The 57,465-nt window shown below is 75.0% G+C and carries 49 protein-coding genes (2 of these 49 only partly in view); 32 read left to right on the plus strand and 17 right to left on the minus strand.

The features are described 5' to 3' along the window. From ABZ806_RS01840 to ABZ806_RS01870, 7 genes are all read left to right on the plus strand, one after another. Positions 1-289, plus strand: the 3' end of a protein-coding gene (locus ABZ806_RS01840; protein WP_500214684.1) for a SaeA-related protein. 2,429 nt of this gene lie to the left of the window's left edge; only the last 289 of its 2,718 coding nucleotides appear in the window; the start codon falls outside the window, past its left edge; its stop codon occupies positions 287-289. Then, the gene (locus ABZ806_RS01845; RefSeq protein WP_500214686.1) at positions 286-1,524 is read left to right on the plus strand and encodes a TRAFAC clade GTPase domain-containing protein; all 1,239 of its coding nucleotides are present in this window, start codon (positions 286-288) and stop codon (positions 1,522-1,524) included. Before ABZ806_RS01840 ends, ABZ806_RS01845 begins: the two co-directional genes overlap by 4 nt. Further along, positions 1,524-3,488: a GAP1-N2 domain-containing protein gene (locus ABZ806_RS01850; RefSeq protein ID WP_500214688.1), complete on the plus strand. Its 1,965-nt coding sequence runs from the start codon at positions 1,524-1,526 to the stop codon at positions 3,486-3,488. The genes ABZ806_RS01845 and ABZ806_RS01850 overlap by 1 nt, the downstream gene beginning before the upstream one ends. 4 nt (positions 3,489-3,492) lie before the next feature. Beyond that, the gene (locus tag ABZ806_RS01855; RefSeq protein ID WP_500214690.1) at positions 3,493-5,214 is read left to right on the plus strand and encodes a TRAFAC clade GTPase domain-containing protein; all 1,722 of its coding nucleotides are present in this window, start codon (positions 3,493-3,495) and stop codon (positions 5,212-5,214) included. Positions 5,215-5,311: 97 nt separating this feature from the next. Further along, complete coding sequence (locus ABZ806_RS01860; protein WP_500214692.1) at positions 5,312-5,938, plus strand: malonic semialdehyde reductase; 627 nt, start codon at positions 5,312-5,314, stop codon at positions 5,936-5,938. Positions 5,939-6,008: 70 nt separating this feature from the next. Continuing rightward, positions 6,009-7,259: a multidrug effflux MFS transporter gene (locus tag ABZ806_RS01865; RefSeq protein ID WP_500214694.1), complete on the plus strand. Its 1,251-nt coding sequence runs from the start codon at positions 6,009-6,011 to the stop codon at positions 7,257-7,259. Continuing rightward, the gene (locus ABZ806_RS01870) at positions 7,256-8,158 is read left to right on the plus strand and encodes an LLM class flavin-dependent oxidoreductase (protein ID WP_500214696.1); all 903 of its coding nucleotides are present in this window, start codon (positions 7,256-7,258) and stop codon (positions 8,156-8,158) included. Before ABZ806_RS01865 ends, ABZ806_RS01870 begins: the two co-directional genes overlap by 4 nt. A 6-nt stretch (positions 8,159-8,164) precedes the next feature. Here ABZ806_RS01870 and ABZ806_RS01875 read toward each other — a convergent pair whose 3' ends face one another. Continuing rightward, positions 8,165-8,776 carry a TetR/AcrR family transcriptional regulator gene (locus tag ABZ806_RS01875; RefSeq protein ID WP_500214698.1) on the minus strand — a complete coding sequence of 204 codons (612 nt, stop codon included), beginning with the start codon at positions 8,774-8,776 and terminating at the stop codon, positions 8,165-8,167. 113 nt (positions 8,777-8,889) lie between these two features. On the opposite strand from ABZ806_RS01875, the gene ABZ806_RS01880 reads away from it, so the two are divergent. The 4 genes from ABZ806_RS01880 to ABZ806_RS01895 all read left to right on the plus strand — a co-directional run bounded on the left by ABZ806_RS01880 (position 8,890) and on the right by ABZ806_RS01895 (position 14,151). After that, a complete protein-coding gene (locus tag ABZ806_RS01880) occupies positions 8,890-9,870 on the plus strand; it encodes a phosphotriesterase family protein (protein ID WP_500214700.1) in 981 nt (326 codons plus the stop codon). Positions 9,871-9,963: 93 nt separating this feature from the next. Continuing rightward, positions 9,964-11,049, plus strand: coding sequence for a S1C family serine protease (locus ABZ806_RS01885; RefSeq protein ID WP_500214702.1), 1,086 nt, complete (start codon positions 9,964-9,966; stop codon positions 11,047-11,049). A 104-nt stretch (positions 11,050-11,153) separates the two neighbouring features. After that, positions 11,154-13,430 carry an FdhF/YdeP family oxidoreductase gene (locus ABZ806_RS01890; RefSeq protein ID WP_500214703.1) on the plus strand — a complete coding sequence of 759 codons (2,277 nt, stop codon included), beginning with the start codon at positions 11,154-11,156 and terminating at the stop codon, positions 13,428-13,430. Positions 13,431-13,485: 55 nt separating this feature from the next. Then, positions 13,486-14,151 carry a DUF1707 SHOCT-like domain-containing protein gene (locus ABZ806_RS01895; protein WP_500214705.1) on the plus strand — a complete coding sequence of 222 codons (666 nt, stop codon included), beginning with the start codon at positions 13,486-13,488 and terminating at the stop codon, positions 14,149-14,151. 3 nt (positions 14,152-14,154) lie between these two features. Here ABZ806_RS01895 and ABZ806_RS01900 read toward each other — a convergent pair whose 3' ends face one another. After that, positions 14,155-14,850 (minus strand): TetR/AcrR family transcriptional regulator, encoded by a 696-nt coding sequence (locus tag ABZ806_RS01900; protein ID WP_500214707.1) that lies wholly within the window; start codon positions 14,848-14,850, stop codon positions 14,155-14,157. Between the two features lie 127 nt (positions 14,851-14,977). On the opposite strand from ABZ806_RS01900, the gene ABZ806_RS01905 reads away from it, so the two are divergent. Next, positions 14,978-15,991: an alcohol dehydrogenase catalytic domain-containing protein gene (locus tag ABZ806_RS01905; protein WP_500214709.1), complete on the plus strand. Its 1,014-nt coding sequence runs from the start codon at positions 14,978-14,980 to the stop codon at positions 15,989-15,991. On the opposite strand, the gene ABZ806_RS01910 is transcribed toward ABZ806_RS01905, so the two are convergent. Further along, positions 15,978-17,378, minus strand: coding sequence for an amidase (locus ABZ806_RS01910; RefSeq protein ID WP_500214711.1), 1,401 nt, complete (start codon positions 17,376-17,378; stop codon positions 15,978-15,980). The genes ABZ806_RS01905 and ABZ806_RS01910 overlap by 14 nt on opposite strands. Beyond that, positions 17,375-18,409 (minus strand): D-2-hydroxyacid dehydrogenase, encoded by a 1,035-nt coding sequence (locus ABZ806_RS01915; protein WP_500214713.1) that lies wholly within the window; start codon positions 18,407-18,409, stop codon positions 17,375-17,377. The genes ABZ806_RS01910 and ABZ806_RS01915 overlap by 4 nt, the downstream gene beginning before the upstream one ends. Before the next feature lie 308 nt (positions 18,410-18,717). Here ABZ806_RS01915 and ABZ806_RS01920 point away from each other — a divergent pair, with 308 nt between their 5' ends. From ABZ806_RS01920 to ABZ806_RS01945, 6 genes are all read left to right on the plus strand, one after another. After that, positions 18,718-19,200, plus strand: a complete 483-nt coding sequence (locus ABZ806_RS01920) for a DUF3830 family protein (RefSeq protein ID WP_500214779.1) — start codon at positions 18,718-18,720, stop codon at positions 19,198-19,200. 16 nt (positions 19,201-19,216) lie between these two features. Next, complete coding sequence (locus ABZ806_RS01925) at positions 19,217-19,978, plus strand: maleate cis-trans isomerase family protein (protein WP_500214714.1); 762 nt, start codon at positions 19,217-19,219, stop codon at positions 19,976-19,978. 57 nt (positions 19,979-20,035) lie between these two features. After that, the gene (locus ABZ806_RS01930; protein ID WP_500214780.1) at positions 20,036-20,848 is read left to right on the plus strand and encodes a maleate cis-trans isomerase family protein; all 813 of its coding nucleotides are present in this window, start codon (positions 20,036-20,038) and stop codon (positions 20,846-20,848) included. A 17-nt stretch (positions 20,849-20,865) separates the two neighbouring features. Next, positions 20,866-21,531 carry a GntR family transcriptional regulator gene (locus ABZ806_RS01935; RefSeq protein ID WP_500214716.1) on the plus strand — a complete coding sequence of 222 codons (666 nt, stop codon included), beginning with the start codon at positions 20,866-20,868 and terminating at the stop codon, positions 21,529-21,531. A 104-nt stretch (positions 21,532-21,635) separates the two neighbouring features. After that, entirely contained in the window at positions 21,636-22,889 is a 1,254-nt protein-coding gene (locus ABZ806_RS01940; protein ID WP_500214718.1) for an aspartate aminotransferase family protein, read from the plus strand. Positions 22,890-22,996: 107 nt separating this feature from the next. Continuing rightward, a complete protein-coding gene (locus ABZ806_RS01945; RefSeq protein ID WP_500214720.1) occupies positions 22,997-24,136 on the plus strand; it encodes an acyl-CoA dehydrogenase family protein in 1,140 nt (379 codons plus the stop codon). A 112-nt stretch (positions 24,137-24,248) separates the two neighbouring features. Here ABZ806_RS01945 and ABZ806_RS01950 read toward each other — a convergent pair whose 3' ends face one another. The 3 genes from ABZ806_RS01950 to ABZ806_RS01960 form a co-directional block, all read right to left on the minus strand. Further along, positions 24,249-25,106, minus strand: coding sequence for an esterase/lipase family protein (locus ABZ806_RS01950; protein ID WP_500214722.1), 858 nt, complete (start codon positions 25,104-25,106; stop codon positions 24,249-24,251). 190 nt (positions 25,107-25,296) lie between these two features. Further along, entirely contained in the window at positions 25,297-26,442 is a 1,146-nt protein-coding gene (locus tag ABZ806_RS01955) for a CaiB/BaiF CoA transferase family protein (RefSeq protein WP_500214724.1), read from the minus strand. 77 nt (positions 26,443-26,519) lie between these two features. Further along, the gene (locus ABZ806_RS01960; RefSeq protein ID WP_500214726.1) at positions 26,520-28,004 is read right to left on the minus strand and encodes a hypothetical protein; all 1,485 of its coding nucleotides are present in this window, start codon (positions 28,002-28,004) and stop codon (positions 26,520-26,522) included. A gap of 393 nt (positions 28,005-28,397) precedes the next feature. On the opposite strand from ABZ806_RS01960, the gene ABZ806_RS01965 reads away from it, so the two are divergent. Then, complete coding sequence (locus tag ABZ806_RS01965; protein WP_500214728.1) at positions 28,398-30,038, plus strand: protein kinase domain-containing protein; 1,641 nt, start codon at positions 28,398-28,400, stop codon at positions 30,036-30,038. Positions 30,039-30,054: 16 nt separating this feature from the next. Here the strand turns inward: ABZ806_RS01965 and ABZ806_RS01970 are convergent, their stop codons facing one another. From ABZ806_RS01970 to ABZ806_RS01980, 3 genes are all read right to left on the minus strand, one after another. After that, a complete protein-coding gene (locus ABZ806_RS01970) occupies positions 30,055-32,103 on the minus strand; it encodes a fibronectin type III domain-containing protein (RefSeq protein WP_500214730.1) in 2,049 nt (682 codons plus the stop codon). A gap of 118 nt (positions 32,104-32,221) precedes the next feature. Next, positions 32,222-33,157, minus strand: a complete 936-nt coding sequence (locus ABZ806_RS01975) for a threonine ammonia-lyase (RefSeq protein ID WP_500214731.1) — start codon at positions 33,155-33,157, stop codon at positions 32,222-32,224. Further along, complete coding sequence (locus ABZ806_RS01980; protein ID WP_500214732.1) at positions 33,154-33,333, minus strand: hypothetical protein; 180 nt, start codon at positions 33,331-33,333, stop codon at positions 33,154-33,156. Before ABZ806_RS01980 ends, ABZ806_RS01975 begins: the two co-directional genes overlap by 4 nt. A gap of 18 nt (positions 33,334-33,351) precedes the next feature. Here ABZ806_RS01980 and ABZ806_RS01985 point away from each other — a divergent pair, with 18 nt between their 5' ends. Further along, positions 33,352-33,990 (plus strand): hypothetical protein, encoded by a 639-nt coding sequence (locus ABZ806_RS01985; RefSeq protein ID WP_500214733.1) that lies wholly within the window; start codon positions 33,352-33,354, stop codon positions 33,988-33,990. Here ABZ806_RS01985 and ABZ806_RS01990 read toward each other — a convergent pair. The 3 genes from ABZ806_RS01990 to ABZ806_RS02000 are packed head-to-tail and all read right to left on the minus strand — an operon-like array spanning position 33,971 to position 38,264. Beyond that, positions 33,971-36,151, minus strand: coding sequence for a transglutaminase TgpA family protein (locus ABZ806_RS01990; protein ID WP_500214734.1), 2,181 nt, complete (start codon positions 36,149-36,151; stop codon positions 33,971-33,973). The genes ABZ806_RS01985 and ABZ806_RS01990 overlap by 20 nt on opposite strands. Further along, a complete protein-coding gene (locus ABZ806_RS01995; RefSeq protein WP_500214735.1) occupies positions 36,148-37,278 on the minus strand; it encodes a DUF58 domain-containing protein in 1,131 nt (376 codons plus the stop codon). The genes ABZ806_RS01990 and ABZ806_RS01995 overlap by 4 nt, the downstream gene beginning before the upstream one ends. A 2-nt stretch (positions 37,279-37,280) precedes the next feature. After that, a complete protein-coding gene (locus ABZ806_RS02000; protein WP_500214736.1) occupies positions 37,281-38,264 on the minus strand; it encodes an AAA family ATPase in 984 nt (327 codons plus the stop codon). Between the two features lie 215 nt (positions 38,265-38,479). On the opposite strand from ABZ806_RS02000, the gene ABZ806_RS02005 reads away from it, so the two are divergent. The 9 genes from ABZ806_RS02005 (at position 38,480) to ABZ806_RS02045 (ending at position 49,027) form a co-directional block, all read left to right on the plus strand. After that, positions 38,480-39,205 (plus strand): M50 family metallopeptidase, encoded by a 726-nt coding sequence (locus tag ABZ806_RS02005; protein WP_500214781.1) that lies wholly within the window; start codon positions 38,480-38,482, stop codon positions 39,203-39,205. 106 nt (positions 39,206-39,311) lie between these two features. Beyond that, the gene (locus ABZ806_RS02010) at positions 39,312-39,707 is read left to right on the plus strand and encodes a hypothetical protein (RefSeq protein WP_500214737.1); all 396 of its coding nucleotides are present in this window, start codon (positions 39,312-39,314) and stop codon (positions 39,705-39,707) included. Positions 39,708-39,828: 121 nt separating this feature from the next. Next, complete coding sequence (locus tag ABZ806_RS02015) at positions 39,829-40,587, plus strand: DsbA family protein (RefSeq protein ID WP_500214738.1); 759 nt, start codon at positions 39,829-39,831, stop codon at positions 40,585-40,587. Beyond that, positions 40,584-41,459, plus strand: a complete 876-nt coding sequence (locus tag ABZ806_RS02020; protein WP_500214739.1) for a cytochrome c biogenesis CcdA family protein — start codon at positions 40,584-40,586, stop codon at positions 41,457-41,459. The genes ABZ806_RS02015 and ABZ806_RS02020 overlap by 4 nt, the downstream gene beginning before the upstream one ends. Before the next feature lie 10 nt (positions 41,460-41,469). Next, the gene (locus ABZ806_RS02025) at positions 41,470-42,792 is read left to right on the plus strand and encodes an SWIM zinc finger family protein (protein WP_500214740.1); all 1,323 of its coding nucleotides are present in this window, start codon (positions 41,470-41,472) and stop codon (positions 42,790-42,792) included. Continuing rightward, positions 42,789-44,351 carry a DUF5691 domain-containing protein gene (locus ABZ806_RS02030; RefSeq protein WP_500214741.1) on the plus strand — a complete coding sequence of 521 codons (1,563 nt, stop codon included), beginning with the start codon at positions 42,789-42,791 and terminating at the stop codon, positions 44,349-44,351. Before ABZ806_RS02025 ends, ABZ806_RS02030 begins: the two co-directional genes overlap by 4 nt. Further along, positions 44,348-45,433: an ATP-binding protein gene (locus ABZ806_RS02035; protein WP_500214742.1), complete on the plus strand. Its 1,086-nt coding sequence runs from the start codon at positions 44,348-44,350 to the stop codon at positions 45,431-45,433. Before ABZ806_RS02030 ends, ABZ806_RS02035 begins: the two co-directional genes overlap by 4 nt. Continuing rightward, positions 45,430-47,727, plus strand: a complete 2,298-nt coding sequence (locus ABZ806_RS02040; RefSeq protein ID WP_500214743.1) for a DUF5682 family protein — start codon at positions 45,430-45,432, stop codon at positions 47,725-47,727. The genes ABZ806_RS02035 and ABZ806_RS02040 overlap by 4 nt, the downstream gene beginning before the upstream one ends. A 127-nt stretch (positions 47,728-47,854) precedes the next feature. Continuing rightward, entirely contained in the window at positions 47,855-49,027 is a 1,173-nt protein-coding gene (locus tag ABZ806_RS02045) for a VWA domain-containing protein (protein WP_500214744.1), read from the plus strand. Here ABZ806_RS02045 and ABZ806_RS02050 read toward each other — a convergent pair. Beyond that, the gene (locus tag ABZ806_RS02050; protein ID WP_500214745.1) at positions 49,022-50,758 is read right to left on the minus strand and encodes a serine/threonine-protein kinase; all 1,737 of its coding nucleotides are present in this window, start codon (positions 50,756-50,758) and stop codon (positions 49,022-49,024) included. The two genes, ABZ806_RS02045 and ABZ806_RS02050, sit on opposite strands and share 6 nt — an antisense overlap. A gap of 101 nt (positions 50,759-50,859) precedes the next feature. Between ABZ806_RS02050 and ABZ806_RS02055 the strand changes: the two genes are divergently transcribed. Genes ABZ806_RS02055 through ABZ806_RS02065 form a run of 3 tightly spaced genes read left to right on the plus strand, consistent with a single transcriptional unit; the run spans position 50,860 to position 53,611 of the window. Further along, complete coding sequence (locus tag ABZ806_RS02055) at positions 50,860-51,903, plus strand: DUF6777 domain-containing protein (RefSeq protein ID WP_500214746.1); 1,044 nt, start codon at positions 50,860-50,862, stop codon at positions 51,901-51,903. 26 nt (positions 51,904-51,929) lie between these two features. Further along, positions 51,930-52,604, plus strand: a complete 675-nt coding sequence (locus tag ABZ806_RS02060; RefSeq protein ID WP_500214747.1) for an ArsR/SmtB family transcription factor — start codon at positions 51,930-51,932, stop codon at positions 52,602-52,604. After that, positions 52,601-53,611, plus strand: a complete 1,011-nt coding sequence (locus tag ABZ806_RS02065; protein WP_500214748.1) for a cation diffusion facilitator family transporter — start codon at positions 52,601-52,603, stop codon at positions 53,609-53,611. The genes ABZ806_RS02060 and ABZ806_RS02065 overlap by 4 nt, the downstream gene beginning before the upstream one ends. Before the next feature lie 74 nt (positions 53,612-53,685). Here ABZ806_RS02065 and ABZ806_RS02070 read toward each other — a convergent pair whose 3' ends face one another. The 3 genes in view from ABZ806_RS02070 to ABZ806_RS02080 are tightly spaced (at most 26 nt apart) and all read right to left on the minus strand, a layout consistent with a single transcriptional unit that may run on beyond the window. Further along, entirely contained in the window at positions 53,686-55,674 is a 1,989-nt protein-coding gene (locus tag ABZ806_RS02070) for a glycoside hydrolase family 44 protein (RefSeq protein ID WP_500214750.1), read from the minus strand. A gap of 2 nt (positions 55,675-55,676) precedes the next feature. After that, positions 55,677-57,200 carry a cellulase family glycosylhydrolase gene (locus tag ABZ806_RS02075; protein ID WP_500214752.1) on the minus strand — a complete coding sequence of 508 codons (1,524 nt, stop codon included), beginning with the start codon at positions 57,198-57,200 and terminating at the stop codon, positions 55,677-55,679. A 26-nt stretch (positions 57,201-57,226) separates the two neighbouring features. Beyond that, positions 57,227-57,465 carry the 3' end of a GH12 family glycosyl hydrolase domain-containing protein gene (locus ABZ806_RS02080; RefSeq protein ID WP_500214754.1) on the minus strand. It continues 886 nt past the right edge of the window, so the window shows 239 of its 1,125 coding nt (coding positions 887-1,125); its start codon lies beyond the right edge, outside the window — the gene reads right to left on this strand; its stop codon occupies positions 57,227-57,229.

Below are 57,465 nucleotides of genomic sequence, written 5' to 3' on the forward strand. Positions count from 1 at the left end.
CGTGCTGCGGTCGGGGCCGCCGTGGCGGCGGTCGCTGACGATCCGGCTCACCTCGTCGCGGCCGCTGCGGGTGGCGCGGCTGTCGCTGGTGCTGCGCGCGGGGCGGGTCATGCCGCACCGCCCCGGCGACGGCGACACGCTCGGCGCGTGGGAGCAGGTGCCCGTGCCCGGCGAGCTGTCCCTGGCGGTACCGGACGCGTCCGGGCCGTACTGGCTCCGCTGCTTCGCCGACGACGACGGCGTCGAGCTGAGCGACCCTCCCGTCCGCCGGCTCCAGGTCTCGCGATGACGCGGCCACTGGCCCGGGTGGGGCTTCCCGGGACGCCGTCCAGGCAGGGCATCACCTGCCCCTACTGCTTCGCGTCGGTGGCGCCGCGGCGGGTGCTGTTCCGGTGCCGGGGGCAGGCGGGGCGGCGGAAGGGCTGCGCGCCGGTGCTCGACGAGGAACTGGCCGGGTACACGGGGTCGACGGCGGGCGCGTCGCTGCCGCCGGTGTTCGCCGCGTCCGGGCGCAGGGGCCGGGCCGACTGCCCGGAGTGCGGGCTGCCCACCGGCAACCGGGCCTGCCCGGAGTGCCACAACCCGCTGCCGTCCGCGTACTGCGACTCGCCGGGGCGCATCGTGGCGCTCGTGGGGGCCAAGAACGCCGGGAAGAGCACCTACATCGCGGTGCTGCTGCACGAGCTGATGAACCGGGTCGGGACGGAACTGGACGCCTCGCTCGTGGCGTGCGACGACCGGACGATCGAGCGGTACAAGCGCGACTTCGCGCGGCCGCTGCTGGAGGAGCGGCGGCTGCTGCCGACGACCGCGAGCGCCGCGACCGGCCCGCGCGAGCCGCTGGTGTACCTGCTGACGCGGACGCGGCGGGGCCGCTTCGCGCGGGCGCGCAACGAGTCGCTGGCGCTGGTGCTGTTCGACACGGCGGGCGAGGACCTGCGCAGCCGGGAGGTCACCGACCTGCACCTGCGGTACCTGGAGGCCGCCGACGCGATCATCTTCCTGGTCGATCCACTGGAGCTGCCCGGCGCGCGGGCGGGCGTGCGCGACGCCGTCCCCGGGCCGCGCGCCGCCGGCGACGACCCGGACAGCGAGCCGCTCAACATCATCGCCCGGGTGACCGAGGCGCTGCGGCAGCGGCACGGGACCCGGCCGGGCGAGCCGCTGCCCGTGCCGGTCGCGGTCGCGCTCACCAAGATCGACGCGCTGCGGCCGGGGCTGCTGCGGCAGTCGGCGCTGCACCGGTCGCGGTCCGGGCAGGGCGTGCTGGACCTCGACGACAGGGACGCGGTGGACGAGCAGGTCCGGGCGCTGCTGCACGACTGGCAGGCGGGCCAGCTCGACACCTACCTCGGCCAGCAGTACGCCGACCACGCGCTGTTCGGGCTGTCGGCGCTCGGCGGCGTCCCCGAGCGGGGGCGCGTCGGCGCGGGCGGTGTGCGTCCCTACCGGGCCGAGGATCCGCTGCTGTGGCTGCTGCACCGGTTCGGGATGCTCGACGGCGTCCGCCCCGGGGGCGGCTAGTGGCCTGGCAGCTGCACTACACCTCCGCGCGGCGCGGCCCGACCGGCCGGGCCGGGTTCCAGTTCGTCGCGCAGACCCCCGGCCTGCCGGACGGGGTCCGGGCGGGCGTGACCCCGTACCTGGCGTACCGGCCGCCGCCGGACGCGCCGCTGTCCCCCGACGACTCCGAACTCGGCCTGTTCCCGGTGTCGCTGCTCTACGACCGGGTGGACGGGCGCCCGCTGCTGCTGCGCTGCCGCTACCTCGGCCGCGACTACTCGGGGCGGTTCGGCAACTTCTTCGCGCACGCGGTGGTCGCGGAGCCGGAGGAACTGGAGGGGCTGCGGCCCGCCGAGCTGTGGCAGGCCCCGCACTGGACGCGGCTGCCCTCGCCGGAGGCCGTCCTCGACCCGCTGGACGAGCTGGTCCCGGGGGCCGCGCTCGATCCCGAGGCGCTCGCCGCGTGGCTCCCCGCGTCCGGCCCCGGCGACCCGTACGCGCTGCTCGCCCGGCTGGTCGACGCGGTCGCCGGGGTGCTCGGGCGCGGCCACGGGCGGGTCGTGCTGGTCGCCGACGACGCCGAGCTGGTCGCGCGGTGGATCGCGGTCGTGTCGTACTCGCTGCCGGTCGCGGCGGCGGCGCGGCTGTCGTTCGTCACCTACACCGCCGACCCGGACGGCGCCGCGCAGCGCCTGGTCGGCACCACGCCCGCGGTCTGGGCGGCCGTGCGGCACCACGCCTCGCACGCGCCGGCGTTCGACCTGCGCGAGGGCGGCGCGGACGGCCCGGCGAGCCGCTTCGCGCGGACCGTCGCCGGCTGCTGGCGCGGCGCCGACTTCGGCGGCCTGGACGCCCTCGGCGAGCTGGCGCCGCTGGAGGGCGCCGCGCGGGAGGGCGCCGCCGCGCTGCTCGCGCTGTGCCGGGGCGACGCGAGCGTCACGGCCGAGGAGGAGCGCGCGGCGGCGGAGCTGCTGGCGCGGCACGGGTCCGGCATCCCCGGCTGGGTGTGGCGCGATCTCGTGCCCGGCGTGCCGTCCATGGGCCTCGGCCTCGCGTTCGCCGTGCACGAGCACGCGCCCGCCCGGTTGCGGGACGCGGTGCTGGACGGGCTGGTCGCCGGGCTCGCCGCGGGACGGGCGTCCCAGCTCACACCCGACGGCTGCGACCTGCTGTACCGGCACGCCGAGCGGCTCCGGGCCGAGCCCGGCGTCGCGGTCCCCGTGCTGACGTCGGTGGCCCGGCGGCACCGGGGCCGGCGCATCGCGGTCACGGGCGAGCTGCTGCGGCTGGACGGCGCCGCCGATCTCGACGCGGCCCTCCGCGAGGTGTGGGACACGCCGCCGTCCGCCGGGGAGTGCGCCGACCTCCTGGACGCGCACGGTGCGCATCCCGCGCTGGCCGGCCTGCCGTCCCGCACGTTCACCCGGCTCGCGTTCCCCGGCGGCGCGGGCCTGGCGGACCCGGCGACGCTGCTGCTGGCGGGACGGGTCCGGGAGCTCATGCCGGACGGGCCGGCCGGGCGCGACGCCGCCGTCGTCCAGGCGTACGGGACCGCCATCACCGCCGACCCGGCCCGCGCGGCGCGGGCGCTGGCGGAGATCGCCGACGCCGCCGGCCCGCCCCGGCAGCTCGCCGGCGAGGCGTTCGCCGGTGCGGTGCGGCGGCTGTCGCGGCGGCCGCCGAAGTTCCGGGCGGAGCTGCTGGCGGCCGTCCCCGCGCCCGTCCGCGCCCGGATCGCCGCGGCGTGGACCGGCGGGCCTGCCGGGCGCGGCCCCGTGCTCGGCCGACAGATCAAGGAGCGCAACGACCTGGTCGAGGTCGTGCTGCGGCTGCGCACGCGCGGCGTCGCCGAGCCGTCCCTGGAGGCGTGGGCGCGGGCGGCGGCCGGGCGGTGGCTCGCCGGCAGGCAGCTCGACGCGCACCTCGCGCGCAGCCCGGAGCTGCGGGCCGCGCTCCGCGACCTCCGCGCCGAGGGCGGGGGGTGAGCGCGTGCATCCGATCATCGTGCTGCTGCTGATCGCCGTGTGGCTGGGCGCCATGTGGCTCGGGTTCATGTACGTGTTCCCGGTGCTGTTCGCCGCGACGCTGGTCGTCGCCGGGGCCGCCGCGCTCGGCGTGTACTACCTGCACGCGTGCCGGACGCTGGCGCCGTCCAGCCTGGAGGGCCCGTCGCCGGTCGCCGCGCCGGACGTCGCCTACCGGCACTACCTGCTCGGCCAGGTGTGGCGCGATTGGTGGACGATCAGCCGCACCGTCGTCCCGCAGGTGTACCGGACGGCCCGGGGCATCGTCGTGCGGCTGACCCGGACGCTCCTCGGCGGCCCGTGGGGGTTCTTCGTCTTCCCGGTCTGGCTGGCGCTGTGCGCGGGCATCGTCGCCGCCGCCGTCCCCGCGTCGGTGTTCGTGCTGGCGCTGACCGCCCTGTACGGGGTCGTCGCGGCGATCGGGCTCGCGGTGTGGCTGGCGTGCGTGCTCGTCCTCGCCGCCGTGGAGCGCGGTTTCATGATGTACGGGCGGATCCTCCAGACCTGCCCGCACCCGTTCTGCTACGAGCGGATCGGCCTGCCCGAGTACGAGTGCCCGGGGTGCGGGGCACGGCACCGGCGCCTCACGCCCGGCGCGGGCGGCGCGTTCCGGAACGTGTGCCGCTGCGGGGCGCGGCTGCCCACGACCGTCCCGCTCGGCCGCTTCCGGCTGGCCGCGTACTGCCCGCACTGCGGCGGGCGGCTGCCGGAGCGGATCGGGCGCGTCCGGGTGGAGCCGCTGCCGTTCGTCGGCGGCCCGGCGGCGGGCAAGACCACGTTCATGGTCCTCGGCATACGGGCGCTGCACGCGCGGGCCCGCGCCGTCCACGGGCGGCTCGCGTTCGTCGAGCAGCGGCACGCGCAGGCGTACGCGGGCGCGATACGCGAGTTCCAGCGCGGCGGGCACCTCGCCAAGACCGGCCCGGAGCTGCCCCTGGCGACCATGGTGGACGTCGAGCTTCCGGGGCGCGCCCGGCGCATCCTGTACCTGTTCGACCCCGCCGGCGAGCACTACACGGGCGCGACGGAGGTCGAGTCGCTGCGCTACCTGGACCACAGCGAGGCGCTGCTGTTCATCGTGGACCCGTTCGCCCTCCCCCACCTGCGCCGCACCCTCACCGGCGACGAGCGGGAGTTCGTCGACCACGCCGCCGTGTCGTCGGAGGAGGACCCGGCCGACACCCTGCAGCGGGTGCTGAACGACCTGCGGTCCCGTCCCGACCAGGGGCGGCAGAAGCGGGTCGCCGTCGTCGTCACCAAGACCGACCTGCTGGTCCGCACCGAGGTCGGCCGCTGCCTGGGCGAGGACACCGACCTGCGCGACTGGCTCGGCCGCGTCGGCCTCGGCAACACCGTCCGCACCCTCGACCAGGTCGCCGGGCAGGTGCGGTACTTCGCCTCCGGCCTCGGCACCGAGCCGGAGGACGTCGCCGACCTGCTCGGCTGGGTGACCGGGCTCGGCCCCGCCGGGGCGTCCGACGGCGACGGGCCGCTGACCGACGCGCCGCAGGAGCCCCCGGGCACCGCGCCGCTGCGCGCGCCGTGGCCGGTGCGGGGGCGGGGGTCCGGCCGCGTGCCCGCCGGGTACCAGGTGGGCCGCTGGGCCGTGCTGTCCGGGGTATCGGCGCTGACCGTCGCCACCGTCACCGGAGCCGTCGTCGCCGCGGCCGAGCGGTTCCCGTTCTGAGGGCCGTGTGACCGACGCCACTGCCTGACATGGAAGATAACGCAACGTCGCCGGCTTCAACCTCTCGGACCATCTGATTCCTCGCGAGAGGCACGAAATGACGACCCGCGACATGACGACCGGCGCGCACCAGCCGCTGCTCGCCCTTGACGACGCCGCCCAGGACATCCTGTACCGCGCGGCCCGGACCGCGAACACGTTCACGTCCGAGCCCGTCACCGAGGAGCAGCTCCGCGCGATCTACGACCTGGTGAAGTGGGCGCCGACCGCGATGAACGCGCAGCCGCTCCGGATCGTCGACGTGCGCGGCCCGCAGGCGCGCGAGCGGCTCGTCCCGCTGATGAGCGAGGGCAACCGCGCCAAGACCGCGACCGCGCCGCTGACGCTGATCGTCGGCGCCGACGAGGACTTCCACGAGCACCTACCGGTCACCTTCCCGCACCGGGAGGGCGCCCGCGACGCCCTGCACGCGTCCCCCGGCCGGGCCGCGATGGCCCATTTCAACGCCTCGATCCAGCTCGGCTACCTGATCCTCGGCATCCGCGCCGCGGGCCTCGCGGCCGGTCCGATGGCCGGTTTCGACGCCGGCGCCGTCGAGAAGGAGTTCTTCCCCGGCGGCGGCGTCCGGCCGATCGCGGTCGTGAACGCCGGCCGGCCCGGCCCGGACGCCTGGTTCCCGCGCAACCCGCGGCTCAGCTACGACCAAGTGGTCACTACTGTGTGAGTCCGTCCGCCCCCGAACGCGCCCGGCCGTGCCCGCACGGCCGGGCGGCGCGCCGCCCCCTGGAGACCGCATGACGCAGACGGCCGCCCCGGGCGCCGGTCCGGGGAACCGGCGGCTGGCGCTGATCTTCCTGCTCGGCGCGCTGACGGCCGTCGCGCCGCTGTCGATCGACATGTACCTGCCGGCGCTGCCCTCGCTCACCGGGGACCTGGCGACGGGCGCGGTGCAGGCGCAGCTCACGCTGACCGGGTGCGTCGCGGGGCTCGCCCTCGGGCAGGCCGTGGCCGGGCCGCTGAGCGACCGGCTCGGCCGGCGCCGGCCGCTGCTGGCCGGGCTCGCCGCCTACGCCGCCGCGTCGCTGCTGTGCGCCGCCGCGCCGACCGTGGAGACGCTCATCGCGCTGCGGGTGGTGCAGGGCGCCGCCGGGGCCGCCGGGATCGTCATCGCGCGGGCGATCGTCCGGGACCTGTACGACGGGATCGCGGCGGCCAAGTTCTTCTCGGTGCTGATGCTCGTGAACGGGCTCGCGCCGATCCTCGCGCCCGTGCTGGGCGGGCAGCTGCTGCGGCTGATGCCGTGGCCGGGCGTGTTCGCCGTCCTCACCGGGATCGGCGTGGCGCTGTTCCTGGCCGCACTGGCCGGGCTGAAGGAGACGCTGCCGCCCGAGCGGCGCGAGACGGGCGGGCTGCGCGCGACGGCGGCCACGTTCCGGTCGCTGCTGCGCGACCGGGCGTTCGTCGGCTACGCGCTCACCATCGGCCTGGCGTTCGCGGCCCTGTTCACCTACATCTCGGGGTCGCCGTTCGTGCTGCAGGACCTCTACGGGCTCTCGCCGCAGGCGTTCAGCATCGCGTTCGGCGCGAACTCGCTGGGGATCGTGGCCGCCGGGCAGGTCGGCGGCCTGCTCGCCGGGCGGGTGCCGCTGCGGCGGCTGCTGGCCGCCGGGCTCGCGATCGTGGCCGCGGGCGGGCTCGGCCTGCTCGCCGCGGTCGTCGCGGGCGCCGGCCTGTACGGGGTGCTGCCCGCGCTGTTCCTCGTCGCGGCGGGGCAGGGCCTGGTCCTGCCGAACGCCACGGCGCTGGCGCTGTCGGGGCGCCCGCCGCGCGTCGCCGGGAGCGCGTCCGCGCTGCTCGGCGTCGCGCAGTTCACGCTGGGCGGCGCCGCCGCGCCGCTCGCCGGGATCGCCGGACCGGGCACCGCCCTCCCGATGGCCGTCTCGATCGCGGCCCTCTCCGTGCTCGCCGTCGCCGTCACCGCGACCGCCACCCGCCCCCGCGAGGGTTGTGTCACGGAACTGACGCCGCGTACGGTCGAAGAGTGATCATTCGCATCGGCATGGCCCCGGCGGCGTCCGCCCTCGGCCCCGAAGCCCTGTCCGCGCTCGTGCTCGGCCTCGAACGCGAGGGATTCGACTCGCTGTGGGTGTCGGAGCGGGTCACCGGGCCCGCGCTCGATCCCACCGTGACCCTCACCTACGCCGCGGCATTGACGTCCCGGATCAAGTTCGGGACCGCCGTGATGACGCTGCCCGGCCGCTCCCCCGCCGTCCTCGCCAAGGAACTGGCGTCGCTGGACGTCCTGTCGGGCGGGCGGCTGCTGCCCGCGTTCGGGCTGGGGCAGCGGCACGCGGGCGAGCAGCAGGCGTTCGGGGTGCGGCGGGAGGAGCGGGCCGCGATCTTCGAGGAGGCGCTGCCGCTGCTGCGCCGGTTCTGGGCAGAGGACGCGGTCACCCACGACGGCCCCCGGTTCCGCTACGACGCGCTGCGCGTACTGCCGAAGCCCGCAAAGCGCGGATTCGACGTGTGGATGGGCGGCACGTCCGAGGCGGAACTGCGCCGGACAGGGCGCCTCTCGGACGGCTGGCTCGCCGCGTTCACCACACCCGCCGAAGGCGAGCGGGGCCGGACGGCCGTCCAGGAGGCGGCGGCCGGTGCCGGGCGCGAGATCGAGGAGGAGCACTTCGGCGCGGTCGTGCCCTACCGGCGCGGGCCGCTGCCCGCGGAGGCAGAGGCCCGGTTCGCCCGCGTGCGGCGGGTCGGCGGGCCCGCTCCGCTGGACGACGTCGTCCCCGACCTGGACGGACTCGAAGCGCATCTGAAGCGGCTCGCCGACGCCGGGCTCTCCAAGTTCGTCCTCGCCCCGCTCGCCTCGCCGGACGACTGGGACGCTGAACTCGCCGACGTCCGCGACGCCGTCCTCCACCTGCAGACGCGCCGCTAGTCCGCGCTAATCAAGGGCCGCCAGGACGAAGCCGGCGACCTCGTCGGCGAGTCGCGCGGCCGTTTTCGGGCCGTCCGGGCGGTACCAGGACGGCAGCTGGTTGACCATGCCGAGCGCCACGATCGTCACGGTCTCGGCGGGCGTGGCGGTGCTGAACACGCCGTCCCGCTGGCCCTGCTCGACCAGGCCGCGGAACGTCACGTGGTAGCGGCGGCGGTCGGCGCGGACCGAGCGCATCCGGGCGTCGTCCAGCCGGTCCTTGTCGCGGACGAACACCTTCGCCTCGTCGATGTGCTCGGCGGTGCTCAGGATCAGCCCGGTGAGCACGGCGCGGACGGCCTCGCGCGGCGGCAGTCCGCGCGCCAGCACCGCGCCGAGGTCGGCGAGCTGGCGGGCGATCAGCGAGTGGTAGATCTCGTAGAGGAGATCGTCCTTGGAGTCGAAGTAGTGGTAGAGGGCGCCCTTGGTGACCTCGGCCGCCTCGACGATGCCCTGCACGGACGTCCCGTCGAAACCGCGCGCGGCGAACAGGTGCAGCGCGGCGTCCAGGATCCGCCGCTCGACCGCGCTCTGCCGGACGGGCGCGGACGACTCCGGCACCGGTACCGTGTCCGTCACCTGGGCACCTCCTTGGGGAGCGGGGCATTGACGGGGGTGCGTCCCGCGTCTTAGCTTGCCAGAAACCGACTGGTCGGTATGCACCCCCCGGCGCGATTTCCCGAGGAGAGCCGATGCCCGCAGTAGAGACCGTCCGCGGCCCCGTCGACGTCACCGGCCTGGGACGCACGCTCATGCACGAGCACGTCTTCGTCCTCAGCACCGAGAACGTCGAGAACTACGGCCTCGGCGACTGGTGGGACGAGGAGGAGAAGGTCGCCGACGCCGTCGCCAAGCTGCGCGAGCTGGTGGACCGCGGCATCACCGCGATCGCCGACCCGACCGTGTGGGGGCTCGGCCGCTACATCCCGCGCATCCAGCGGATCGCCGAGCAGGTGCCCGAGCTCGCCGTCATCGTCGCGACGGGCATCTACACCTACAACGACATCCCGTTCCAGTTCCACTTCCGCGGCCCCGGCACCATGCTGGACGAGGGCCCCGACCCGATGATCGCGCACTTCACCCGCGACCTCACCGAGGGCATCGCCGGCACCGGCGTCAAGGCAGCGTTCCTCAAGTGCGCGATGGACGCCCCCGGCCTCACCCCGGGCGTCGAGCGGATCCTGCGGGCCGTCGCCGGGGCGCACCGGGAGACGGGCGCGCCGGTCACCGTCCACACCGAGAGCTCGGCCCACGCGGGCCGGACGGTCGTGGGCATCCTCGGCGAGGAGGGCGTCGACCTCACCAAGGTCGTCATCGGGCACGCGGGCGACAGCAACGACCTCGACTACCTGATGGAGCTGGCCGACACCGGCGCGATCCTCGGCATGGACCGGTTCGGCCTCGACATCATCAACCCGACCGCGAACCGGGTCGCGACGATCGCGTCCCTGTGCGAGCGCGGATACGCCGACCGGATCGTCCTCAGCCACGACGCGAGCTGCTTCATCGACTGGTTCGGGCCCGATCCGGCGACCGTCCCGGCGATGCAGCCGAACTGGAACTACCGGCACATCAGCGACGACGTGCTGCCCGCGCTGCGCGCCGCGGGCGTCACCGACGCCCAGCTCGACCAGATGCTGGTCGGCAACCCCCGGCGCTACTTCACCCGCTGAACGGCCCCCCGGACCGGCGCGGCCTCCACCGGTCAAGGACTATTCGCCATGAATCGGGAATCATTGGAGGAATCAGCGGGAGGAGGCACCGAGGTGAGCGAGTACCCCGTGCGCCGCGGCGTCCGTGCCGCGATACCGATACTCCTGGTCGCGCTGTCGGCCCTGCTCGTCCCGGGCTGCCGGGTGATGGAGAGCGGCGGGCCGCAGGACGTCCCGCCGCCGGTCAAGACCACCGCGACCAAGCAGGGCAAGCCCAGCGGGCGCAAGCCCGGCGTCGTCAACATCGAGACCGAGCAGGACCTGAACGGGACCCGCGCCGCCGGGACGGGCATCGTCCTCACCGCGACCGGCCTGGTGCTGACCAACAACCACGTGATCAAGGGCGCCACCACGATCAGGGGGACCGACACCGACAACCGCCGCGACTACCCCGCCGAGGTCGTCGGCTACGACCGGGCCGGCGACATCGCGGTGATCCGGCTGACCGGCGCGACCCGGCTGAAGACCGCGAAGTTCGCCTCCGCGGCGGAGGCGAACGTCGGCGACGTGGTGACCGCCGTCGGCAACGCGGGCGGCAAGGGCGGGACGCCGTCCGTCGTCACCGGGAAGATCACCGCCCTGGACCAGTCCGTCACCGCCCGCGACGACAACAGCGGCACCTCCGAGCGGCTCACCGGGCTCATCGAGACGAACGCGCCGATCAAGCCGGGCGACTCCGGCGGCCCCCTCCTCAACACCGGCGGCAGGGTCATCGGCATCAACACCGCCGCGTCCGCCGGGCTCTCCACGAAGGGGACGAAGCCGAAGAAGGAGCACCGCGGCTACGCCATCCCGTCCGACCGGGCGCTGGAGATCGCCCGGCGGATCCAGCGCGGCGAGGCGTCCTCGACCGTGCACATCGGGCCGACGGCCATGCTCGGCGTCAAGGTCCGCTCCAACGGCCGCTCCCCGGGCGCGCTCGTCGCCGAGGTCGTGCCCGGCACGCCCGCCGAGACCGCCGGCGTCCCGGTCGGCGGCGTCATCGTCGCCTTCGGCGGCGACACCGTCGACTCCCCGTCCGCCCTGACGTCGCTGATGTTCACCCGCCACCCCGGCGACACCGTCCGCATCGAATGGACGAACCGGCAGGGCGGCCGCCTGCAGGCCACGCTGCGCCTGACCGAGGGCCCGCCCCAGTAGCCCGCGGCGGGCGCGCCTCCGTCCCGCGGATCGGGAGGGGCCAAAGCGCCGCGCCCGTGCGACAGTGTGGAGGAGACGACCGCCGACCAGAGGATGTGTTCCCCATGACGCGCAAGGCGCCCACCGGTGACTTCGACGACTCGGGCCTCGAGGTCGCGCAGCCGAAGACGTGGGCGGCGGGCGTCCCGGGGGTCACGGCCGCGCTCCGGCAGTCCTACGAGCAGATGGGCGTCCGGCGGACGGCGCTGACGCTGCTGCGCGTCAACCAGAAGCAGGGGTTCGACTGCCCCGGGTGCGCCTGGCCGGAGGGCGACCACCGGCACGTCGCCGAGTTCTGCGAGAACGGCGCGAAGGCCGTCGCGGAGGAGGCGACGACGCGGCGCGTCACGCGGGAGTTCTTCGCCCGGCACACCGTCGCCGAACTGGCCGAGCGGTCCGACCACTGGCTCGGGCAGCAGGGGCGGCTCACCGAGCCGATGGTGAAGCGCGCCGGGTCCGAGCACTACGAGCCGATCGCGTGGGACGAGGCGTTCGGGCTGCTCGCGTCCGAGCTGAACGCGCTGGCCTCCCCCGACGAGGCCGTCTTCTACACCTCGGGCCGGACGAGCAACGAGGCCGCGTTCGCCTACCAGCTGTTCGTCCGCGCGTTCGGCACCAACAACATGCCGGACTGCAGCAACATGTGCCACGAGTCGTCCGGGTCGGCGCTGAGCGAGACGATCGGCATCGGCAAGGGCTCCGTGCTCCTGGAGGACCTCTACCAGGCCGACCTGATCTTCGTCGTCGGCCAGAACCCCGGCACGAACCACCCGCGGATGCTCTCGGCGCTGGAGAAGGCCAAGAAGGAGGGCGCCCGGATCGTCGCGGTGAACCCGCTGCCCGAGGCGGGGCTGATGCGGTTCAAGAACCCGCAGCGCCCGTCCGGGGTGACCGGGCAGGGCACGATGCTCGCCGACCGGTTCCTGCAGATCCGGCTGAACGGCGACCTCGCGCTGTTCCAGGCGCTGAACCGCCTGCTGCTGGAGGCGGACGCGCCCGGGGCCGTCGACCGGGAGTTCCTCGACGCCCACTGCCACGGCTTCGCGGCGTTCCGCGAGCACGTCCTCGGCCTGGACTGGGACGACGTCCTGGAGGCGACCGGCCTGACCCGCGGCGAGATCGCCGCGACGCTCGGCGACGTCCTCACCGCGAAGCGGATCATCGTCTGCTGGGCGATGGGCCTCACCCAGCACCGCAACTCGGTGCCGACGATCCGGGAGATCGTCAACTTCCTGCTGCTGCGCGGCAACATCGGCCGCCCCGGCGCGGGCGTCTGCCCGGTGCGCGGCCACTCCAACGTGCAGGGCGACCGGACGATGGGCATCTGGGAGAAGCCGAAGCCCGCGTTCCTGGACGCCCTCGCCGCCGAGTTCGGCTTCGAGCCGCCGCGCGAGCACGGCCTGGACACCGTCGACGCGATCCGCGCCATGCGCGACGGCGGGGCGAGGCTCTTCCTCGGCATGGGCGGCAACTTCGTCCGCGCCACCCCCGACTCGGCCGTCACCGAGGCCGCGCTGCGCCGCTGCCGGCTGACCGCGCAGGTCTCCACGAAGCTGAACCGCTCGCACGCGGTGACCGGCGAGCTGGCGCTGATCCTCCCGACGCTCGGCCGCACCGAACGCGACGACCAGGACTCGGGCCCCCAGTTCGTCTCCGTCGAGGACTCGATGGGCATGGTGCACGCCTCCCGGGGCCGGCTGGCCCCCGCGTCCGGGCAGCTGCTCTCCGAGGTCTCGATCGTCTGCCGGCTGGCGCGGGCCGTCCTCCCGGACTCGGGCATCGGCTGGGACGCGATGGAGCGCGACTACGACGTGATCCGCGACCACGTCTCCCGCGTCGTCCCCGGCTTCGCCGGCTACAACGCCCGCGTCCGCGAGCCCGGCGGGTTCACCCTCCCGCACGCGCCCCGCGACGAGCGCCGGTTCCCGACCGCGACCGGCAAGGCCAACCTGACGGTGAACGCGCTGGAGGTGCTGCGGGTGCCGGAGGGGCGGCTGCTCCTGCAGACCGTCCGCAGCCACGACCAGTACAACACCACCATCTACGGCCTCGACGACCGCTACCGGGGCGTCAAGGCGGGCCGCCGCGTCGTCTTCGTCAACCCGGCCGACCTGGCGGGCCTCGGCATCGCCGACGGCGCCACCGTCGACCTGGTCTCCGAATGGTCGGACGGCACCGAACGCCGCGCGCCCGCCTTCCGCGTCGTCTCCTACCCCACCGCCCCCGGCTGCGCCGCCGCCTACTTCCCGGAGACCAACGTCCTCGTCCCGCTGGACAGCACCGCCGAGGTGAGCAACACCCCCACCTCCAAGTCCGTCGTCGTCCGGCTCGAACCGGCCTGACGGATCCCGCCGCGACCGGGTCGCGGGGTGGGCGGGCGCGGTTTAGGCTTCGGGCATGACGAACCTCCCCGACCACGCCGGGACGCCCGGAACGCCGGAGATGCGGGCCGGTGACGCCGACCGGGAGCGGGTCGCGCAGGTGCTGCGCGACGCGGCCGGCGACGGGCGGCTGACGCTGGACGAGCTGGACGAGCGGCTCGACGCGGTGTACGCGGCGAAGACCTACGGGGAGCTCGCGCCGATCACCCGCGACCTGCCCGCGGCGGGGACGTCCGCGCCGCCCGTGCCGCTCGGCGGGACGGACTGGCGGCCGGTCGAGGGCGCGCCGTCCTGGAAGATCGGCATCGGGATCATGAGCGGCTTCCGGCGGGAGGGCGTGTGGAACGTGCCCCGCAGGTTCACCGCGTTCGCGTTCTGGGGCGGCGGCAAGATCGACCTGCGCGAGGCCCGGTTCCTGGACGGCCAGGTCACGATCCGCTCGCTGGCGGTCATGGGCGGGTTCGAGATCATCGTGCCGGACGACATCACCGTGCACGTCAAGGGCCTCGGCATCATGGGCGGCTTCGACCAGCGGGCGAGCGGCCCCGGCGTGCCCGGCTCCCCCACGGTCGTGGTGAAGGGGCTCGCGTTCTGGGGCGGCGTCGGAGTGAAGCGCCGCAAGCGCAGGGAACAGAAGCGCGCGGAACGAGCCCGCCGCGAAGAACTGGAGCAGGGCGAGTAGCGCTCAGCCCCGCCCGGCGGCGATGCGGTCGAGCCATTCGGCGAGCATCGCCGACTCCGTCGCGGTCAGCACGGGGGGCGGGTCCGCGGCCAGGGCGGCGCGCAGGGCGACCGCGCGGGCGGCGGACGACGGCCCGCCGCCGGCCGGTTCCGCGTCCGCGACGGTGATCGCGGCCAGCACCGCCTCGCGGGTCCGGGCGGACAGCCCGCCGTCCTCCCCGCCGGAGATGAGCGCCAGCACGACCCCGACCCCGGCGGCGTGGATCATCCGGACGGCGGTCCCGACCGGGACGCCGAGCCGCCCGGCGCGGGCCACGGCCTCGACCAGCCCGGTCAGGATGCGGAGCGCCTCCGCCGCGACGGGCGGCGTCCGGGTCGTGCCGTACATCAGCGTGTAGAACGCGGGGTGCGTGCGGCCGAACTCGACGTGCAGGTCCCAGCCCCGGCGCAGGTCGTCCACGGGGTCGCCGGTGGGCGGCTGGGCGCGCTTGCTCTCCAGGTACTGCTCGAACCCGTGCGCGGCGACGGCGTCGAACAGCCCCCGCTTGTCGCCGAAATGGTGGTACAGGGTCGGCGCCCCCACCCCGGCGGCGGTGCACACGGCACGCGTCGAGACCGGTTCGCCGTCCGCCTCGGTGATCAGCTCGGCGGCCGCGCGGACGATCCGGTCCCGCGTGTCGAGGTCCTTCTGAGCGGTCACAACATCGATGTTACAGAGATTTGGCGAACATCGCTATGCATCGTGCTGTAACGTCACTACAGTCATGGCTATATCGCTGATACGGGCGGTCGCTCCGGCCGCCGTGAATCCGAGAGGGGAGGCGCTCATGCGCAGCGCCGTTCTGTCCGCCGCCGGCAAGCCGCTGGAGATCGTCGAGCGCCCGGTGCCGGAGCCCGGCCCCGGCGAGATCCTGGTGCGGGTCACCGCGTGCGGGATGTGCTACTCCGAGGTCAACCACCTGCGCGGCCACTACCCGTTCGGGACGTTCCCGGCCGTCCCCGGGCACGAGATCAGCGGCGTCGTCGCCGCGCTCGGCGAGGGCGTCGGCTTCCCCGCGGTCGGCACCCCGGTCGGCGCCGGGTGGATCTACGGGTCGTGCGGCCACTGCGACCAGTGCGTCCGCGGCGACCAGATCCTGTGCACCGGGGCGCCCAAGCAGGTCACCGGCGTCAACACCGACGGCGGCTACGCCGAGTACTTCGTCGGCCGCGCCGGGTTCGTCACCCCGCTGCCGGACGGCCTGGACCCGGTGGCCGGCGCGCCGCTGATGTGCGCCGGGATCACCGCGTTCAACGGGCTCCGGCACGCCGGCGCCGGCGCCGGATCGCGGGTCGCGGTGCTCGGCACCGGCGGCGTCGGCACGATGGCGCTCCGGTTCGCCGCCGCGATGGGCGCCCGCGTCGCCGTGGTGTCCCGGTCGCGCCGCGCCGAGAAGCAGGCGCTGGCCGACGGCGCCGAGGAGTTCGTCGCGACCGCCGAGCAGGACCCGGCCGAGGCCCTGCGGGCCTGGGGCGGCGCGGACGTGGTGGTCAACACCGCGCCCGACACCGCGACCGGGCTCGCCGCGTTCGGCGGCCTGCGCCCCGACGGCGCCCTGCTCTACCTCGGCATGGGCGCCGAGAACGTGAGCGTGCCGCCGGCCGCGCTCGTGCTGAACCGGATCCGGGTGATGGGCGTGCCCTCCGGGTCGCCGCACGACCTGCGCGACACCCTCGACTTCGCGGTGGCGCACGGGATCGTCCCGGAGGTCACCCCCGTCACGCTGGACGAGGCGCCGCGCGTCCTCGCCTCGATGGACCGGGGCGAGCACCACGGCCGCGCGGTCATCACCTTCGAGTGAGCCGTTTCCACGGCCGGGCCCGCTCGTAGGCCGCGCAGGCGGTCATGACCAGGGCGTCGGCGTGCCGGGCGCCGACCACCTGGAGGCCGATGGGCAGGCCGTCCGCGGTGAAGCCGCACGGCAGGTTCGCGGCCGGCTGCTGGGTCATGTTGAACGGGTAGGTGAACGGGGTCCAGCTGGTCCAGCGCGGGGACGGGGAGCCCGCCGGCGCCTCCCGGCCCGCCTCGAACGCGGCGATCGGCATCGTCGGGGTGAGCAGCAGGTCGTACCGCTCGTGGAACAGGCCCATGCGGCGCCCCAGCTCCATGCGGCGGGCCGTGGCGGTGAGGTACTCGACGGCCGAGTACCGCGCGCCCTGCTCGCAGATCTCCCGCAGGCCCGGGTCGAGCCGTGCCCGCGCCTCGGGGGCCAGGTGCTCGACGACCTTGGCGGCGCCCGCGAACCACAGGACCTCGAACTCCTCGACGGGGTCGCCGCCGAGCCCCGGATCGGCCTGCTCGACCTTCGCGCCGAGCTCGGTGAAGAACTCCGCGGCGGCGGCCACGGACGCCGCGACCTCCGGGTCGACCCTCGTCGCGAAGCCGAGGTCGGGGCTGAACGCGACGCGCAGGCCGGTCAGGTCGTCGGCGCCCCCCTCGGCGAAGGGCACGTCCGGCGGCGGGAGCGCCGACCAGTCCCGGCCGTCGGCGCCGCACACCGCGTCGAGCAGCAGCGCGGCGTCCGCGACCGTGTTCGTCATCGGACCGGTGTGCGCGAGCGTCCCGAACGGGCTCGCCGGGTAGTGCGGGATGCGGCCGTACGTCGGCTTGATCGTGAAGATGCCGGTGAACGTGGCGGGGATGCGCACCGAGCCGCCACCGTCGGTGCCGAGGGCGAGCGGCGCCATGCCCGCCGCGACGGCCGCCGCCGCGCCGCCGGACGACCCGCCGGGCGTGCGGGACGGGTCCCACGGGTTGCGGGTGACGCCGGTGAGCGGGTTGTCGGTCACACCCTTCCACGCGAACTCCGGCGTGGTCGTCTTGCCGACGAACACCGCGCCCTGCTCGCGGAGCCGCGCCACGGCGGGCGAGTCCTCGTCCCAGGGGCCCGCCGGGTCGACGGCCGTGGAGCCGCGCAGCGTCGGCCAGCCGCGGGTGAGCAGGACGTCCTTGATGGAGACGGGCACGCCGTCCAGCGGGCCGAGCGTCGTCCCGCGCGCCCGGCGGCCCGCTGCCTCGCGGGCCATGTCGAGCGTGGTCTCCTCGTCGACGAGGCAGAACGCGTTGAACTTCGGATCGTCGCGCGCGATGCGGGCCAGGACGGCCTCGGCGGCCTCGACCGGGGAGAGCGTCCCCGCCTCGTACCCGGCCAGCAGTTCGGTGGCGGTCAGATCGGCCGCGTCGCTCATGGCTCCCCCCTCTGGTTAGGTCCCACGCTGTTCGAGGCCACGCTGTCCGAGCCGACATAGCCGAGCCGCTTGTCGACCACGTTGCGCAGCGGGCCGCCCGACACGTACCGGCCGAGGTTGTCGGTGAACAGCCGGACGAGCTCGTCCCGCCAGCCGGCCACGTCCCCGGACATGTGCGGGGAGACGATGAGGTTCGGCAGGTCCCACAGCGGGGAGGACGGCGGCAGCGGCTCGTCCTCGAACACGTCCAGCGCGGCGCCCGCGATCCGGCCGTCCCGCAGCGCCTTGACGAGGTCGGGCTCGGCCACCAGCGCGCCCCGCCCCACGTTGATCAGCCGCGCGGACGGGCGCATCCGGTCCAGCGCGGCGGCGTCGATCATCCCGCGGGTCCGCGGGGTGAGGGGCGCGGCGAGCACGACGTAGTCGGCCGCGGCGAGCGCCTCGTCCAGCCGCTCCATCGGCAGGACGGCGCCGAGGTCGGGGTCGGTGTCGCGGGCGGTGCGGCCGGCGCCGGTGACGGCGAGCCCGGCGGCGGCGAGGCGGCGGCCGATGGCGCGGCCGATCGGCCCGGTGCCCACGACGAGCGCGCGGGCGCCGGTGATCCGCTCGGTCTCCCGGTGCCGCCAGCGCCGCTCGTCCTGCAGCCGGAGGGTGGTGCGGAGGTCCTTGGCGAAGGCGAGCACCAGGCCGAGGACGTACTCGGCGATCGGCTCGTCGAAGATCCCTCGCGAATTGGTGACGATCGTGTGGCCTTCGACGAGGGCGGGGAAGAGCAGCCGGTCGACGCCGGCGCTCGCGATGTGCACCCAGCCGGGCCCGCCGCCGGACGGCCACGCCCCCGCGAGCGCGTCCGACAGGAAGTCCCAGACGAAGACGGCGTCGGCGCCCGGCAGGGCTCCTGCCAGCTCTTTCTCGGTCACGTACCGGACCCGGGCGAGGCCCTCGGCGGCCGCCATGCCGCGCGGGTGGACGTCCCCCACCAGCACCACCACGTCCGCCGGCCGGGCGGCCGCGTGCTGAACAGGCTCCATCGGCGTCACTTCCGGATATGCGGAGTTTACGAGAAGGCAACTCGGGGAGGCATTGACACGCTAGGAAGGGTTCGTAGGATTGTCAACAATCAGCACGGTGCTCCGCGGCCCACGGCTCACCGCTCTGAGATGTGCTGCAAGACCGTCGCAACCGTTGCCCCATGCACAGGCCAGGACGGATCCCAGAGCGCTCTAACAGCCCCCGGTCCGGGGGTGTGGGGGGTTCTCCCCCACGAACATGAGAGTCCTTCGGGTGGCGACGCTCTCGCCCACCCCTGTTCACGGGGAGGTCCAGCATGCCCAAGCTCATGACGATCACACTGGAGCGTCGCGGCGTCTCATGCGTCGCGGAGCTGCTGGAAAAGGACGCGCCGCGGACGTGCGAGGCGGTGTGGAACGCGCTGCCCCTCGGCGGCGACGCCTACCACGCCAAGTACGCCCGCAACGAGGTCTACACGATGGTCGAGCGGTTCTCCGAGGACGAGGTCGGCCTGGAGAACCCCACCATCACCCCGATCCCGGGCGACGTCGTCTACTTCTCCTTCGCCGGCGGCATGCTCGACCGGAAGTTCAAGGAGGAGAAGAACATCCACGCGCTGCCCGGCGTCATCGACCTCGCCATCTTCTACGGCCGCAACAACCTGCTGCTGAACGGTGACGTCGGGTGGGTCCCCGGAAACGTGTACGCGACGATCGTCGACGGGCTCGACCGGATGGCCGAGGCGTGCAACGACGTCTGGCGATCCGGCGGTGTCGGCGAGCGCCTCGTCTACGGCCGTTCCGAGTCGTAGAGCGGTGGCCTCGCAGATGACATTCGACCCCACGCTGGTCGTCGGCCCCGAGCTGCTGGCCCAGCACGGCATCGGGGTGGTCGCGCCGTTCGACTTCGCCCTCGACCGCGAGCTGTGGCGCTGGACGCCCGACGACGTGTCGCTGTTCATGACCCGGCTCCCGTACGTCCCCGTCCCGGTCACCGTGGAGATGGCGTCCGCGCTGTCGGACCAGTCGATCGTCCGGCAGGCGACCCGGGACGTCCTCGCGCCCGAGCCGCTCGCCGTCGCCTACGCCTGCGCGTCCGGCAGCTTCATCCGCGGCAAGGCCGGCGAGCTGGAGCTGCACGAGTCGATGATGATGGCGGGCGCCCCCGTGTCGACCACGACCTCGGGCGCGCTGGTGGAGTCGCTGCGGCTGCTGGACATCTCGCGCATCGCGGTCGTCACCCCGTACATCGACGCGGTCACCGACCGCCTCGTGTCCTTCCTCGGCGAGTACGGGATCGAGGTCGTGTCGTCGGTCGGGATGGGGCTGCTCAGCCACATCTGGAAGGTCGGCTACGGCGAGATCGTGTCGGCGGTGTCGACGGTGGACGCCCCCGAGGCCGAAGCCGTCTTCATCAGCTGCACGAACGTGCCGACCTACGACATCATCGCGCCGCTGGAGCAGATGATCCACAAACCGGTGCTGACCGCCAACCAGGTGACGATGTGCTCGGCGCTGCGCGCGATGGGCCGCACCGCGGCCGGTCCCGGGCAGTCGCTGGCGCAGCTCGCGCCGACCACCGCGGCATGACGGGAAGGTGCCCCCATGATCGACGAAGGTAGGATTGCCGGCACCATGCGGCAGAACGTGGTGAGCGTCGGGTTCCTGTATCCGGGCTACAGCGCCGAGGACGACTACCCCGCCATCGAGCGCGCCCTGCGCCGTTCGGGGGCGGGCGAGGTCAGCCTCCCGGTGGTGCACACGCTCATGCGCGAGGACGCGCACCGCGTGGACGCGCTGCTCGACATCGGCGGCGCCGACGTGCTCGGCGAGGGCGCGCGCACGCTGCGCGGCCTGGGCGTCCAGGCCGCCGTGTGGGCGTGCACCAGCGGGAGCTTCGTGTTCGGCTGGGACGGCGCCGCCGCGCAGGTCGCGGGCGTCGGCGAGGCGGCGGGCGTGCCCGCGTCCAGCACGTCGTTCGCCTTCGTGCACGCCGCGCGGGCGCTCGGGCTGTCCCGGGTCGCGGTCGCCGCGACCTATCCGGCCGACGTCGCCGAGCGGTTCGCCGGCTTCCTCGGCCACGCCGGCATCGAGGTGGTGGCGCTGTCCTGCCGGGGCATCGTCACCGCCGCCGAGGTCGGCACCCTCGGGCGCGACGAGGTGCTCGCCTTCGTCGCGGCCAACGACCATCCGGACGCCGAGGCGGTGCTGGTGCCCGACACCGCGCTGCACACCGTGTCCTGGCTCGAGGAGCTGGAGGCGCGGGTCGGCAAGCCGGTCCTCACCGCCAACCAGGTGAGCGTGTGGGAGGGGCTGCGGCTCGCGTCCGGCCCCGGGGGCCTCCCGCCGCGCACCGGGCTGGGCCGGCTGTTCGCCGTCCCGGCCGCCGTCTCCGCCGGCCCCGCCGCCGCCCCGGCCGGCGGCGCGGCCGAACAGGGACGACATACCTGGCAGCTATGACGAAAGGGGCCCGCGGCATGGGCCATTTGGGTGAGCTGGAACCTGTCCCCCGCAAGTCGACCGTCGAGATCGTCTCGGACGAGCTGCGCTCGGCGATCATGTACGGGTCGCTGGAGCCCGGCGCGCAGCTCGGCGAGGCCGACCTCGCCGCGCGCCTGGGCATCAGCCGCGGCCCGCTGCGCGAGGCGATGCAGCGGCTCGTCCAGGAGGGGCTGCTGGTCAGCGAGCCGCACCGCGGGCTCTTCGTGATCACCCTGGACGAGGGGGACGTCGAGGACGTCTACCTCGCCCGGCTCGCGATCGAGCGGGAGGCGTGCAAGCTGATCATGGAGCGGAACCGCGGTGAGGCGGTGGCCCGCCTCACCGACGCCCTGGAGGCGCTGGTGGAGGCGGCGCGGCAGCGCGACCGGGTCGCGATGAGCGACGCCGACCAGGCGTTCCACGAGGTGCTGGTCAGCTCGTCCGGCAGCCCCCGGCTGGAGCGGATGGCGCACACCCTGCTGGTGGAGACCCGGATGTGCCTGAACGCGCTGCAGGACACCTACCCCGAGCCGTCCGACCTCGTCGAGGAGCACCGGCGGCTCGTCGACGCGATCGGCGACGGCGAGGAGGAGCGGCTGCTCGGGCTCATCGAGGAGCACATGACCGACTCCATCCGCCGGCTCAGCAGCTCCCGCACCTAGTCCGAGAATCAGCCCGAGAGGCGGCACGAGAGGGACGCCCCCTGGACATCCACTCCCGGGGGCACCTAGATTGCAGATTGTCGACAATCTACCGGAGGGACGCCATGGCTACGCTGTCACCCCTGCTCAAGCAGGCCACCCCGGTCCTGGCCGAACGCGGCGAGGGCGTGTACCTCTACGACACGGCCGGCCGCCGGCACCTGGACTTCACCGCGGGCATCGGCGTCACCAACACCGGCCACTGCCATCCGCGGGTGGTGGAGGCGGCGCGCGAGCAGGTCGGCACGCTCATCCACGGCCAGTACACGACGGTGATGCACGAGCCGCTGCTGCGGCTGGTCGACGCGCTCGGCGGCGTCCTACCGGACGGCCTGGACTCGCTGTTCTTCCTCAACAGCGGCAGCGAGGCCGTCGAGGCGTCCATCCGGCTGGCCCGGCACGCCACCGGCCGGCCGAACATCGTCGTCTTCCACGGCTCCTTCCACGGCCGGACGATGGGCGCCGCCGCCCTCACCACGGCCGGCACGAAGTTCCGCGCGGGCATCGGCCCGCTGATGCCGGGCGCCGCGATCGCGCCGTTCCCGCAGGCGTACCGGTACGGGTGGGACGAGGAGGAGGCGACCCGGTTCGCGCTGCGCGAACTGGACTACCTGCTCATCACCGCGAGCCCGGCGTCCGACACCGCGGCGTTCATCGTCGAGCCCGTCCTCGGCGAGGGCGGCTACATCCCGGCGCCGCCCGCGTTCCTGGAGGGGCTGCGCGAGCGCGCCGACCGGCACGGCATCCTGCTGATCATGGACGAGGTGCAGACCGGCTACGGCCGCACCGGCCGGTTCTGGGGCCACGAGCACTCGGCCGCGCGCCCCGACGTCCTCATCACCGCCAAGGGGCTGGCCAGCGGCTTCCCGCTGTCGGCGATCGCGGCGCCGACGGCGCTCATGGAGAAGGCGCGGCCCGGCTCCCAGGGCGGCACCTACGGCGGCAACGCCGTCGCGTGCGCGGCCGCGCTGGCGACGCTCCAGGTCATCCAGGACGAGGACCTCGTCGGCAACTCCGCCCGGCAGGGCGCCCGGCTGAACGACGGGCTCCGCAAGGTCGCCGCCGACCACCCGGAGATCGGCGACGTGCGGGGGCTCGGCCTGATGCAGGCCAGCGAGTTCACCACCGCCGCCGGCGAGCCCGACGCGGCCGCCGCGCAGCGGGCGCACCAGGCCGCCGCCGAGCACGGCCTGCTGCTGCTGACCTGCGGCGCGCACGGGAACGTCGTCCGGATGATCCCGCCGCTGATCGTCACCGAGGCGCAGGTCGACGACGCGCTCGGGCTCTGGTCCCGGGCCGTCGCGGACGCGGCCGGCTGACCGCCCGGCGCGGGGCGGCGCGGCCGGCCGAGGGCCGGACGCGCCGCCTCCCGCCCGGACGCCTCCTGTTAGATTCCGAATCCGGTTCTGACATCGAGGAGGCGGCGTTGCGTCCCTGGCACACCCCCGAGCGCGCGGAGCTGCGCCGGCTCGTCCGCGACTTCACCGCGCGCGAGATCGTCCCCCATCTCGCGGAGTGGGAGGACGCCGGCGAGCTCCCCCGCGCCCTGCACGCGCGGGCCGCCGAAGCGGGGCTGCTCGGCGCCGGGTTCCCGGAGGAGGCCGGCGGGTCCGGCGGCGACCTGTTCGACGGGCTGATCGTCGCCGAGGAGATCATCCAGTCGGGCGGGTCCGGCGGCGTCGTCGCGTCGCTGTTCACGCACGGGATCGCGCTGCCGCACATCATCGCGTCCGGCGACGACGCGCTGATCGACCGGTTCGCCCGGCCGGTGCTCGCGGGCGAGGCGATCGGCGCGCTCGGCATCACCGAGCCCGGCACCGGCTCGGACGTCGCGGGCATCCGCACCACCGCCGTCCGTGACGGCGGCCACTACGTCGTCAACGGCGCCAAGCTGTTCATCACCTCGGGCGTGCGCGCGGACTTCGTCACCACGGCGGTGCGGACGGGCGGGCCCGGCTTCGACGGCATCTCCCTCCTGGTCATCGAGAAGGGCACGCCGGGGTTCGCGGTGTCCAAGCCGCTGCGCAAGATGGGCTGGCTCTGCTCCGACACGGCCGAGTTGTCGTTCAGTGACGTCCGCGTGCCGGTCGCGAACCTGGTCGGCGCGGAGAACAGCGGGTTCCTGCAGATCGTGCAGAACTTCGTGACCGAGCGGCTGTCCCTCGCCGTCCAGGCGTACGCGACGGCGCAGCGCTGCCTGGACCTCACCCTCGGCTGGGTCCGCGAGCGCGACACCTTCGGCCGGCCGCTCGCGTCCCGGCAGCTCGTCCGGCACAAGATCGCCGAGATGGCCCGGCAGACCGACGTGGCGCGGACCTACGTCCAGGCGGTCGCCGAGCGGCACGCGGCGGGCGAGGACGTGCTCACCGAGACCGCCTACGCCAAGAACACCGCCGTCCTCGCCTGCGAGCACGTCGTGCACGAGGCCGTCCAGCTGCACGGCGGCATGGGCTACATGCGCGAGTCGGAGGTGGAGCGCCACTACCGCGACGCCCGCATCCTCGGCATCGGCGGCGGCACCAACGAGATCATGAACGAGATCGCCGCCAAGCGCCTGGGCCTCTAGCCGGGCCCGGTCCCCGACCATGGCGGACGGCGCCCGGTGGTGAAAGGGGAGGCCACCGGGCGCCGCCGTGTCCGGGCAGGATCGTGTCCGGGCGGGATCTCGTGCGGGCGGGTCAGCCGAGCGGGTTGCCGCAGTCGATGGGCCAGTACGGGCCCCAGATGTCGAGCGAGTTCAGCACGAACTTGATCGCCACCGGGTCGAAGGCGATGCCGACGTGCGCGTTGGTGTCGTTCGCGCACTTGTCCTGCAGCAGGACGTTCTGCGCGTTCGAACCGTTGAGGAACGCCGAGGTGTAGGGCGTGACGACCTCGTCGTACTTGGTGGCGAGGACGATGTAGGTCGGGCCGGCCACCGTGTCGCCGCCCGCGTTGAGCTTCTGCAGGAAGTCGGAGCCGGTGATCTGCTGGCCCGCAGCCGGCGCCGCCTTCACCACCGCCTGCGTGATGCCGAGCAGGCTGCCGAGCTGGACGAGGCCCGACAGGCTCGTGCCGTGGTTGGACGGGACGAGCCCGACGAGCTTGTCGACCTTCGCGGCCCCGCCCAGGAACTTCATGTAGTACCGGGGCATCATGCCGCCCTGCGAATGCCCGACCATGTCGACCTTGGACGCGCCGGTCGAGGCGCGCACCTTGTCGACGAACGCCGACAGTTCCCCGGCCGAGTCCGCGATGTCATAGATCCCCTGAATGGGACCGTCCTTCGGGCCGCCGTAATTGAGGGCGTAGACGCAGTATCCGGCCTTCTTCAGCGCCGGGGAGAGTTTCTGCCAGTTGAACGCCATGTTCTCGAACGTCCCGTGCACGAGCACGACCGGCCGGGGATGCCAGAACGACGGCTTGCAGTTCCAGTCGTTCGCGCCGTCCGGGCTGGTCTCGGCGTGCGCGGCGGGCGCGACCAGGCCGGTCACGCCGAGCGCCGCGGCCGCGGCGGCGGCGGTGACCGCCCAGGCCCGGAGTCGTCTGAAACGCATGAGCATCTCCCTCGTGAGGGCACGCCGAAAAGAGGCCGCGGCCCGCGCGGAATGCGCCGGGCCCGGCCGCTCATCACCGTGATGATCGGGGTGGAGTGCCCACAACGTACGGCCGCTCTCCGACCCCGTCTTGTGGGACGGCCGCCGGTTACGCGGGAGAAATTGTCAGCCGGTTCACAAGGGGCCGAAATCAGGCCTGGGTGACGGCGCCTTCCTTCAGGAGGGTGTCGGCGTCGTCGAAGCCGAGGTCGGCCAGAACGGCGCGGGTGTGGCCGCCGGGCAGGGCCGGCACGCCGTCGGTCCCGCCGGGCGTCCGGGAGAAGCGGGGCGCCGGGGCGGGCTGGCGGTGCCCGGCCAGGTCGGGGAAGACGTCGCGGGCCGTGTTGTAGGGGTGCTCGGCGGCCTCGGTCATGGACAGCACGGGCGCCACGCAGGCGTCGCTCGGGACGAAGACCTCCGTCCACTCGTCGCGGGTCCGCGTCCTGAAGAGGGCGGCGAAGCGCTCGCGGAGGACGGGCCAGCCGGCGCGGTCGTGCTGGTGCGGGAGGTCCTCGCCGTCCAGGCCGCCGAGGCGGAGGAACTCGGCGTAGAACTGGGGCTCGATGGCGCCGACGGCCATATGCCGCCCGTCGGAGGTCTCGTAGACGTCGTACCAGGGGGCGCCGGTGTCGAGCATGTTGACGCCGCGGCGGTCCTCCCACATGCCGCCCGCGAGGAAGCCGTGGATGAACGTGGACAGGTGGGCGGTGCCGTCCACGATGGCGGCGTCGACGACCTGGCCGCGTCCGCTGGTCTTCGACTCCAGCAGGGCGGACAGCACGCCGACGATCAGGTACATGCTGCCGCCGGCGAAGTCGCCGAGCAGGTTCATCGGGACCTGCGGCGGGCCGCCGGCGCGGCCGATGGCGTGCAGCGCGCCGGTGACGGCGATGTAGCCGACGTCGTGCCCGGCGGTGTGCGACAGCGGGCCCTCCTGGCCCCAGCCGGTCATCCGGCCGTAGACGAGCCCCGGGTTGCGGGCGAGGCAGTCGTCCGGGCCGATGCCGAGGCGCTCGGTGACGCCGGGCCGGAACCCCTCGAGGAGGACGTCGGACTTCTCGACCAGGCGGAGGACGACCTCGCGGCCCTTCTCGCTCTTCAGGTCGATGGCGATCGACCGCTTGCCGCGGTTGCTGAAGTCGGTGCCGCCGGTCACCTCGCCCTCCCGGACGGCGGAGGCGCGGTCGACGCGGATCACGTCGGCGCCGAGGTCGGCCAGCAGCATCGCGGCGACCGGGCCGGGTCCGATCCCGGCCAGTTCGACCACCCGTACTCCGGACAGCGGCCCCTTGCCCATCTGCGACTCCCTGAATCTCGTTCGGTCCCCTCCCAGTGTGCACCATCGGGGTAAGCGCGCGCTGACTCGGGCTCTGGTCAGCGGGCGGTGAGGGCGACCGGCGTCCGCGGGGTCCCGGTGGCGACGAGCAGCCGCTTGCGGGTGGTCGAGCGGCGGACGCCGCCGGCGTGCGGGACGAGGCCGCGCCCGGCGGCGGCCAGGTAGTACCAGCGGCCGGAGGGGGCCCGCCACCACGTCCCGCTGACCGGGCGGCCGGCGTCGCAGGCGCCCGTGGACCGGGCCTTGGCCCCGAGCAGCGTGGCCTGGGCCGTGCTCCCGCCGGACGCGTAGGAGAGGCGGGTGCACACCCAGTCGGCGGACCCGCCCCCGTGCGGCAGCTTCCCGGACCAGAAGCCGAACGCCATCGCCTCCGCCACCGGCCGGGACGGGCGGGGCGCCGCGCAGGCCAGCCGTTCCCAGACCTCGCGGCCCTCCCGGCCGAGGCGCTCGGGCTCCTGGGCGCGCGGGCGCCACGCGGGCGAGTGGTAGGTGAGGACGGCGGCGCGCGGGCCGCCGAGGTCGCCGACCGTCCGGGAGCCGAGGTGGAACAGCGGGCCGCGCCCGCAGTCGGTGCCCGCGCGGGCGGGGGCGGTCACGCCGCCGGACACCGCCAGCCGCTCCCCCGCGAGGGTCTCGGGCCGGGAGTCCCACGGGGCGAGGAGGTAGCGTCCGCCGCCGAGGGCGATCGGGGCGGACGGGCCGGTGCCGGCCGGGAACACGTCCAGCCGGCCGGGGGTGTAGCGGGCCAGCCGGTCGCCGCGCCGCAGGACGGCGAGCGGCGTGCCGTCCGGCCGGCCCGCGTACAGGAGCCGGACGGCGCCGCCGGCGGCGCGGTGGCCGCCGGACGCGTCCGCCCAGGCGCTCGCGGCGCGCCGGACGAACGCCCGGTCGCCGGCGAGGTCGCCGCGCGCGGGCCACGCGTCCAGGGTGCGGGCGCCGCGCGTCCAGGCGTCCGGCGCGGCGGACACGAGCCGCGGCGCCCGCGCGGACGCCTCCCGGGAGTCGCCGTGCTCGGTCGCGACGAGCGCGCCGACGAGCCCGGCGGTGAGGACGGCGGCGGTCGCCAGCGGCAGCACCGACCGGTTCCGGACGGGCCGCAGCGTCTCCGGCCCGAACCGGTCGGCGCCGCGCGGCACCGGCACCCGGACGGCCTCGGCGGCGCGGATCGCGGGCCACGGGTCGCGCACGCCGAGGTCGATCAGCTGGTCGCGGACCCGGTACCGGGGCAGCCCCTCGATGTGCCGGAGCACGTAGGCGGCGCGGACGTGCGGTGCGAGCCGACCGAGCGCCGCGGTCAGCGCCGGGTCGGGCAGCCGCGCGGGCAGCGCCCGCAGCCACGGGCCGAGGCCGATCTGGAGGCGGCGGGAGGGGCGCAGCGCCCGGCGCAGCACGCGGGTGCGCCGGCGGGCGTGCCCGGCGGCGGAGCGGTCGCGGGCGCCGCGCGAGGCGCCGTCCACGATCCGGCGGGCGATCGCCAGCCGGTAGACGCGCTTCCCCCCGCCCGGCAGAACGAAATACGCCATCCGGACAAGGTCCACATAAGCCGAATTCGTCGGCGGTGCTTCCGTCTCCGCCTGCGTCAGGACATCTTCCGCCACCGCGGGCCACTCCCTCTGGGCCGTTCCTCCGTCGCGAAACCCGAGGTTAGAGCGCGGCGGGCGAAGGACGGCGCGGAATTGGGACAACGATTAATCAGCCCGACTGGAAATGTCATCCCATATCCGTTCATGTGGCACACCGGAGGCGGCGGCCGCCGGGTCTTCGTGTGAGGAGCCGCGCCGGATTCGTCCCCGTACTACGCTGTTGACCTCCCCGGGAACCGTCCCGCGCCGCACCCCGTCGGACCGACGCGGCCGGACGCACGCGCCCCCGCCGCGACCCGGACACGACGAGCGACGGAGAGGGGCCCCCGGCCCATGAGCGAGGACGTCCCGGGCTACCGGGTACTGGAGCAGGTCGGCGAGGGCGGCTTCAGCGTCGTCTACCGCGCGCACCAGGAGCGCCTCGACCGGATGGTCGCGCTGAAGGTCCTGTCGGTCGGCACGGTGGACTCCGCGGCGCTGCGCCGGTTCCAGCGCGAATGCAAGATCACCGGGCGGCTGTCGGGGCATCCGAACATCGTGACCGTGCTGGACACCGGCACCACCGCCGGCGGCCGCCCCTACATCGCGATGGAGTACTTCGAGCACGGCGCGCTCACCGACCGGCTCGCCAGGGAGGGGCCGCTGCCGGTCGCGGACGTGCTGCGGATCGGGGTGAAGATGGCGGGCGCGCTCGCCGCCACCCACGAGACCGACATCCTGCACCGGGACGTCAAGCCGCAGAACGTGCTGCTGTCGCGGTACGGGGAGCCCGCGCTCGCCGACTTCGGCATCGCCCGCCTGGTCGACTCCTTCGACGCCACGCACACCCAGGCGTTCACCCCGCACCACGCGGCGCCCGAGGTGCTGGAGGGCCGTCCGCCCGGCGTCGGCGCCGACATCTACTCGCTCGGCTCGACGCTGTACCAGCTGCTCGCCGGGCGCCCGGCGTTCAAGGGCCCGGCCGGGGAGGGCATCGCGCCGCTGATGCTGCGGATCCTGCACGAGGCGCCGCCGCCGATCCCCCGGCCGGACGTCCCGCCGCAGGTCATGGACGTCATCGCGCGCGCTATGGCGAAGGTGCCCGAGCAGCGCTTCGCGACCGCCGTGGAGTTCGCGCGGGCGCTGCAGCGGACGCAGGCCGAGCTCGGCCTCCCGGCCACCGACGTCGCCCACAGCGGCGGCGTCGTGACCCCGGGCCCGGCGCCCGGCGTGCCGGGACCGCCGCTCGTCCCGGAGTGGGCGCCGACGACCGGCGACTCGCGCACGAGCGGCACGCACGGCGCCACCGGCCCCACCACACCGCACACCGGCCCCACGACCCCGCACACGGGCCCCACCACACCGCACACGGGCACCACCACACCGCACACGGGCACCACCACACCGCACACCGCGCCGCCCGCGCCGTACACCGGCCCGCCCGCTGCGCCCGTGCCGCACCCGGGGCCGCCCGAGGCGCCGCCCGGCCGGCCGCAGGACGGGCCGCGCCGGGGGCTGATCGTCGCGGCGGGTGTGGCGCTCACCGGCGGTCTCGCGCTCGGCGTGGGGGCGCTCGCGCTCGCGAACGGCGGCGATGACGCCGGGAAGGGCGGGCAGCCGGCGGCTCCGGCGTCCTCGGCCGCTCCGCAGGCGGCGGCGCCGCAGCAGGAGCCGGTGACGGCCGCGCAGCTCGCGCAGACGCGGCCGCGCGGGCTCAAGGCCCGGCACGCCGGCCGGACGGTCGCGCTCGCCTGGACGCTGCCGGCCGCCGCGCGGGGGCTCCCGCTGATCGTCCAGCGGCAGCCCGCCGGGTCGCAGCCGATCACGCCGGTCCCGGCGGGGTCGCGCTCGGCGACCGTGCCGGGGCTGCGGCCGGGGACCGCCTACTGCTTCCGGGTGGGCGCGGTACTGCGCCTCCACCAGGGGGGCGCGCCGGACGTGTCCTGGTCGGAGCGCACGTGCGTCCCCAAGGACGGCCAGCAGAAGCGGGGCTGACCGGGCGTCCTGCGGGCTACTTGCACTTCCAGACGGGCAGGCCCGCGAAGCTCTTCCAGTCGCCCGGGGTGTTGACGAGGTAGCCGATGACGTAGCCGGTCGCGCCCTTGTAGGTGATCTTGGCGTACATGTCCCCGGCGAGGTTGGCGTCGTTCGGGTGCTTGTAGTAGGCGCCCTTCTCCTGGCACTGGACGGCGACCATCTCGCCGTTGTTGTCGTGCATGGTCGCCAGGAGTTCGCCGCTGCTGTTCGCGTCGGCCGTCGGCCTGATGTAGGCGTCGGAGTTGCCGTTGCGCTCCACCGGGTAGTTCACCGCGGGACCGGTGAGCGCGGCGGTCAGGGTGGCGGACGAACCCGTCCCGGCGCCGTTGGCGGCGGTGAGGGTGAAGGTGTAGCGGCCGTTCGTGTACACGCCGCTGAGCGTCGCGGACGTGGCCGAGCCCGTCACCGAGCCGCCGACCGGGCCGGTCCAGGCGAGCTTGTAGGTGACCGCTCCCCCGCCCGGCGGCGGGGTCCACGCGACCTCGGCCCCGGCCGAGGTGGCCTTCGCCTTCAGGCCGGTCGGCGCGCCCGGCGTCACGCACGGCCGCACCGGGTCGCTGGCCGCCGACACCTGCTCGCGGGTCCGGCCGCGTCCGTCCCGGTAGCGGACGGCGACGCGGAACTGGTACTCGCGTCCGCACTCCCCGCCGCTCACGGTGAAGGTGTACGGGCCGGCGCCCTGGACCGTGGCCGGGCTCGCGGTCAGGCCGGACGGGACGTCCTTCAGCACGTACCCGATGACGCCCTCGCCCTGGGAGGGCTGGAAGTCGACCCGCATCGTGCCCGCGCCGGGCGTGACGGAGATGTTGGACGGCGCGCTCGGCGGATCCCCCGGGCCCGGCGCCTTCGTCGGCTGCGAGGGCGACCGCGGCGTGCGGGGCGGGGGCGGGGCCTCCGGCCCGCCGGGCAGCGGGATGGGCCGCCGGTTCCGGCCGCCGGGCACCTGGTCCTTGTACTTGTCGACGCCCTTCCCGGCGCCCTGCCGGTCGATCACGACGGCGTGCGGGCCGGACGGGTCGTTCGCCCACAGCAGCCCGTCGCGGACGAAGACGTCCAGCCTGGCCGGGCCTCCGGTCACCCGGACCGGCTTGTCGAACCGGTTGTTCGCCGAGTCGTACACGATCAGCGCCCCGGCGGTCTCGTCCGGGATGTAGACCTTCCCGCCGAGCATCTGCGGCGGCCGGTAGCGGTGCTTCGGCATCGCCAGCCGCGTGCTGGAGTACCGGCCGGTGCCGGTGTCGACGGTGACCAGCGACCCGGCGCCGGGCACCAGCAGCGGGACGGTGGTGCCGTCGGTGGCGGCGGGGGCGAGCACGCCGCCGCGGCCCGCCTGCCGGACGGTCGTCGGCAGGCTCACGGTCAGCGTCGCCCCGGACGCCTTGACGACGGTGGCGGTCGCGGCGGTGGAGTTGGTGACGACCGGGTCCCCGGCGGCCATGGTGAGCGCGAGGGCGTCGCCGGCCTTGCCGACGCGGACCGGCGGCCGGAGGCGGCCGCCGGAGAACGCCGCGACCTCCCCGTTGCGCGCCACCGGCACCCAGAGCGTGCCGCGCGCGTCGACGGCGGCCTGCCCGAGGATCGGCGGCAGCGTCGCGGACGCGCCGACCGGCGTCAGGCCGACCGGGTCGATCTCCTGGACGACGCCCTGCACCGAGTCGACCGTGTACGCCCTGCCCGCGCCGGCGAGGATCTGCAGGCCCTTGCCGAGCGGGCGGCTCGTCCCGACGTCCAGCTGGGAGGGGTCGAGCCGGCTGACGACGCCGGTGTCCAGGTCGACGATCAGCACGGTGGCGCCGTCCTGGACGATCTTGATGTTGTGACCGCGCATCTGCGGGACCACGGCGGTCTTGCCGTCGACCTTGCCGGCCAGGCCGTTGATGTGCACGACGGCGCCCTTGGACCGCGCGGTCAGCCAGGCGCCGACGTCGGCGAGCCGGTACTTGGCGCTCGCCACGCCCACCCCGTAGACGGCGGCGCCGATGACGAGCACGCCGACGAGCCCGACCGCGACCTGCCCCGTCAACCGGTCACGCCGGAACAAAGACCCCAGAAACGCCCTACGCACGCACGTTCACCCGCCCCGTTTTGCAGGACACCGTAGTGGCTCGCCGCGCGCACCCGCCCGGGTTTTCCCGGATAGCTCAGTTTTCGCGTATTGCGTCGATATAGGTGGGAACGGTGATGTTGCGGCCCGACACGACCACCACGAGACGCCCGGTGATCTCCATCTGACCGGCGAGAACGGCGGCGAGGCCCGCCGCGCCCGCGCCCTCGGCGACGAGGCCGTGCTCGCCGAACAGCCGGCGCAGCGCCGTCCGGATCTGGTCATCGGTCACCGAGGTCAGCTCGGCGGTGTCCGCGATGACCTCGGGGGTCACGCAGCCGGGTTCGAGGTTGCCGGGCAGTCCGTCGGCGAACGTCTCGCCGACCTCGACCGGGACGGCGTGACCGGCCGCCACGGAGGCGGACACGCCACGCGACACCGCCGACTCGACGCCGACGATCCGGACGTCGCCGCGCTCGCGCGCCCAGAGGCAGAGCCCGGCGAGCAGCCCGCCGCCGCCGACCGGCGCGACGACGGTGAGCGGCCCGGCGGCCTGCCGGTCGAGTTCGCGGCCGATCGTGCCCTGCCCGGCGATGACGGCCGGGTCGTTGTAGGGCGAGACGTAGTGGCCGGGCAGGGTCACCGCGTACGCCTCGGCCTCGTCGTAGGTCAGCCCGTGCTGGACGAGCCGCACCGGGTACGCGCCGATCTTGTCGACCTTGACCCGGGACGCCCGCGTCGAGACGACCACGGTCACGTCCGCGCCGGACCGCGCGGCGGCGTAGCCCATGCCGAGCCCGTGGTTGCCCGCGCTCGCCGTCACCGCCGGGACGCCGTCCGGCAGCGCCGCGACGGCCGCGAGCGCACCGCGCACCTTGAACGCGCCGGTCGGCTGGCACGTCTCCAGCTTCAGCAGCGCCCCGGGCGCCAGCGCGGACGGGACGAGCGGGGTGGGGCCGAGCACCGCGGACACGGCCCGCCAGGCGCGGTCCAGGTCGTCCGGGCCGGGGACGCGGACGGCCCGCGCCGTCACGGCCGCTCCCCGGCCGGCCCGTCGATCCGCTCGTGCAGCCGGCCGCGGATCTCCTCCGGCGTGTAGGAGCGGCGGCGCCGCTCGGAGCGCACGATCACGGCGCCGGTCGCGGCGACGCCGACGAACCCGGCGACGCCGAGCGCCTTCCACAGGGTCGAGCTCTTCCACCATCCCATCCGGCTACGGTATCGATCATGCCGGGCACCAGCATCTCCCTCGACCAGGCCGCCGAGCTGACCCGCACCGGGGACGTGTGGCTGTTCCGCGGCCGGACGGTCGCGGACCGCGCGATCCAGATGACGACGAACAGCCCCGTCAACCACGTCGGCATGGCGGTGGTGATCGACGACCTGCCGCCGCTGATGTGGCACGCCGAGCTGGGCCGCTCGCTGCGCGACATGTGGACGGGCGGGCACCACCGCGGCGCGCAGCTGCACGACCTGCGCGACGCCGTCCTCGCGTGGGGCAACCGGTACGGGCAGCGGGCGTGGCTGCGCCAGCTCGACCCGCCGGCGTCCCGCGCGATGGAGGACGCGGCGCTGCGCGCGGTGGCGCGGCTGGACGGCACCCCGTTCCCGTCGACCTCGAAGCTGGCGACGCGCTGGTTGCGGGGGCGGGTTCCCGTCCGCCGTCCGGCCGAGCGGGACATGAATCTGGAGACGGCGTTCTGCGCGGAGATCGTCGCGGTGACCTACCAGTCGATGGGGCTGCTGCCGAAGGGGCGGCGCCCGAACTGGTTCGACCCGGGCCGGTTCTGGAGCGGGGACGACCTGGAGCTGGAGACGGGCGCCGTGCTCGGCGGCGAGATCGCCGTCAGCGTGCCTCCCGCCTGACCGCGCGGTCCCGCAGCGACCTCGGGTGCAGGCGCCGGCGGAGGCGCCGGACGCGTCCCGCCCTGGCGGTGACGAGGCGTCCCAGCTCGTCGGTGTGCCGCCAGGCAAGGTCGGCGGCGCGCTCGTCGGGGCCGGACGCGGCGAAGCGGCTGCGGTCGACCAGGTCGGCGAGCGGATCCAGGTGGCCGCCGGCGTCCTCGCCGACGCGGGACGCGCCGAAGCGCGCGACCTCCTGCGCGGTCAGCGTCCGGGCCGTGGCCAGGCCGATGTCCGCGAGATGGTCGAGCGCCTGGTGCCAGGCGCCGGTGATGCGGGCGGCGGGCGTGCCCGTCCGGCGCCTTCGCCTGCGCACCGCCGGGGCGAGGAGGACGGCGCACAGGTAGCCGATGACGAGCGCGCCCACCGCGATCGAGGCGAACACCCACCACGGTGTGGGCGCGTCCTCGGCGGGAGCCGTGTTCTGTGCTTCCTGCCGCGTCGGCTTGTCCGGGCCGGGGTCCTGCTCCTGGGCGGCGGCGGTCTCCTGCGCCTGCTCCAGCTTCTGCTCGGTCTCCCCCGCCGCGACGCCCTCGTTGCCCTTGGCGGAGCGCGCGCTGTCGGGGAGCGGGTTGAACCGGATCCAGCCGAGGCGGTCGAACTTGATCTCGGGCCACACCGTGACGTCCCCGGAGCGGACCTCGACGGCGCCGCCCGCGCGCCGGCCGCCCTCGAACCCCACGACGACGCGGGACGGGAGGCCGAGGGTCCGGGCGAGCAGGGCGTAGGCGGTGGCGAAGTGCTCGGGCGTGCCGCGCCTGCCCTGGCCGAGGAAGTAGTCGATCTGCCGGTAGCCGTGCCCCGGCGCCGCGGTCACGTCGTACTTGGCGTAGATCTTGAGGTAGCCGGCGAGCATCGCGGCCTTCTGCAGCGGCGTCCAGGCGCCCTTGGTCGCCGCCTGCGCGAAGCGGCGGAACTCGGCGATCTGGACGGGCGCCTTCCGCGCGCCCGGCCCCCACGGCAGCCGCAGGGCGGCGTCGGCCTCCGGGTCGGTGGCGATGCCCGCGCCTGTCAGGTCGGCGGCCGTCCACTCGGGCACAACGGAGTCGACCCGGTACGCCTGGCCGGGGCGCAGCGGCTGGGCGGTGGCGAGGGCACCGCTGCCGGGGTCGGCGACGACGGGCAGGCCGTCCACCCGCCGGGGCCGGTCGGGGGCCGGCACCCACACGCCGGAGAGGTCGCGGATGGTGATCCGCTGCGCGATCTCGCGGCTCTTGCCCGGCTCCGGCCCCTCCGGCACGCGGCTTCCGGTGGGCACGAACCGGGCGCTGGACGACCAGGTCACTCCGTCGAACGTGTCCAGGACGGCGAGCCGCTCGACCGCGGTGCCCGCGGAGTCGACGGTGAACATGACCTGGCCGGGGTTCAGCAGCCAGCCCCCGACGCGGTCGAGGGGGCTGACGCCGTCGCGCTGCTGCGGCGGCGGGGCCTGCACCTGCTCGCGCGGGTCGTAGGGCGCGGCGCGGACCGGGACGACCGGGCCGGCCGCGAACGCCAGCGCCCCGAGGACGGCGGCGGCCGGTATCCCGGCGGCCAGCGGCCGCCAGGCGAGGCCCGCGCCGGGGCCGTCCGCGCGGACGAGGACCAGCACGGCGATGAGCACGATGGTCGCGGCGGCGAGCGGCGCGTTCGATCCGGGGCCGTCCACCCCGAGCGGCAGGGCGACGGCCCACGCGCCGAGCGCCGGGACGGCCGGGGCCCCGCGCAGCGCGGTGCGCAGCGCGAGCTCGGCGGACGCGAACGCCGCCAGCCACACCACCACGCTGACCAGGACGAGCAGCTCCGGCTCGGCGGGTGCGGGCAGCAGCGTGGTCAGGATCGCCTTCCACGAGCTGAGCACGCCCTCGCGCAGGCTGTGCGGCAGCGTCCCGTCGCCGAGCGCCGGCCGCAGGACGGTGAGCGACACGGTCCCCGCCCAGGCGGGCACGGTCAGCACGAGCGAGATCCACAGCGGCCACGGGCCCTTCGCGCGCGGGCCCGACAGCAGCCCGCACAGCAGCGTCGGGACGGCCGCGGCGACGGCGGCGACGGCGGCGACCGGCCCGAGCCCGAAGACCCGCTGGAACGCCAGGCCCGCGACGGCGGCCAGGCAGGCGGTCACGGCGAGCGAGGCGTAGCGGGTCACCGGGCGCCCCCCAGCCGCCGCCACGACTCCGCCAGCCCGTCCAGGTCCGCCACGTCGATGAGATGGACGCCGGGCGGCGCGGGCGCGGGCTCGGCCGCCCTGACCCGCAGGACCACGACCCGGTCGAACCGGGCCCGCACGGACGCGATGCCCCCCAGGTCGGCGTCGCCGGCCGCGACCACCACGAGGGAGCCGCCCGCGCGCACGCCGCGCACCGCGTCCACGGCCGACCGCGGCCCCTCCTGCGTCCGGGCCGCGGTGAGCGCGTCGAGCAGGATCTCCAGGTCGTCGGGGCCGCCCCGGGTGGCGGCCAGCGGGCCGCCGCCGGTGAGGACCCGGACGGGGAAGCCCGCCGCGGCCGCCCCGGCGGCCACGGACGCCGCCGCGTCCACGGCCAGCTCGAAGTCGTCGGGCTCCGGCCACGCCCGCGCCCGCGCCTCCAGCACGACCGCCGTCGTCGGCAGGCTCGCGTCCACGAGCCGGCGGACCATCAGCGTCCCGGTGCGGGCCGACGACTTCCAGTGGATGTGGCGCAGCTCGTCCCCGATCACGTACTCGCGGAGCGCGTGGAACGTCGCCGTCCCGGCCGGGGACCGGTCGCTCGTCGGACCCTCCAGGTGGTGCGCGCGGCCGGACGGCAGCACCGGCAGCGGCACCGTCCGCGGCCGGACCAGCAGCACGCGCGGCTCGCCGTACTCGCGGACCCGGCGGGCCAGCCGCAGCGGGTCGGCCCGCACCAGCCGCAGCGGCCCGACGGGGATCTCCCCGCGCCGGGCGGTCGGCAGCGTGTACGTCACCGTGCGCCCGGCGCCCGCGCGCAGGCGCGGGATGTCGACCGCCACGTCGGCCGGTCCGGCCGCGTCCCGCGCGCTGAGGCCGCGCACCCCGCGCCCCTTGGCGGCCACGTGCAGGACGCCCACGGCCGGTTCGCCGCGCGCCACCTTCGCGGGCGCGATCTCGCGGCCGACGTCCAGGTCGGGCTTCGGCAGCGTCCACAGCAGCGCGCCCGCGACCGCCGCGAGCCCGGCGACCGCGAGCATCGCGGGCTCCGGGTACCCGAGCCACCAGCCCGCCGCGTACAGCGGGGCCGAGGCGGCCGCCGTCCCCCAGCCGAGCGGCGTCAGCACCGCTAGACCCCGGCGGCCTGCGGCGTGGGCACGCTCTGCAGCACCTCGCCGACCACGTCGGCGCCGGTCCGCCCGCGCAGCTCCGCCTCCGGCGTCGCGAGCAGCCGGTGCGCGAGCACCGGCACGGCGAGCGCCTTCACGTCCTCGGGGACGAGGTAGCCGCGCCCGGCCGCCGCCGCCCGCACCCGCGCCGCGCGCAGCAGCGCGATCCCGGCCCGGGGGCTCGCGCCGAGCCGCAGGTCGGGGTGCTCGCGGGTGGCCGCGACGACCCGCACCAGGTAGTCGTGCAGCGGCGCCGCGACGTGCAGCCGCTGCGCGAAGCCGATCGCGCGGGCGAGGTCCTCGGCGCCGAGCACCGGGGGGAGCCGGTCCAGCGTCGCGCCGGTCGGCGCGCCCGCGAGCAGCGCCACCTCGGCCCGGTGGTCGGGGTAGCCCATCGAGATCCGCATGAGGAACCGGTCGAGCTGCGCCTCCGGCAGCGGGTAGGTGCCGTCCATGTCCACCGGGTTCTGGGTGGCGATGACCATGAACGGGCGCGGCACCGGATGCGGGACGCCCTCCACGGTCACCCGGCGCTCCTCCATGACCTCCAGCAGCGCCGACTGCGTCTTCGGCGAGCCGCGGTTGATCTCGTCGGCGACCGCGAGGTTGGCGAAGATCGGGCCGGGGTGGAACTCGAACGCGTTCGTCCCCTGGTTGAAGATCGAGACCCCGGTGATGTCGCTGGGCAGCAGGTCGGGGGTGAACTGGATGCGCGCCCACTTCGCCTCGACCGACGCCGCCATCGCCCGCGCGAGCGTGGTCTTGCCCACTCCGGGGACGTCCTCGACGAGCAGGTGCCCCTCGGCGAGCAGGCAGATCAGCGCCAGCTCGATCCGGTCCCGCTTGCCGCGCACGACCCGCTCCACGCTCCCGGCCAGCGCCGCGAACAGCTGCGCGAACCGCCCCGCCAGCGCGTCCGCGTCCATCCCCGCGTTCTCCGTCATCCGCCCCGGACCCCCGTCCTGCCGACGCTCCGTCGGTGCGAAGGGCACCCTAACGGCAATACGCGGCGAAGGCGGCAAGATTCCGAAACATCACCTCGATCCGCGACGAACCGAACGCGGACGTTATCCGCGGCGTCCTACTGTTGGGCATCGCGCCGGTGGGCATCGCGACGACGGACTCCGAGGTGGACGTGGAAGACATCAGCATCGCCGACATGTGGGACCGGCTGACGGGATCGCAGCCGGATCCGCCGCTGTGGCTGGTCGGGCTCGTCGGCGTCCTGGCGCTCGGCGCGGTGCTGCACGGCCCCACCTGGCGCGTCGCCCGCAACACCGTCACGATCGCGCACGAGGGCGGGCACGCGCTCATCGCGCTGCTCACCGGCCGCAAGCTGGACGGCATCAAGCTGCACTCCGACACCTCCGGGGTCACGGTGTCGCGCGGCAAGCCGCACGGCCCCGGCATGATCTTCACCGCGATGGCCGGCTACATCGCGCCGCCGCTGCTCGGGCTGTTCTTCGCGCTGCTGCTCGCCTGGGGCCGCATCACGCTCATGCTGTGGTTCTCCCTCGCGCTGCTGGCCGCGATGCTGGTGATCATCCGCAACGCCTACGGCGCGCTGTCGGTGATCGCCACCGGCGCGGTCATCTTCGCGGTGTCCTGGCTGGGCAGCGCCACCGTCCAGGCCGGGTTCGCCTACCTGGCCGCCTGGTTCCTGCTGCTCGCCGCGACCCGGCCGGTGATCGAGCTGCAGCGGATGCGCACCCGGCACATGGCGCCGAGCTCCGACGCCGACCAGCTCGCCCACCTCACCGGCGTCCCCGGCCTCGCCTGGGTGGGGCTGTTCGCCGCCACCGCCCTGCTCGCCCTCCTCGCCGGCGGCGCGCTCCTCGTCCCCGACATCGACGTCCCCGACATCCCCGCGCTCCCCGGGCTCTGACCTCGCTTTTGCCTCGGCCGGTCGTCGTTCGTAGGGTGAGCGGCGAAGCGTTCCGGCGCGGAAGGGGACCCTGGCGATGGCTCGTGGCGGCGTGCGCCCTGCGCAGGTGACGCGTACCCGCGTCATCACGCTGCTGCTGCTCGTGCTCGCCGCGGCCCTGTGCACGAAGGCACTCGGATCGGCGGCGCTGTCCGCCACCGCCCCCGCGCCCCCACCGGCCAGCCCGGCGACAGCCCCGGCCGCCCACACCTGGACCGCCGCGGCACCAGATGCGGCCGCGCTGAATACGGCGGCCGGCGTCGATGACGGGGCGCAGTGCGCGAAGAAGCCGCCGTCGACCGTGACGCAGGGGGCGCCGCAGCCCGCCGACACCGCCGCGCCGCACGCCATCGCCGCACCGGACGCGCCGCGCCAGGCCGTTGTCCGGCGGCCCGTGGACGTGCGCGCGGGTCCCGCGCCGCCCGCCCCCAGACACATCCTCCTCTCCATCCTGCGGATCTAGACCGCTCCCGCTGCGGCGCACCGGCATTCCGCCGTGCGCCGTACACCGACGTCCTCCTCCGGGCCCCGGCCCCCCTCGCCGCCCGCCCGGCCCTTCGTCTTTCGCTGTCGGGAGCATCACCATGTCCACAAGCACCTCACCCCGCAGGAACCGCGTCGTCATCGCGGTCGCGGGGACCGTCCTGGCCGGCTCGCTCGGCCTCGGCGCCGTCTCGCTGACCGGCGGCGGAGACGGCCGGCCGGCCGCCGGGTCGCCGGCCGCCTCGTCCAGCGCCTCGTCCAGCGCCTCGCCCGCTCCGTCCGGGGACGCGGTGAAGATGCCGGACCAGGCGCGCCGCCAAGCCGGCGACCCGCGCGCGCTGGGACGCGCGGACGCACCGGTCGTCCTGGTCGAGTACGCCGACTTCCAGTGCCCGTTCTGCGGGAAGTTCGCCCGCGACGTCCAGCCGAAGCTGATGAAGTACGTCGACGACGGCACGCTGCGCGTCGAGTGGCGCGACTTCCCGATCTTCGGCGCGGAGTCGCAGGCGGCGGCGCGGGCGGGGCAGGCCGCCGCGTCGCAGGGCCGGTTCTGGGAGTTCCACCGCGTCGCCTACGCCGAGGACCGCAAGCGGAACAGCGGCGCGTTCACCACCGAGAAGCTCGTCGAGATCGCCCGGGAGGCGGGCGTGCCCGACCTCGCCAAGTTCCGCGCGGACATCGGCGGCGCGGCGGCGCGCGAGGCCGTCGAGCGCGACTCCGAGGAGGGGTACGGGCTCGGCGTCCCGAGCACGCCCGCGTTCCTCGTCAACGGGCAGCCCGTGCTCGGCGCGCAGCCGTACGGCGCGTTCGAGGCCGCCATCGAGCGCGCCGCCGAGATCGCGGAGAAGGAGGGGCAGTGACCGACGTCGGCATCGCCGCCGCCTTCCTCGGCGGGCTCCTCGCGCTGCTCAGCCCGTGCAGCGCGCTCCTGCTGCCCGCGTTCTTCGCCTACGCGTTCGGCGGCAAGGTGCAACTCCTCGGGCGGACGCTCGTGTTCTACCTGGGCTTGTGCACGACCCTGGTGCCGCTCGGCGCGGCCGGATCGATCGTGGGACGGGTGTTCTACGGCCACCGCGACCTGGTGGTGGCGATCGGAGGGTGGACGGTCATCGTCCTCGGCGTCGCGCAGATCCTCGGCCTGGGGTTCGCGTCCCGGCGCATCCAGGACGCGGCGGCGCGGATCAAGCCCGGATCGTCCTGGTCGGTGTACCTGCTCGGGACGGTGTACGGGCTGGCGGGGTTCTGCGCCGGGCCGGTGCTCGGCAGCGTCCTGACGATCTCCGCGGTCGGCGGCCACCCCTGGTACGGGGCCGCGCTGCTCGCGGTGTACGCGCTCGGCATGGCGTTCCCTATGTTCCTGCTCGCCCTGTTCTGGGACCGTCTCGACCTCGGCGGGCGGCGCTGGCTGCGCGGGCGGGCGTTCCGCGTGGGGCGCCTCGACCTGCACACGAACTCGCTGGTGTCGGGGCTGTTCTTCATCCTCCTCGGGGCGCTGTTCCTGGCGTTCGACGGGACGTCGGCGCTGCCCGCCGTCCTGGACGTCGACACCGAGTACCGGGCGCAGCAGTGGGTGAGCGGGGTCGCCTCCGGCGTCTCGAACGCGGCCGTGCTGCTGTTCCTGGCGGCGGCCGTCGCCGCCGGGGTGCTGTTCGCGCAGCTCCGCCGCCCGTCCGGCCGGGAACCGGAGGACGCGCAGGATCATCACGCCGAGAATGTCGGAGGGGACGGATAGTTTCGGCGGTGTGATCGAGCGATGGGGGCGGGGGCAGGTGCTGGGGCTCGCGCCGGACGCCTCGTCCGCCAAGGCCGCCGGCGGGGTCGCCAAGCCCGCCAAGTGGGCCGGCGCCGGGTGCGACGACGAGGCCGTCTGGGGCGAGTGCCAGGGCAGCGGCAAGTCCGTGTACCGGACGGGCGTCGACCTGACCGAGCCCGCGTTCCGGTGCACCTGCCCCAGCCGGAAGTTCCCCTGCAAGCACGCGCTCGGGCTGCTGCTGCTGTGGGCCGACTCGGTGGTCGACGGCGGCCCGCGCCCCGCCTGGGTCGCCGAGTGGGTCGAGGAGCGGCGCGAGCGGGCCGGCCGGGCGGCGGAGCGGCGGGCCTCCTCGGCGGCCTCGCCGGCCGGCAGAGCGCGGGATCCGAAGACCGCGGAGCGCCGGGAGCGGCGGGTCGACGACGGGCTCGCCGAACTCGACCAGTGGCTCCGCGACCAGGTCGCGCACGGGCTCGCGCAGGCGGACAAGGCGCCCTACCGGCTGTGGGACGACGCGGCGCGGCGGCTCGTCGACGCGCAGGCGGGCGCGCTCGCCGGGCAGGTCAGGGGGCTCGCGGCGGTGCCGCGCCGGCCGGGGTGGCCGGGCCGGCTGCTGGCGGAGTACGCGCTGCTGCGGCTGCTCGTCCGCGCCCATCAGCGGCGGGCGGAGCTGCCGGAGGGGCTGCGCGACACCGTCCGGTCGCGGGTCGGGTTCACCGTGCCGCAGGAGGAGGTCCTGTCGGGCGGGGAGCGCGTCCGCGACCTGTGGTCGGTGATCGGGTCGCGCGACACCGCGCAGGACCAGCTGACCACGCGGCGGGTGTGGCTGCGGGGGCGGCGGACGGGCCGTCCGGCGCTGGTGCTGTCCTTCGCCGCGCCGGGCACCTCGCTGGACGCGTCGCTGGTCGCGGGTACGGAGGTCGAGGCGGAACTCGCGTTCTATCCGGGGTCCCAGCCCCTGCGGGCCCTGGTCGCCGAGCGGTACGGAACCGCCGCGCCGGGCGCTCCGGAGGGGACCTCCGTGCAGGGGTTCCTGGACGAGCACGCGGCGGCGCTGGCACGCGATCCCTGGCTCGACCGCTGGCCGGTGGCCCTGGCCGTCCGCCTGGCGCGGGTGGAGGGAGGCGGCCCGTCGGCGGCCGGCCTGTTCGTGGTCGACGCGGCCGGGGACGCGCTGCCGCTGCGGACGGCCGATCCGTGGCGGCTGCTCGCGCTGTCGGGCGGCGGCGCGGTCACGCTGTCCGGGGAATGGAGCCCGCGCGGTCTGCGCCCGCTGGCGGCCTGGCACGACGTCGAAGGGACGGTGGTCCTGTGAGCGCGTGGAGCGAGCATGTCACTGCGGCGCTGCTCGGCACCGAGCGGCGGGACCCGCCCGTCCTGCCGGAGGCTCCGGCCGAGGTGGGCGACCGGGCGGGCCTGCTGCTCGACCAGGCGGCGCTGCTGGCCGTCCGGCGGCGGGCCGGGCGGGTGCCGCCGGGGGCCGCGCCCGAGCCGGTGGCCCTCGCCCCGGTCGAGGACGCCCCGGTGGTGCCGCGCGCGGCGGCGGCGCGGCTGGCGCGGATCCTGGGCGGCGAGCAGATCCGGGTGCTGCCCGAATGGCTGGACGCGGCGGCGGAACACGGCTTCCGGGTGCCCGCGCAGACCCTGCCCGACCTGCTGGAGCGCGGCCGCGGTGACCGGGCGCTGCGGCCGTCGATCGCGCGGGCGTCCGGCCGGCGCGGCGTGTGGCTGGCCCTGCAGAACACCGACTGGGCGTACCTGGTCGGTGCCGGGGACGATCCGGGCGGCGGTCCCGAGGTGTGGGAGACCGGGACGCGCAACCGGCGGGCGGCCTATCTGGCCATGCTGCGGAACACCGAGCCGGAGCGCGCGCGGGAGCTGCTCCGCGCGACATGGGCGAAGGAGCCGGCACCCGACCGCGCGGCCTTCCTCGCCACGTTCGAGCACGGGCTGTCGCCGGCCGACGAGGAGTTCCTCGAGGCCGCCCTCGACGACCGCGGCAAGGACGTCCGGCAGATCGCGTCCGACCTGCTCGCCCGCGTACCCGGCTCGGCCTACGGGGCGCGGATGGCCGAGCGGGCCCGGGGCTGCCTGGAACCGGTGGTCCGCACCGTGCGCGGGCGGCGGCAGACGTGGATCCGGGTGGAGCCGCCGCACGCCCACGACGAGGACATGGCCCGCGACGGCATCCCGTTCCATCCAAGCGGGTCGTTCGCACCGCGCGGCGGGGGCGGTCCGGTGGGGACGCGGGCGGCGTGGCTGCGCGAGATCCTCGCCCGCACCCCGCTGCCGGCGTGGACGGAGCTGTTCGCGCTGCCGCCCATGGAGATCGTGTGCCTGCCCATCGGCGCGGCCGCTGCGGGGCCCGGGGCGCCGTCCGGTGAGGCGGTCTCGGAGTCGGACGCGCGCGACGTCCACATCGGGTGGGCGAAGGCCGCGCTCGCCCAGCGCGACGGCGCGTGGGCGCGGGCCCTGCTCAAGGGCGGCGTCATGGTCGACGAGCCGGAGGCGCTCGCCGACCTGCTGTCCGTCCTGCCCGGGGGCGAGCGCGACGCGGCGGCGGCCGACCTGATCCGCTGGGTGCAGGGGCGGTCCGAGCTGCTGCGGGTCCTGGAACGGGTCCCCGGGCCCTGGACGGGGCCGCTCGCGGCGACGGTCGTCGCGACGCTGACCGCGTCCGCCGAACGGCCCACCCAGCGCGACGAGCACCTGGTCGCGCAGCTGTGCCGGCTCGCCGACCAGCGGCTCGACCCGGCCGCCGCGGCCCGCCTCGACCCGCCGGCCGCGCGCGGCGACGCCGCCCCGCGCGCCGTCACCGAACTGATCGCCACCCTGCGTTTCCGCGACGAGATGCTGAAGGAGCTGACCCCTTGACCGAGAACGCGGTACTGCGTCCGCACGCCGAGCAGGAGTACGCGGGCGAGCTGGCGCGGCTGGCCGAGCACGACGACCGGCCCCGGCCGCCCGGCTGGCGGCTGTCGCCGTGGGCCGTCACCACATACCTGCTCGGCGGCGACCTCCCGGACGGCACGGCGATCAGCCCCAAGTACGTGGGGCCGCGCCGGCTGATGGAGGTCGCGGTGGCGACCCTCGCCACCGACCGGGCGCTGCTGCTGCTCGGCGTCCCCGGGACGGCGAAGACGTGGGTGTCGGAGCATCTCGCCGCCGCCGTCAGCGGCGACTCGACGCTGCTCGTGCAGGGCACGGCCGGCACGGCGGAGGAGGCGATCCGCTACGGGTGGAACTACGCGCGGCTGCTCGCCGAGGGGCCGTCGGAGCGGGCGCTGGTGGAGAGCCCGCTGATGCGGGCGATGCGGCGCGGCCAGGTCGCCCGCATCGAGGAGCTGACCCGGATGCCGTCCGACGTCCAGGACACCCTCATCACCGTCCTGTCGGAGAAGACGCTGCCCGTCCCGGAGCTGAACACCGAGGTGCAGGCCCGCAAGGGGTTCACCGTCATCGCGACGGCGAACGACCGCGACCGGGGCGTGAACGAGCTGTCCAGCGCGCTGCGCCGCCGGTTCAACACGGTCGTGCTGCCGCTGCCGGAGACCGCCGAGGACGAGGTCGGCATCGTGGCCCGCCGCGTCGACCAGATCGGCGCCGGGCTGGAGCTGCCCGAGTCCCCGGCCGGGCTGGAGGAGATCCGCCGCGTCGTCACCGTGTTCCGCGAGCTGCGCTCCGGCGCCACCGCCGACGGGCGCACCAAGCTGAAGTCCCCCAGCGGGACGCTCAGCACCGCCGAGGCGATCTCCGTGGTGACCAGCGGGCTGGCGCTCGCCGCGCACTTCGGCGACGGGGTGCTGCGCGCCGCCGACGTCGCGGGCGGCATCGTCGGCGCCGTCGTGCAGGACCCGGTGTCCGACCGGGTCGTGTGGCAGGAGTACCTGGAGGCCGTCGTCCGCGACCGCCCGGAGTGGCGGGACTTCTACCGGGCCTGCCGGGAGGTGTCTTGAGCCACGTCGAGGTCTACGGGATCCGCCACCACGGGCCCGGCTCGGCGCGGGCGCTGCGCGGCGCCCTGGAGGAGTTCAAGCCGGACGCGGTGCTGATCGAGGGCCCGCCCGAGGCCGACCCGATCGTGGAGCTCGCCGGCGACGCGGGGATGGTGCCGCCGGTCGCGCTGCTCGCCTACTCCCCCGCCCCCACCCTTGAATCCGGCTCCGACTCCGGCTCCGGTTCCGGGGAGGGCGACCGCAGGGCCGCGTTCTGGCCGTTCGCCGAGTTCAGCCCGGAGTGGCAGGCGATCCGGTACGGGCTGGCCGCCGGGGTGCCCGTCCGGTTCTGCGACCTGCCGGCGGCGAACCAGCTCGTCCCGGCCGAGGCCCCGGCCGAAGGCGACGCGGACGAGGGGGACGCGGACAAGGGGGACGCGGACGAGCCCGCGGAGGGGATCCGGCTCGACCCGCTCGGCTGGCTGGCGAAGGCCGCCGGCTACGACGACGCCGAACGCTGGTGGGACGACGTGGTCGAGCACCGCGGCGGCGGGCCGTCCCCATTCCCGGCGATCGCGGAGGCGATGGCGGAGCTGCGCGCGCAGCTGCCGGCGGACGCGCCCGCCGGCCACCGGCTGCGGGAGGAGCGGCGCGAGGCCCACATGCGGCGGACGCTGCGCCGCACCCTCAAGGAGGGCCACGACCGGGTCGCGGTCGTGTGCGGCGCGTGGCACGTGCCGGCCCTGCGCGCCAGGGTCCCGGCGGCCCACGACGACCGGACGCTGCGCGGGCTGCCGAAGACGAAGGTCTCCATGACGTGGGTCCCGTGGACGCACGGCCGGCTCGCCGGGCACTCCGGCTACGGCGCGGGCGTCCGCTCCCCCGGCTGGTACCACCACCTGTTCACGGCCCGGGACCGTCCGATCGAGCGGTGGCTGACGGCCGCCGCCCGCGTCCTGCGCGAGGAGGACCTGCACGTCTCGTCCGCGCACGTGATCGAGGCGGTGCGGCTCGCCGAGGCACTGGCCGCGCTGCGCGGCCGCCCCCTCGCGGGCCTGGACGAGGTGACCGAGGCGACCCGGGCCGTCCTGTGCGAGGGCGCCGACCTTCCCGTCGAGCTGATCCAGCGGCGCATGGTCGTCGGGGAGCGGCTCGGCGCCGTCCCGGGCCGCACCCCGATGGTGCCGCTCCAGCGCGACCTGCGGGCCGAGCAGCGGCGGCTGCGGCTCAAGCCGTCCGCGCTCGGCAGGGACCACGACCTCGACCTGCGCAAGCCCACCGACCTGGAGCGCAGCCGGCTGCTGCACCGCCTCCGCCTGCTGGACGTCGACTGGGGCGTGCCCGCCGCCGCAGGCCGTTCCAAGGGCACCTTCCGCGAGACCTGGACGCTCGTGTGGCGGCCCGAGTTCGACGTCGAGCTGATCGAGGCCGGCGCGTGGGGCACGACCGTCCGCGGCGCGGCCGCGGCCCGCGCCAGGTCGCTGGCCGAGCACGCCACCGCGCTCGCCGACCTGACCTCGGTGGCCGAGCGCTGCCTGCTCGCCGACCTCGGCGACGCCCTCCCCGCGGTCATGCGGGCCCTCGCCGACCGGGCCGCCGTCGACACCGACGTCGCGCAGTTGATGTCGGCGATGCCCGCCCTCGTCCGCGCCCTCCGCTACGGCGACGTCCGCGGCACCTCCACCGGCCCGCTCCGCACCGTCGTCGACGGCCTGATCGTCCGCGTCTGCGTCGGCCTCCCGCCCGCGATCACGGGCCTGGACGACGACGCCGCCCGCGAGTTCCTCGCCCACGTCGACGCCGTGCACGGCGCGCTGTCCCTGCTCGCCGACGACGGCCACCTCGAACGGTGGCGCCGCACGCTGGAGGGGGTCCTCGCCCGCCCGGACGCCCTGCACGGCCTCATCGAGGGCCGCCTGACCCGCCTGCTGCTCGACGCGGGCCGGCTCGGCGACGTCCCCGGCCGGATGGCGCGGGCCGTGTCCACCGGCGCCGCCCCCGACCGGGCCGCCGCCTGGGTCGAGGGCTTCCTGTCCGGCGGCGCGCTGCTCCTCCTGCACGACGCGGCCCTCCTGCGCCTCGTCGACGGCTGGATCGCCGGCCTGCCCGCCGGCTCCTTCACCGACGTCCTGCCCCTCCTGCGCCGCACCTTCGGCGCCTACCCGTCCGCCGAGCGCCGCGCCATCGGCGAGCGGCTCCGCCGCCCCGGCTCTCCCCAGGCCGCATCGGACCACCCCGACGAGGACATGGACGACACCCGCGCGGCCCCCGCCGCCGCCACGGCCCTCCGGATCCTCGGCTGGAGGTCCCCATGACCACGGACCCGCGCCACCGCAAGCCTCGCGGCGCGCCGGCCCGGCCGCAGCCGGGAGCGGGCCCGGCCGAGGACGAATCCACAGGAGCCGGCAGGCGCGGTTCCGGACGTGCACGGGAGGGGTCGGCGTGAGCGATGAGAGTACGGACGATCGGCTGCGGCGGTGGCGGCTGGTGCTCGGCGGTGAGCGGGCCGACGGGACCGGGGTGTCGCTCACCGGGGACGACGCCCGGATGGACGGCGCGCTGGAGAAGCTGTACGGCGGAGGGTCCGACGAGGGGCGGTCGCGGCCGGGGCGGCGCAGCGCCGGGCTCGGCGACTCGGCGCCCTCGGTGGCGCGGTGGCTCGGCGACATCCGCGAGTACTTCCCGTCCAGCGTCGTGCAGGTGATGCAGAAGGACGCGATCGAGCGGCTCGACCTCACCCGGCTGCTGCTGGAGCCGGAGATGCTGGACGCCGTCGAACCCGACGTGCACCTCGTTGGGACGCTCCTGTCGCTGAACCGCGTGATGCCCGACCGCGCGCGGGAGTCGGCGCGCGCGGTGGTGCGCAGGGTCGTCCGCGACCTGGAGCGGCGGCTCGCGCAGCGGACCCGGTCGGCGGTCGGCGGGGCCCTCGACCGGTCGGCGCGGGTGCTGCGGCCGAGGCGGCTCGCCGACGTCGACTGGGAGCGGACGATCCGCGCGAACCTGCGGCACTACCTGCCCGAGCACGGCACCCTCGTCCCCGAGCGGCTGATCGGGTACGGGCGGCGGCGGCAGGCCGTCAAGCGGGACGTGGTCCTCGCGATCGACCAGAGCGGCTCGATGGCGGCGTCGGTGGTGTACGCGAGCGTGTTCGGGGCGGTGCTCGCCTCGATGCGGTCGCTGCGGACGTCCCTGGTCGTGTTCGACACCAACGTGGTCGACCTCACCGACCAGCTGCACGACCCGGTGGAGGTGCTGTTCGGCACCCAGCTCGGCGGCGGCACCGACATCAACCGGGCCATCGCGTACTGCCAGGGCCTCGTCGCGCGCCCGAACGACACGATCATGGTGCTGATCAGCGACCTGTACGAGGGCGGCATCCGCGACGAGATGCTGCGCCGGGTCGGCGCGCTCACCGCGGCGGGCGTCCAGGTGGTGGTGCTGCTCGCCCTGTCGGACGAGGGCGCGCCCGCCTACGACCACGACAACGCGGCGGCGCTGGCCGCGATGGGCGTCCCGGCGTTCGCGTGCACCCCGGACGCGTTCCCGGAGCTGATGGCCGCCGCGATCGAGCGCCGCGACCTCAAGGAGTGGTCGGAGCGGAACGCCTCATGACCGGGACAGCCCCCGCGCCAGCAGGACCACCACCACGGCGGTCAGGACGGCGTGCCCGGCCAGCGCGGACGCCTGGACCTGCACCAGCGCGCCCCACGCACCCCACATCGCCACGCGGACGACGCGCGCCGCCAGCACCGTCCACACCGCGCCCCGCGACCCGCGCCACCCAAGGATCACCGCCACCAGCGTGACCACGGCGACGACCGCGAACGAGGACGCCACCACCGGCAGCAGCCCGCCCCGATGCCCCTCCGACAACCCCGGCCGCGCGATCAGGATCGCCAGCGCGGCAACATCCAGCCCAGCAAGCACCCCGGCGAGCACAAGCCCGGCGACGACGGCAGGCCCCCGCCGCAACCGCCCCGCCCCCGAACTCCGGCCACGACCTGACGGTGCGCTCGCCCCGGCCCCAGCCGCGCCCGGATCCACTGCCGTCCCAGGATCAGGTACCCCACCGGAACCCGGCGCCACACCGCGGCCGAACACCGAGCCGGCAGGACCACCCGCACTCCGGCCCCGCCCTCGCGGCACACCGGGAGCGAACGCCGCACCGGCACCGCCCGCCACATCGCTGTAGCGGGCAGTGCTCGAGTCGGCTGCCGTGTCCCGTCCCTGCACCTGGCCAGGGGGGCCACCCGCACCCCAGGCCCTCTCCCCCGGCACACCCGGATCGAAGGCGGCACCGGCAGGGGCCGCGGCCTCGGTGTAGGCCGCGGTCCCAGGGCGGGGTGCCGCGCCCGAAATCGGCACTGGGCCGGGGGTGGACGTCGTGCCCGGGTTGGGCGCCAGGTCGGGAGTGGGTGGTGGGCCGGGTGGGGTGCTCGCATTCCAAGGCGCCTCCGGCGGGGCGCCCGAGGCGACGGACGGGCCAGGGGGCGACGGGATGCCGAGAGGAGGTGCGGGGCGGGGGGAGCGGTGGCCGAGGAGCCAGAGGAGGACCTCTTCGGAGGCGGGGCGGGCGGACGGGTCCTTCGCCAGGCAGGCGGCGGCCACCTCGGCCAGCGGGGCGGGGAGCGGGCGGAGGTCGGGGGTCCAGTGCATGATCTTGTGCATGACGGCGGGCAGCGGGCCGCCGGCGAAGGGGTCGCGGCCGGTGGCGGCGAAGAGCAGGGTGCCCGCCCAGGCGAACAGGTCGGCGGCGGGCCCGGCCCGGCCGGCGAACTGCTCGGGCGCCATGTAGCCGGGGGTGCCGACGACCTGGCTGGTCAGGGTCGTGCCCGCGTCGAACGCGCGGGCGATGCCGAAGTCGATCACGCGGGGGCCGTCCGGGCCCATCAGGACGTTCTGCGGCTTGAAGTCGCGGTGCGCCACGTTCGCGCGGTGGATCGCGGACAGGGCCGTCACCGAGCTGATCGCCAGGCGGTCGAGGCCGGCGCCGGCGCGGGGCCCCTCCTCGTGGACGAGGGCGCGCAGCGACGGCCCCGGCACGTACTCGCTGACGATGTAGGGGCGGTCGCCCGCCATGTCGGCGGCGAGCATCTGGGCGGTGCAGAACCCGGCGACGCGCTGGAGCAGGGCCAGTTCGCGGACGAAGCGCTCGCGGGCGTCCGCGTCGGCGAGCAGCCGGGCGTGCAGGAGCTTGACCGCGACGCGGGACGGCCCCGGGCCCGGGTCGACCGGGCGGCCCAGGTACACCATGCCCTGGCCGCCGGTGCCCAGGCGGGCGAGCAGCTCCCAGCCGCCGAGCCGGGTCGGGTCGGAGGGGTCGAGGGGAACCGGGCCCGCCATTTCGCACCCCCGCGAAAAAGTCAGCATTCCGCCGCGCACAAATCCGCTCCGCCCGGCATCGAAGAGTATAGGTTCGGCCGGCCCGGAACGGGAGTAGACGCATGTTCGAGATCCATTCGCCAATTGCCCGGCGGCGGGCGTTCGCGGGGGCGGCCGCGGTGCTCGCGGTGGCGGCGGGCTCACTGGCCGGCTGCGGGGACGCGGGCGCGGCCATCACCCGGCTGACCGTGGGGTCACCCGGGCCCGACCCGTACACGCTGGTGGCGAACACGGACAAGATGGACGTGAAGGAGCGGCCCCGGGCGGGCGGGACGAAGGACGGCGACTCCCCCGGCCTGTACGGCGGGACGCGGCGGGCGTCGAGTTGCGACCAGGAGAAGCTCATCGCGTTCCTGCAGGCCAACCCCGACAAGGCGCGGGCGTGGGCACAGGTGCAGGGCATCCCGGTGAGCGACATTCCGCGCTATGTGTCGCGGCTGACGCCGGTGCTGCTGCGCACCGACACGCTGGTGACCAACCACGGCTACCACGACGGCGGGGCGACGAGCGGACCCGCCGTGCTGCAGGCCGGAATGGGCGTTCTGGTCAATGGCTACGGTGTGCCCGCGGTCAAGTGCAATTGCGGTAATCCGCTGACCCCGCCGGAGAAAAAGATCTCCACCGGGAACGCGTCCTACAGTGGCCGGTCCTGGCCGGGATTCGAGAAGCGGAATGTCACGAAGATCCGGCCGCGGGATACCCGGAAGGGAACGATCGTCGCCTTCGTCCTCGTCGATCCCGGGGCGACGATGGGGTTCGAGCGGCCCCGCGCGACCGGCGGCGAAGCGGACGGGCCGCCCACCGCCCTGCCGCCCGCGGAGACGGAGGTCCCCGCGAGCGACTCGCCGGCGCCGTCCGATTCCGGGCTGGACTCGCCGAGCGTCGAGTCGCCGGCACCGGGGTCACCGGGGCTGGAGTCGCCCGCGAGCCCGGCGGCCGGGTCCTCCCCCGGCGCGGAATCACCCGCTCCCGAAGCACCGGGATCGCCTGGCGTGACGCCGGGCGACCCGGGTACGGGCACCGGCGGGATGGAGCGGCCGGGCGACGGGCCGCAGAACCCGGTCTCGCTCCCGCCGTCCGAAGAACCGGCCCCGCAGATCTCCTGACCCCGACGTACGCTACATTTGCTCATATGAGCAGTGCTTCAGATGTCACGCCCGCCGCAGCGCCGGCCGACGCGCCCGCAGCCCGGCCCGCCCCCGCGCCTGCCGCGTCTGCTGCCGCGCCGGCCTCCCGGCCCGCCTCCGCGCCCGCCTCCGCGCCCACCGCCGCGCCTGCTGCTGCGCCCGCAGCCGCGTCTGCTGCTGCGCCGGCCGCCCAACTCGCCGCCGCGCCCACCGCCGCGCCTGCCGCCCGGCTCGCCGCCGCGCCCGCCACTGCGCCCGCCGACACGCCAGCCGCTGCGCCCGCCGGCGCGCCCGCAGCCGGGGCCGGGGGCGTGGCGGCCGACGCGTGCGCGGTCCGGGTGGTCGACCCCGCGAAGGTCGCCATGGTCACCGCCGCGCTGCCGGGCGCCGAGACGATCACCGAGCTGGCGCAGGTGTTCGGGCTGCTGTCCGACCCCGGCCGGCTGCGGGTGATCATCGCGCTGCTCGAAGGGGGTGAGATGTGCGTGTGCGACATCGCCGCGTCCTGCGGGCACTCGGAGTCGGCGGTCTCGCACGCGCTGCGCCTGCTGCGCGCCAACCGGGTCGTCCGGGTCCGCCGGGCCGGCCGGATGGCCTACTACCGGCTGGACGACTCGCACGTCCGGATGCTGCTCGACCTCGCCCTCACCCACATCGGCCACGGGGAGGAGAGCTCATGACCGGGGACGCCCCGGAGCACAAGGGCGGCCACGGGCACGGCCACGGGCACGCCGTCTCGGCGGGGGCCGACCGGCGGCTGCTCGCCGGCGCGCTGGTGCTGATCCTCGTGTTCATGGCGGGCGAGGTCGTCATCGGCCTGGCCTCCGGGTCGCTGGCGCTGATCTCCGACGCGGCGCACATGATGACCGACGCGTTCGCGATCGCGCTGGCGCTGGTCGCTATGCGCATCGCGGCCCGCCCGCCGAAGGGCGGTTACACGTTCGGGCTGCGCCGCGCCGAGATCCTGTCCGCGCAGCTGAACGGGCTGACGCTGATCCTGCTCACGGCGTACTTCGTCTACGAGGGCGTCCGCCGGCTGATCGACCCGCCGCCCGTCGAGGGCCAGTTCGTGTTCTGGACGGCCCTCGCCGGCATCGCCGTCAACGTCGCGGCGACCTTCCTGATCAGCCGGGCGGACCGGCGCAGCCTGAACGTCGAGGGCGCGTTCCAGCACATCCTCAACGACCTGTTCGCGTTCATCGCGACGGCGGTCGCCGGGCTCGTCGTCTGGACGACGGGCCTGTCCCGCGCCGACGCGGTCGCCTCCCTCGTCGTGGCGGCGCTGATGCTCAAGGCCGGGTACGGGCTGCTGCGGGACGCGGGACGGGTGCTCATGGAGGCGGCGCCGGCGGGCGTCGACCCGTCCGAGCTCGGCGCCCGGCTGGCCCGCCGGCCCTGCGTGGAGGAGGTCCACGACCTGCACGTGTGGGAGGTCAGCTCGGGCTACCCGGCGCTGTCGGCGCACGTGCTCGTCGACAGGCAGGGCGACTGCCACGCCGTCCGCCGCGACCTCCAGGAGCTGCTGCGCGACGCCTACGGGATCACGCACACCACGCTGGAGGTCGACCACGTGGCCGGGCCGTCGGGCGGCGCGCACGTCCACTGCGAGGACGCCCACGGCCCCCGCCACGTAGCGGCGGAGGCCGAACCCCACGACCACGCAGGCAACTCCCCCTGCGACCACTGACCCCGTTGATCTGCGGCGTGTTGTTGTTATGAGACGCCTGAAAACAACAACACGCCGCAGGTCAACGGGAGGGGTCAGGTTTTGCAGGGGGTTTTGTTGAGGGTGAAGGCGGGCGGGGGCGGGTTGGCGGCGGCGCTGGAGCCGTTGAAGCCGATCTGCACCTTGCCGCCCGGACGGATGGTGGCGTTCCAGGACAGGTTCCGGGCGGTGACGTTCGCGCCGTCCTGCGCCCAGGTGGCGCTCCAGCCCTGCGCGACGCGCTGGTCGGCGGCGAAGGCGAAGCCGAGCGTCCAGCCGGAGACGGGCGAGGTCCCGGTGTTGGTGACGGTGACCTCCGCCGTGAACCCGCTCCCCCACTGGCTGAGCACCTTGTAGCCGACCGTGCACGCCGACGCGGCCGGGCCGTCGTCCGCCGGGACCTCGACCAGCGTGATCGAGGACGCGGGGAACGTCGAGGTGAACCCGTCCGACCCGACGGTCACGTCCGGCGCGTGGACGATCGACGACAGGTCGGCGCCGCTGTACCGGTACACCTCCGCGGCCTCGGAGCCCGACCGCCCGGCGATCGACACCGTGCTGGTGAGGTCGTCGGTGAGCGACTTGTTCACGATCATCAGCGTGAGCGCCTCGTCGGACGAGCGCCGCGCCGCGTACACGGCCAGCTCGCCCTGGTCGGCGCTGGCCGCGCTGACGGACGTGTCCCCGAACGCGGACCCGGCGCCGTCGTAGTTCCGGTACATCCGGAACGCGTAGGCGCCGGGGTCGGTCGAGGCCGGCGGCGCCCACAGCGTGGCGAGGTCCAGGCCCTCGCGCCCGAAGATGCCGAGGACGTCGGCCTCCGCGAGCGCGCCGTTCAGATGGCCGAGCGCACCCCAGTTGTACTCGGTGATCGCGAGCTTGGTGCCGGGGTAGTTCTCGTCCACCAGTTGCCGCATGCGCGGGATGTACTGGATCGGCTGGTCGATCCAGCTCTCGTCGGTGTAGGTGGGATCCCAGAGCTGGCGGGTGGAGCGCAGCCGGAGCTCCTGCGTCGCCGCGTCGCCGGCGTCGCCGAGCGCCACCCCGCTCTGCTGCGGATAGAGGTGCTCGTCGAAGTAGTCGAGGACGCGGGTGCCGTGCTCCTTCTCGTACGCCTTCATCTGCTGGAGGTACCAGGCCGCGAACGGCGTGCCCCCGTGCGCCGCCCGATCAGGCGGGTCGGACCAGCAGCCGCCGCCCTCGGCGTCGCACGTCTGCTTGTCCAGGCCCGACATCGTCAGCGACTGGAAGCCCCAGCCGACCGGCCCGAGCGTCTGCGCGCCCGGATCGGCGGCCTTCACGGCGGACGCGATCGCGTACGTCTGGTCGCGCATCTCGTCGTAGCCCGCGCCCTTCGGGTGGACGTCCCGGTGGGTCGCGTGCCAGAGGTCGGGCTCGTTGTCGAGGTTGTAGAACCGGACGCCGCCGTCCCGCGCCGTCCCGTACTTGCCGGTCAGGTGCGCCAGCCAGTCGGTGACGTACGCGGGCCCGGCCGGGACGCTGGTGTCGGCCGGGTCGTTGCCGGTGACGTTCGCGCCGCCCGCGGTGACGCCGTTGCCGCAGTCCGGGCGCCACTCGGTGTCGGCCTTCTGCTGCGGGCCGTACTTCTCGATGCTGAAACCGCAGGTGTAGTCGCGGCCCTTCGGCGTCCAGCCGATCAGCGGGACGGTCAGGATCGTGCCGGTGCCGGTGCGGCGGTCCTGCTCGGTGAACTGGTCGGTCTCGGACCCGTCCGGCAGCGCGGCCGGGTCGGGGGCCGGGCCCGGCACGTTCTCGAAGTACCAGTCCGAGCCGCGGTTCGTCTCGTCGTAGAGGTAGTTGTAGCGGGTGGTCGCGTTGCCGCCCCACCGGCGGACGGGCAGCCGCAGCTCCTTCGCGAGGTCCTCGCCGGCGAAGTTCATCCCGTAGACGTAGGGGCTGATGGCGTGCCGGGACGCGGACGGGTCGACGGTCAGGGCCGGGCCGTCCGCCGCCCGCGCTGCGGGCGCCGCCCAGGGGAGCAGCGCCGCCGCGAGGACGGTGGCGAGCAGTGCCTTGCGCGCCATGGTCACGCCTCGCAGAGCTGGTCGTTGAGGTCGAACTCGGCGGGCGTGCCGGACGACGAGCCGGTCGCCTGGAACCCGATCGTGAGCGACGCGCCCGGCGCGATGGCGCCGTTCCAGTCCATGCTCTTCGCGGTCACGTCGTCGCCGGACTGCGACCACGTCGCGCTCCACCCCTGACTGACCTTCTGGTCACCGGGGAAGGCGAAGTCCAGCGTCCAGCCGTTCAGCGGGTCCGCGCCGCTGTTGGTGATCGTCACCTGCGCGGTGAAGCCGCCCTGCCAGCTGTTCTGCACCGTGTAGGCGACCGCGCAGGAGACCGCCGGCGGGGTGCCCGGGTCACCCGGGTCGCCGTCGCCGGGGTCGCCGCTCCCGTCGAAGGCGCCGAGCAGGTACGGGTCGAGGTAGCCCTGCTTGGCCGTGTTGACGGTCGTCCAGTCGCCGTTGAGGATGCCGCCCGTGTCGCCCGAGTTGGGGTTCCACGACCAGAAGGTGAAGGACATCCCGCTCGCGCCCGTGCCGAGGTAGGCCATGAGCGTGCGCAGCCATGCCTGGTCGCGCGGGTCGGTCAGGGTCGTCCCGAACTCGCCGAGCAGGACGGGTGCCACGTTGTTCTTGTACAGGTAGCCCCAGTTCTTGTCCCAGATCGCGGCGAGGTTGTCCGGGAAGCTCGGGTCGTCGAACCACGGCTGCGGGTACACGGACGTGGCGTAGTCGTGCGCCGAGTAGACGAGGCGGTTCGCGACGTTCAGCCGCACCGGGTACTGGGCCGCGCCCTGCAGGTTGCCGCCCCACCAGTAGTTGTCACCGTTGTAGCCGTCCACGCCCTCGACGATGATCAGCCAGTTGGAGTTGACCGCGAGGATCGCGTTGCCGGCCCGCTCGGCGGCGAGCCGCCAGTCCTTCGACTGGTCGCCGCAGCCCCAGCAGGCCGGGGCGTGCGGCTCGTTGTGCAGGTCGGCGCCGATGACCGTGGTGTCGCCCGCGTAGTGCCGGGCGAGCATCTCCCAGTCGGAGATCCAGCGCGACTCGGGGTAGGCGTCGGTGTACCAGAGCGCGGACTGGCCGCCCGCGTCCGGGCGGTGCCGGTCCAGGACGACCTTGAGCCCGATCTGCCCCGCGTAGCCGACGACCTTGTCGAGGATCTGCAGCCCGTCCAGGCCCTGCAGGTCGGGGTTCTTGGTGTAGTCGATGCTGTTCGGCGCGCTGCCGGAGTCGAACAGCTGGTTGGTGTAGGGGAGCCTGAGGGTGTTGTACTTCAGGCTCTTCATCTGGTCGAGCATGTCCTTGTAGCCGCGCGTCCAGAGGCCGTGCGGGGAGAAGTTGGACGTCTCGGCGCCGAACCAGTTGATGCCCGTCATCCGCACCGGCTGCCCGCCGGAGTCGAGCAGTTGCCGGCCGCTGGTGTGCCAGTACCCGGTGCCGGCCGCGGCGTGCGCCCGGGGCACCGCCCCGGGGACGAACACGAGCGCGAGCAGCGCCGCCATGAAGAGCAGGAGGATGCGCTTGGTTCCGTAGGACCCGGTCATGTGTCGTTCTCCTCTTCCCAGATCCGTCAGCCGGCCGTGCAGGCGACGGCCGGCGCGCCGGGCGCGGAGCCGGTGCCCTGGAAGCCGAAGCTCGTCGAGCCGTGCGCGGGGACGGCGCCGTTGTAGCTCGCGTTGACGGCGTGGACGGACGATCCGCTCTGCGTCACGGTCGCGTTCCAGCCGTTGGCGACGCGCTGGTCACCGGAGAACGTCCAGTCCGCGGACCAGCCGGACAGCGGCGTGTCGCCGTCGTTCGTCACGGTCA

It is taken from the genome of Spirillospora sp. NPDC047418 (assembly GCF_040643275.1).
Classification (GTDB): domain Bacteria; phylum Actinomycetota; class Actinomycetes; order Streptosporangiales; family Streptosporangiaceae; genus Spirillospora.

Coding starts and splice junctions, on each gene's coding strand:
- ABZ806_RS01845 (WP_500214686.1), top strand. CDS start 286: ATGACGCGGCCACTGGCCCGGGTGGGGCTTCCCGGGACGCCGTCCAGG.
- ABZ806_RS01860 (WP_500214692.1), top strand. CDS start 5,312: ATGACGACCCGCGACATGACGACCGGCGCGCACCAGCCGCTGCTCGCC.
- ABZ806_RS01865 (WP_500214694.1), top strand. CDS start 6,009: ATGACGCAGACGGCCGCCCCGGGCGCCGGTCCGGGGAACCGGCGGCTG.
- ABZ806_RS01880 (WP_500214700.1), top strand. CDS start 8,890: ATGCCCGCAGTAGAGACCGTCCGCGGCCCCGTCGACGTCACCGGCCTG.
- ABZ806_RS01890 (WP_500214703.1), top strand. CDS start 11,154: ATGACGCGCAAGGCGCCCACCGGTGACTTCGACGACTCGGGCCTCGAG.
- ABZ806_RS01895 (WP_500214705.1), top strand. CDS start 13,486: ATGACGAACCTCCCCGACCACGCCGGGACGCCCGGAACGCCGGAGATG.
- ABZ806_RS01905 (WP_500214709.1), top strand. CDS start 14,978: ATGCGCAGCGCCGTTCTGTCCGCCGCCGGCAAGCCGCTGGAGATCGTC.
- ABZ806_RS01910 (WP_500214711.1), bottom strand. CDS start 17,378: ATGAGCGACGCGGCCGATCTGACCGCCACCGAACTGCTGGCCGGGTAC.
- ABZ806_RS01915 (WP_500214713.1), bottom strand. CDS start 18,409: ATGGAGCCTGTTCAGCACGCGGCCGCCCGGCCGGCGGACGTGGTGGTG.
- ABZ806_RS01920 (WP_500214779.1), top strand. CDS start 18,718: ATGACGATCACACTGGAGCGTCGCGGCGTCTCATGCGTCGCGGAGCTG.
- ABZ806_RS01925 (WP_500214714.1), top strand. CDS start 19,217: ATGACATTCGACCCCACGCTGGTCGTCGGCCCCGAGCTGCTGGCCCAG.
- ABZ806_RS01935 (WP_500214716.1), top strand. CDS start 20,866: ATGGGCCATTTGGGTGAGCTGGAACCTGTCCCCCGCAAGTCGACCGTC.
- ABZ806_RS01940 (WP_500214718.1), top strand. CDS start 21,636: ATGGCTACGCTGTCACCCCTGCTCAAGCAGGCCACCCCGGTCCTGGCC.
- ABZ806_RS01950 (WP_500214722.1), bottom strand. CDS start 25,106: ATGCGTTTCAGACGACTCCGGGCCTGGGCGGTCACCGCCGCCGCCGCG.
- ABZ806_RS01955 (WP_500214724.1), bottom strand. CDS start 26,442: ATGGGCAAGGGGCCGCTGTCCGGAGTACGGGTGGTCGAACTGGCCGGG.
- ABZ806_RS01960 (WP_500214726.1), bottom strand. CDS start 28,004: ATGGCGTATTTCGTTCTGCCGGGCGGGGGGAAGCGCGTCTACCGGCTG.
- ABZ806_RS01965 (WP_500214728.1), top strand. CDS start 28,398: ATGAGCGAGGACGTCCCGGGCTACCGGGTACTGGAGCAGGTCGGCGAG.
- ABZ806_RS01980 (WP_500214732.1), bottom strand. CDS start 33,333: ATGGGATGGTGGAAGAGCTCGACCCTGTGGAAGGCGCTCGGCGTCGCC.
- ABZ806_RS01985 (WP_500214733.1), top strand. CDS start 33,352: ATGCCGGGCACCAGCATCTCCCTCGACCAGGCCGCCGAGCTGACCCGC.
- ABZ806_RS02000 (WP_500214736.1), bottom strand. CDS start 38,264: ATGACGGAGAACGCGGGGATGGACGCGGACGCGCTGGCGGGGCGGTTC.
- ABZ806_RS02005 (WP_500214781.1), top strand. CDS start 38,480: ATGTGGGACCGGCTGACGGGATCGCAGCCGGATCCGCCGCTGTGGCTG.
- ABZ806_RS02015 (WP_500214738.1), top strand. CDS start 39,829: ATGTCCACAAGCACCTCACCCCGCAGGAACCGCGTCGTCATCGCGGTC.
- ABZ806_RS02050 (WP_500214745.1), bottom strand. CDS start 50,758: ATGGCGGGCCCGGTTCCCCTCGACCCCTCCGACCCGACCCGGCTCGGC.
- ABZ806_RS02055 (WP_500214746.1), top strand. CDS start 50,860: ATGTTCGAGATCCATTCGCCAATTGCCCGGCGGCGGGCGTTCGCGGGG.
- ABZ806_RS02060 (WP_500214747.1), top strand. CDS start 51,930: ATGAGCAGTGCTTCAGATGTCACGCCCGCCGCAGCGCCGGCCGACGCG.
- ABZ806_RS02065 (WP_500214748.1), top strand. CDS start 52,601: ATGACCGGGGACGCCCCGGAGCACAAGGGCGGCCACGGGCACGGCCAC.
- ABZ806_RS02070 (WP_500214750.1), bottom strand. CDS start 55,674: ATGGCGCGCAAGGCACTGCTCGCCACCGTCCTCGCGGCGGCGCTGCTC.
- ABZ806_RS02075 (WP_500214752.1), bottom strand. CDS start 57,200: ATGACCGGGTCCTACGGAACCAAGCGCATCCTCCTGCTCTTCATGGCG.